Annotated in this window: 35 protein-coding genes, 1 tRNA gene and 4 pseudogenes; 18 read left to right on the top strand and 22 right to left on the bottom strand. The window is 65.0% G+C overall.

Annotated elements, in window-relative coordinates; genetic code table 11:
• Positions 1-58: 58 nt before the first annotated feature.
• Positions 59-145: a tetratricopeptide repeat protein gene (locus EAO75_RS48735; protein ID WP_410092834.1), complete on the top strand. Its 87-nt coding sequence runs from the start codon at positions 59-61 to the stop codon at positions 143-145.
• A gap of 49 nt (positions 146-194) precedes the next feature.
• On the opposite strand, the pseudogene fxsT reads toward EAO75_RS48735, so the two are convergent.
• From fxsT to EAO75_RS36060, 3 genes and pseudogenes are all read right to left on the bottom strand, one after another.
• Positions 195-2408 (bottom strand): annotated as a pseudogene (gene fxsT / locus EAO75_RS36070) (FxSxx-COOH system tetratricopeptide repeat protein); the annotation flags it as partial.
• Between the two features lie 38 nt (positions 2409-2446).
• Positions 2447-2941: a hypothetical protein gene (locus EAO75_RS36065; RefSeq protein WP_261989566.1), complete on the bottom strand. Its 495-nt coding sequence runs from the start codon at positions 2939-2941 to the stop codon at positions 2447-2449.
• Positions 2942-3123: 182 nt separating this feature from the next.
• Entirely contained in the window at positions 3124-3357 is a 234-nt protein-coding gene (locus EAO75_RS36060; protein ID WP_147999346.1) for a hypothetical protein, read from the bottom strand.
• Between the two features lie 306 nt (positions 3358-3663).
• On the opposite strand from EAO75_RS36060, the gene EAO75_RS36055 reads away from it, so the two are divergent.
• The 6 genes and pseudogenes from EAO75_RS36055 to EAO75_RS36025 all read left to right on the top strand — a co-directional run bounded on the left by EAO75_RS36055 (position 3664) and on the right by EAO75_RS36025 (position 11758).
• Complete coding sequence (locus EAO75_RS36055) at positions 3664-4551, top strand: hypothetical protein (protein ID WP_187284726.1); 888 nt, start codon at positions 3664-3666, stop codon at positions 4549-4551.
• Positions 4552-5080: 529 nt separating this feature from the next.
• Positions 5081-5868, top strand: a pseudogene (locus tag EAO75_RS48730) (serine/threonine-protein kinase); the annotation flags it as partial.
• Between the two features lie 15 nt (positions 5869-5883).
• A complete protein-coding gene (locus EAO75_RS48725; protein ID WP_410092832.1) occupies positions 5884-6291 on the top strand; it encodes a cold-shock protein in 408 nt (135 codons plus the stop codon).
• Positions 6292-7403: 1112 nt separating this feature from the next.
• A complete protein-coding gene (locus tag EAO75_RS36035; RefSeq protein WP_147999341.1) occupies positions 7404-7733 on the top strand; it encodes a hypothetical protein in 330 nt (109 codons plus the stop codon).
• 655 nt (positions 7734-8388) lie between these two features.
• Entirely contained in the window at positions 8389-10641 is a 2253-nt protein-coding gene (locus EAO75_RS36030) for a restriction endonuclease (RefSeq protein WP_147999340.1), read from the top strand.
• A gap of 265 nt (positions 10642-10906) precedes the next feature.
• Complete coding sequence (locus tag EAO75_RS36025) at positions 10907-11758, top strand: nuclease-related domain-containing protein (RefSeq protein ID WP_187284724.1); 852 nt, start codon at positions 10907-10909, stop codon at positions 11756-11758.
• An 8-nt stretch (positions 11759-11766) separates the two neighbouring features.
• Here EAO75_RS36025 and EAO75_RS47775 read toward each other — a convergent pair.
• The 11 genes and pseudogenes from EAO75_RS47775 to EAO75_RS35965 all read right to left on the bottom strand — a co-directional run.
• Positions 11767-11964 (bottom strand): annotated as a pseudogene (locus EAO75_RS47775) (NUDIX hydrolase); the annotation flags it as partial.
• Between the two features lie 1181 nt (positions 11965-13145).
• A complete protein-coding gene (locus EAO75_RS36010) occupies positions 13146-13883 on the bottom strand; it encodes a helix-turn-helix domain-containing protein (RefSeq protein WP_148000482.1) in 738 nt (245 codons plus the stop codon).
• Positions 13884-14551: 668 nt separating this feature from the next.
• The gene (locus tag EAO75_RS36005) at positions 14552-15262 is read right to left on the bottom strand and encodes a DUF2637 domain-containing protein (protein ID WP_147999338.1); all 711 of its coding nucleotides are present in this window, start codon (positions 15260-15262) and stop codon (positions 14552-14554) included.
• A gap of 167 nt (positions 15263-15429) precedes the next feature.
• Positions 15430-15912: a hypothetical protein gene (locus tag EAO75_RS36000; protein WP_147999337.1), complete on the bottom strand. Its 483-nt coding sequence runs from the start codon at positions 15910-15912 to the stop codon at positions 15430-15432.
• Positions 15913-16336: 424 nt separating this feature from the next.
• The gene (locus EAO75_RS35995) at positions 16337-17413 is read right to left on the bottom strand and encodes an AAA family ATPase (protein WP_147999336.1); all 1077 of its coding nucleotides are present in this window, start codon (positions 17411-17413) and stop codon (positions 16337-16339) included.
• A 334-nt stretch (positions 17414-17747) separates the two neighbouring features.
• On the bottom strand, positions 17748-18029 hold the full coding sequence (locus EAO75_RS35990; RefSeq protein WP_147999335.1) for a hypothetical protein: 282 nt from the start codon (positions 18027-18029) through the stop codon (positions 17748-17750).
• Positions 18026-18313 carry a hypothetical protein gene (locus EAO75_RS35985; protein ID WP_147999334.1) on the bottom strand — a complete coding sequence of 96 codons (288 nt, stop codon included), beginning with the start codon at positions 18311-18313 and terminating at the stop codon, positions 18026-18028. The genes EAO75_RS35990 and EAO75_RS35985 overlap by 4 nt, the downstream gene beginning before the upstream one ends.
• Before the next feature lie 104 nt (positions 18314-18417).
• Positions 18418-18585, bottom strand: a complete 168-nt coding sequence (locus tag EAO75_RS35980; protein ID WP_187284723.1) for a type II toxin-antitoxin system Phd/YefM family antitoxin — start codon at positions 18583-18585, stop codon at positions 18418-18420.
• Entirely contained in the window at positions 18582-19259 is a 678-nt protein-coding gene (locus EAO75_RS35975; protein WP_147999332.1) for a GIY-YIG nuclease family protein, read from the bottom strand. The genes EAO75_RS35980 and EAO75_RS35975 overlap by 4 nt, the downstream gene beginning before the upstream one ends.
• Positions 19260-20010: 751 nt before the next feature.
• The gene (locus EAO75_RS35970; protein ID WP_147999331.1) at positions 20011-21045 is read right to left on the bottom strand and encodes a tyrosine-type recombinase/integrase; all 1035 of its coding nucleotides are present in this window, start codon (positions 21043-21045) and stop codon (positions 20011-20013) included.
• 130 nt (positions 21046-21175) lie between these two features.
• Positions 21176-21251: transfer RNA gene (locus tag EAO75_RS35965), tRNA-Arg, on the bottom strand.
• Positions 21252-21571: 320 nt separating this feature from the next.
• Between EAO75_RS35965 and EAO75_RS35960 the strand changes: the two genes are divergently transcribed.
• The 4 genes from EAO75_RS35960 to EAO75_RS35945 all read left to right on the top strand — a co-directional run bounded on the left by EAO75_RS35960 (position 21572) and on the right by EAO75_RS35945 (position 28190).
• Positions 21572-23179, top strand: coding sequence for a dynamin family protein (locus EAO75_RS35960; protein WP_147999330.1), 1608 nt, complete (start codon positions 21572-21574; stop codon positions 23177-23179).
• A 3-nt stretch (positions 23180-23182) separates the two neighbouring features.
• Positions 23183-25822, top strand: a complete 2640-nt coding sequence (locus tag EAO75_RS35955; RefSeq protein ID WP_410092590.1) for a GTPase — start codon at positions 23183-23185, stop codon at positions 25820-25822.
• Positions 25823-26044: 222 nt separating this feature from the next.
• Complete coding sequence (locus EAO75_RS35950) at positions 26045-26506, top strand: single-stranded DNA-binding protein (RefSeq protein WP_147999329.1); 462 nt, start codon at positions 26045-26047, stop codon at positions 26504-26506.
• A 259-nt stretch (positions 26507-26765) separates the two neighbouring features.
• Positions 26766-28190: a Cys-Gln thioester bond-forming surface protein gene (locus EAO75_RS35945; RefSeq protein ID WP_147999328.1), complete on the top strand. Its 1425-nt coding sequence runs from the start codon at positions 26766-26768 to the stop codon at positions 28188-28190.
• A gap of 238 nt (positions 28191-28428) precedes the next feature.
• On the opposite strand, the gene EAO75_RS35940 is transcribed toward EAO75_RS35945, so the two are convergent.
• The 3 genes and pseudogenes from EAO75_RS35940 to EAO75_RS35925 form a co-directional block, all read right to left on the bottom strand.
• A complete protein-coding gene (locus EAO75_RS35940; protein ID WP_147999327.1) occupies positions 28429-28722 on the bottom strand; it encodes a hypothetical protein in 294 nt (97 codons plus the stop codon).
• 470 nt (positions 28723-29192) lie between these two features.
• A complete protein-coding gene (locus EAO75_RS35930; protein ID WP_147999326.1) occupies positions 29193-29765 on the bottom strand; it encodes a hypothetical protein in 573 nt (190 codons plus the stop codon).
• A gap of 101 nt (positions 29766-29866) precedes the next feature.
• Positions 29867-30385 (bottom strand): annotated as a pseudogene (locus EAO75_RS35925) (tyrosine-type recombinase/integrase); the annotation flags it as partial.
• A 34-nt stretch (positions 30386-30419) separates the two neighbouring features.
• On the opposite strand from EAO75_RS35925, the gene EAO75_RS48720 reads away from it, so the two are divergent.
• The gene (locus tag EAO75_RS48720) at positions 30420-30659 is read left to right on the top strand and encodes a hypothetical protein (RefSeq protein WP_410092589.1); all 240 of its coding nucleotides are present in this window, start codon (positions 30420-30422) and stop codon (positions 30657-30659) included.
• Positions 30660-30872: 213 nt separating this feature from the next.
• On the top strand, positions 30873-31307 hold the full coding sequence (locus EAO75_RS35920; protein WP_147999324.1) for a hypothetical protein: 435 nt from the start codon (positions 30873-30875) through the stop codon (positions 31305-31307).
• 91 nt (positions 31308-31398) lie between these two features.
• Here EAO75_RS35920 and EAO75_RS35915 read toward each other — a convergent pair whose 3' ends face one another.
• Positions 31399-32142, bottom strand: a complete 744-nt coding sequence (locus EAO75_RS35915) for a hypothetical protein (protein WP_147999323.1) — start codon at positions 32140-32142, stop codon at positions 31399-31401.
• 443 nt (positions 32143-32585) lie between these two features.
• On the opposite strand from EAO75_RS35915, the gene EAO75_RS35910 reads away from it, so the two are divergent.
• The 4 genes from EAO75_RS35910 to EAO75_RS35895 all read left to right on the top strand — a co-directional run bounded on the left by EAO75_RS35910 (position 32586) and on the right by EAO75_RS35895 (position 35861).
• Positions 32586-32900 (top strand): hypothetical protein, encoded by a 315-nt coding sequence (locus EAO75_RS35910; protein WP_222724016.1) that lies wholly within the window; start codon positions 32586-32588, stop codon positions 32898-32900.
• A gap of 205 nt (positions 32901-33105) precedes the next feature.
• Entirely contained in the window at positions 33106-34770 is a 1665-nt protein-coding gene (gene ettA, locus EAO75_RS35905) for an energy-dependent translational throttle protein EttA (RefSeq protein ID WP_147999322.1), read from the top strand.
• A 6-nt stretch (positions 34771-34776) separates the two neighbouring features.
• Positions 34777-35196 (top strand): acyl-CoA thioesterase, encoded by a 420-nt coding sequence (locus EAO75_RS35900; protein ID WP_147999321.1) that lies wholly within the window; start codon positions 34777-34779, stop codon positions 35194-35196.
• A complete protein-coding gene (locus tag EAO75_RS35895; protein WP_147999320.1) occupies positions 35193-35861 on the top strand; it encodes a hypothetical protein in 669 nt (222 codons plus the stop codon). The genes EAO75_RS35900 and EAO75_RS35895 overlap by 4 nt, the downstream gene beginning before the upstream one ends.
• An 8-nt stretch (positions 35862-35869) precedes the next feature.
• Here the strand turns inward: EAO75_RS35895 and EAO75_RS35890 are convergent, their stop codons facing one another.
• Positions 35870-36274, bottom strand: a complete 405-nt coding sequence (locus EAO75_RS35890) for a globin (RefSeq protein WP_147999319.1) — start codon at positions 36272-36274, stop codon at positions 35870-35872.
• 133 nt (positions 36275-36407) lie between these two features.
• Here EAO75_RS35890 and EAO75_RS35885 point away from each other — a divergent pair, with 133 nt between their 5' ends.
• Entirely contained in the window at positions 36408-37394 is a 987-nt protein-coding gene (locus tag EAO75_RS35885) for a methyltransferase domain-containing protein (protein ID WP_147999318.1), read from the top strand.
• A 69-nt stretch (positions 37395-37463) separates the two neighbouring features.
• Here the strand turns inward: EAO75_RS35885 and EAO75_RS35880 are convergent, their stop codons facing one another.
• From EAO75_RS35880 to EAO75_RS35870, 3 genes are all read right to left on the bottom strand, one after another.
• On the bottom strand, positions 37464-38975 hold the full coding sequence (locus EAO75_RS35880) for an FHA domain-containing protein (protein WP_147999317.1): 1512 nt from the start codon (positions 38973-38975) through the stop codon (positions 37464-37466).
• 103 nt (positions 38976-39078) lie between these two features.
• Positions 39079-40425 carry a vWA domain-containing protein gene (locus EAO75_RS35875; RefSeq protein ID WP_147999316.1) on the bottom strand — a complete coding sequence of 449 codons (1347 nt, stop codon included), beginning with the start codon at positions 40423-40425 and terminating at the stop codon, positions 39079-39081.
• Between the two features lie 96 nt (positions 40426-40521).
• Positions 40522-41565, bottom strand: a 1044-nt coding sequence (locus EAO75_RS35870) for a PP2C family protein-serine/threonine phosphatase (RefSeq protein WP_148000480.1), incomplete at its 5' end; no start/stop codon positions are given.

Raw genomic sequence — 41565 nt, 5'->3', positions numbered from 1 at the left:
GGACGTCCTCGCCAGGCTGAAGAGCACCCTGGGAGAAGAGCACTCTGAAACCATTGCCGTGCGACACAATCTTGCCATCGTGCTCCACGACCAGGGCCGCTATGCAGAGGCCCGCCGTGAGTACGAGGACACTGTCGTGTGGTGAGGGTYTSGGGGTGTTCGTTGCCGAGGATGCGCTGGCGTAGGGACAGGACTGCTTCGTACTCGCGTTGGGCTGTTTCGAGCTGGCCTTTGTCGGCGAGGACAAGGGCGAGGCTGCTTCGTGTGGTGAGGGTGTCGGGGTGTTCCCTGCCCAGTTGTTGCCGCCGGGCGTTGAAAATGTCCTGGTAAGCGGCGCAGGCCAGGTCATAGTGCCCTTGGTCATGGATGAGTGAGGCGAGGTTCGACCGGGCGGTCAGGGTCTCGGCGTGGTCGTCGCCCAGGATGGCCGTTAGGGCCACGACAGTGTCCTCGTACTCACGGCGGGCCTCTGCATAGCGGCCCTGGTCGTGGAGCACGATGGCAAGATTGTGTCGCACGGCAATGGTTTCAGAGTGCTCTTCTCCCAGGGTGCTCTTCAGCCTGGCGAGGACGTCCTGGTACTGGGTGCGGGCCAGGACTACATGCTGCTGATCCTGCAGTACGCGGGCGAGTGCGTGCTGTGTGTCGAGGGTGTCGCGGTGATCCTCGCCGAGGACGCGTCGGCGGGTGGCAAGGACATCCTCAAGTTCGCTACAGGCCTCCTCGTAGCGGGTTTGGTCCTTCGAGAGCAGTGCCATTTGATGCCGGGTGGTGAGCGTATCGGGGTGCTTCTCGCCCAGCGTGCTCCTACGGATGGCGAGGACATCCTCATAGGCTGTGCGGGCCTGCGTGTAGTGGCCTTGGTCGTGAAGCAGGCTCGCCAGGTGGTTTCGGGTGGTTAGAACCTGCTGGTGATACTCCCCTAAGGTTTCGCGCAGTCGGGGGAGTGCAGCCTCGGCGAGGGCGTGGCCGGCATGAAGCAGGCCTCGGGACTGGAGCGCCAAGACTGTGCCGTTGACCGGTTCTGCGAGAGCCTCTGCGAGGGGGCCGTCCACCGTGCTCAGGTAGTGCGCGGCGTGCTGGACGTGCGGGGTGAGGAGTGTCCKCCGAGGCCAGTTGGCCGGGTCCTCGGGGGGGCCGGCCGATTCTGCGGCTCGCCCAAGAAGGCGGACAGCCAGCACACGCAACGCAGCATTGTGGTGCGCGTCGCGGACCAGCGGGTGAAGCGAGACGGTGCCCGATGCTCCGTCCGTAGGGGCCGTYTTCATCTCTGCCAAGCCCAACTGGGTCATGGCCCGCACTGACTTCCAGATCTGCTGCCCACTGATCCCGTCGAACACCGGGTCCTGGCGGACGATCTCGCCGTCCAGCAGGTCTAGTGGGACCGGGGCGGGAGCGAACACGGCCAATAATTGCAGCAGCGSGGGCGCGTGCGGGTGCTGGTCGGTGATGAGCCCTAGAGACATCCGCCAGATCTCCCGGAGCAAGCCCTGTCCGTCGAGATGGTGGATCCTCCCGGCCTCCATAGCCTGCCGGTAGGCGCGGAACGTAGCAGGATTCTCCACGGCTCGAAAGGGCGCGGGGGTGGAGCGGATGTCAGCGAGATAGCGGCCGGCGGTGTCCAAAGCCAGCGGCAGCCAACCCAGACGGGCGGCCAGGAGGCGTGCCTCCTCTGCGTCTCCGGCCTCCTGCCCGGCATGATCGATGAGGATCTGCGCACTGTCATCAAGGGGCAGCGGCTCGACCTGAATCCGCACGGGTTGCTCGCCCCACCGTTCACGGTTCCCGTCGCGGGTAGTGACGATGACCAGACCGTGGGCCGCAGAGTGAGCCCGTATCCATCCGTTGCCCAGGGACAGCTGGGCAGGCCCGTTCAAGAGCGTCAGCTGGTCAGCGTTGTCGATGATGAGTAGCCATCGGCTAGACAGTGAAGAGAGTCGATCCCACAGCGCGTCTGCCACCCGGCCCGCGGTCATCGTCTCCTGGGAGACACCAACTTCGCTCGCCACCGCGCGCAGCCCACCGTTGACTCCTTCCTCATCGTGGGCGCTAACCCACCACACCCGTGCCCTCGCGTCGCTGTTGGCATGCCGCGACTCCGCCTCGGGCACATTCATGAGTTGGAAGCGATGGGCGATCTCCAGAGCAACGGAGGTCTTTCCGATCCCGCCCAGCCCGTACAAAACCTGGATTCTCCTGCCCGCGCTCCTGCCGACTGTGGCGAGGATCCTTTCGATCAACTCATCGCGGCCGCGCAAAATACGCCCGTCGCGTTGACCCCAGGGGGGAGTAAGGGTTACCTGTGCTGCCTCCGCGCCCCCGCTGCCTTGGAACGTAGCGTTCGCGATATTCGCTGTGCCGGCAGCAAACGCCCCTGGACTCAGCGCGCTGATTGTAGCTCCAGTCATGGGCCGCAAAGAGGAACGTCGAGCCGAGGGCTCCCCGGTCAGGCCGAAGGCGTCTGACCGGGCTGCGGAGGGTTTTCGGGCATGCTCCCAAAATTCATCTGGCCAGCCGCGTAACCACCATTCCTGGCGTCGACGTTCATGTCGCCGCCGATTGCTTGCCCGTGGTCGCGGGCCTCCGCAAGGTTTCCTCTGGTCTTGGCGCGCGGTGCGATCTCGGCGGTCAACTCCTGCAAGCGGCCCGCGAGTTCTTCGCCCTCGTAATCGGGAAGTGTGCGGAGGATACTGGCAATCTGCCCTGCCCATGCGGCCTCAAGCTGACTGCGGGTGGCTCCTGATCCATTGGGTGACGCGGGAGGAAGTTCGGCCGCGGTGCGCTCCAGATGCTGCAAGATCGTCTGCTCTGCTTCCGCGTCGCCTCGACCCAGGAGCTTCGCCAGTCGGTCCCGAAACGAGGTCCAGAGATCTGTTCCGGCAGCAGCGATAACGGCTGTTCCACCGGCGGCTGCTACTGCGGTGATGGTTTCTGCCAGCATGTCCGCCCCCCGGTCCGCCACGCGAACTGCGTGACCCGTTCTGTGGTCGTGCTCCGTTGTACCGCACTGCGTGGCACGACGGCAGCTGTTGACGGAAGGCGWTATCGGTGATGCGTCGGTCTGGTGTCAGTGACGGTATGTCAGGTGCCCAGTGAGGTGATCGATCACAGGTCTCCCCTGCCTCACGCGTGCGCACCTCGCGCCGCAGCCCCATCCGCGCAGCCGCCGTCGTATGCGCTCCAGCAGGTGACGCCGTCGTCGTCGTTCAGGCTGSCCATGTACCAGTCGTCGTGGTTGACGGCTTTCACCAGACAGAGTCCGTGGGATCCCAAGACGATCTGTGGGTGGAGCCGGTCACCTTGTGCCGGCCAGCCCATCACGACGCGATCGGTGACGAGAGGTGTGGTCCCGGTCACCGGAGACCTTGCGGATCTGCTCCAGGGCCCGACCAGCCTGCCTGCCATCCCATGATGATGACAGCCACCGCGCGCCGAGTGCGCCACGGCTTCTCAGAGCACTGCTTTACGCGTTTGGCCAAGTGGCGAGCTGGCGTCACCCCATCCTGTTCCTGCCACTGTTGTCAGGGTGAGACGTTGCAGAACAGCCCGCCGAATGGAGTATCCCGTGTGGCGCTGCAGTGGAAATGCGCACAGAATTCAAAAGAGTGAAAGAAGTTGACTGGGTATAGTCCGCTTCACTTCTTCGGATCATAAGGTTCCGATATGAACCATTTTCGGCGAGAGCGGCGGGCGGTCCGTTCACATTCCAGCAATTCACATAACACTCAGAGGCGCAAAACCATCAGGCTGGCACTGTGGGTGACTGGTGCAATTTCGGCCGCTGTCCTTGCAGCCTTCGGGCAGGATATTTACAACTCAATCTTCCATCGCCCGCCGGGCCCGCTGGGCGGCCTTCCAGTGCTCATAGATCATTCCAGTGAAATCGTCCGAGAGGGATACTTCGTCGCTCTGCCACAGAAGGTGCAACTCCAGAACGGCCAATTGAAATCCTTGAGCAAGGGGAAGCCGGAAGCGTATGACTGGGCGATGGCGCGAGGCGGGGCTGAAGGGCCGAGAACTTCCATAAAGCTGGTAGTCGAGGGGCATCGGGAACATGCCGTCAAGATAATCGGAGTGGAGGCCGTTAAGGAACGCTGCCATGAGTCCTTAAGCGGAAGCCTTTTTGCAGCTTACAGCGCAGGAGGGGAGGAAAACATTTCGATGCTGTTCGACTTGGATGCCCCTAGATCTCTGGCCAAGGAGCCTGGGGGCGAAGACCCGTCCATGCTCAGTGACTATTTTGAGGCTCATTCCATTTCTCTTACTCGGGGCGAGCAGCAGACCCTTGTCCTGAACGCCGCTTCCGAAAAGAGCTATTGCGAGTTCAAGCTAAAGTTCACCATAGTGGACGGAAAATCCACTGTGACGCAATGGGTGGATGATTCTGGCCGGCCCTTCCGGGTGACTTCCCTGCGCAAGTTTAACGAGTATGGCTCCCTGTACTTCGGGGGTGTATCTACCTATCAATGCGGAGGGGGGTGGGTTCGCCGGGACCCCCAATCATTTGGAGATCAGAATCCCTATTCATTCAGTGGCGAAGTTGGCTGCTGAAAGGCCGTGCATCCAGCCGAAGCCATTGGTCGCCCCTACCCACACACAAGTGCGGGCAAAGGCGCCTCTGAGTACCTCAGCCGACGACAGTCAGCCACGGCGGCGGGTGCGGCGACCGACCACGTACGCGTATGCCTCGCTGCYCCCCCACCGACCTCAGCCACGTTGCCAATGCCGTCGACCTGAGCGAGCCACGACGGCCGGCCCGCCACGACCATGTCTGAGCCATCAGCTTGGGAAGCTGCGGTCATTTGAGGGTGGTTCGGGTGCTGACCTGGAGAAACGGTCGGGCCGTGGCCTTGTCGGGTCAGGTGGCTTTCACCGTGGTTCCCCGCTATTTCCCGCTCGGTCTGGTGCGCTTGTGGTGCACCTTGAGAGCCCGCGGACCTCTACTGCCCACTGACCGCTGCGACGTGCTGCCGAAGGCATGGTCATGGTGATGCTTGCAGAGCTGGTTGAGACGGCGTCCACGGCGAATACGACCGTGAAACGTCTGCACTGAGCGTGTAACGATGAGCCTGCCCCGGCCGTGGCCGCTCCCGGTGAGACGTCAGGTCGCTACGCTTTCCAGAGACCGGAACAGGGGGCGGGAGACAGCGTGGCTACACGAACGTTGGGCGGCAGATACAAGCTCACCGAAGTCCTAGGAAAGGGTGCCATGGGCACGGTGTGGAGGGCCCATGACCAGAACCTCGACCGCCCGGTGGCCGTCAAGGTCATCGCCAATCTCGCCGAGTCCCCCGAGGCGTCCGCTCGTCTCCGGCGTGAGGCTCGGTCGGCTGCGCGCCTGTCCAGCCCGCACATTGCCACCGTGTACGACCATGGCCACGACTCGGACGAGGACACCGACTACGTGGTCATGGAACTCGTGCCGGGAAAGACTCTGCGTCAGGTCGTAGCGGAGAACGGCCCGCAGCAGCCGAGTGATGTCGCACGCTGGGGGCCCAGATCTGCCAAGCGTTGACGGAGGCCCATGACAAGGGCGTGTGCCACCGTGATCTAAAGCCGCACAACGTAATGCTCACCCCCCAGGGCACGGTCAAGCTCGTGGACTTTGGCATCGCTGCGTATGCCGAGGCCGCCGACTACACGCGTATCACTGCCTCGGGTGCGGTGATCGGGACTCCGGCCTACCTCGCCCCCGAGCAGGCGCAGGGTCAGCCCGTAAACCATCGGAGTGACTTGTACTCGCTCGGCTGCACGCTCTATGAGCTACTCACCGGCCAGACACCGTTCTCCGGAACTACCTTCAAGGTCCTCCTCGACCACCTGAATACCCCGCCCGTGCCTCCAAGCGAACGTCGGCCTGATCTTGAGCCATGGGACGGTCTTGTGCTCAATCTTCTCGCCAAGGACCCAGAAACGCGGCCCACCAACGCTGCAAGCGTGGGGCAAGGGCTGGAGGCATTGACCCTCGTCCCGTCGCGGGCGCCTCGTTCAACGGCGAGGGAAGTCCCAACCCTGGTCGCTCCATTTAATGAGGTTGAGGAAGTTCGTCCCGAGACCAAAGAGGCAACGAGCATCCCGGCCGGCCATCAGACTGGGGTTGTGAAGTGGTGGAACCCCGAGAAAGGATTCGGCTTCCTAGTTCCGGATAACGGTGGGCCCGACATCTTCGTCCACTACAGCATGATTCAAATGGACGGCTTCCGGACCTTGGAGGAGGGTCAGCGAGTCGCCTTCGCGATCACTCAGCTGCCCAAGGGGCCAGGTGCTGATCGCGTCATCCCTCTCGGCTGATATGCCCGCTCTCCTCAGGATCCTGGAACGACCTGCCACTGAGGCGAGGTGGCTGGCGTCGTAGTGGGCGGCCAAGTCGTCGTCTACCACGACAAGGATTCGGGTCATGAGGTGCCAGCGCCTTCGGCGTTTGGCGATCTGGACTACACGAGTGTCGTGTCAGTGCCACGGCCAGCAGAGGCACAGCCGCGACGCACCTGAACGGAGCGACTTCTTGGTCCCGAAGCAACTTGGGCGGGGGCGCTGCCTTGGACTGGGGTGCTTCTCACCTGGGCTGATGGTCCGCAGACGTTCGCGCTCGTCCGCCGGTGTTCGCCGCCGTTGTCACACAGTTAGACACTCAGCCTTGCTCCATCTGCCGTGTGGGAAACACCGATGCAAGGGCGCTGACGGCCGTCCTACCATGAGTCTGCCTGCGTCGGCCGGCGCGCTGTAGACCCGCAGCACCGGCCCGTTGTGGAGGGGACCAGCCCGTTCGAGCCGGGCCAGGTGGGCTGACATCTGCTGAGCGGTTCGATACGGGTTCGTCTATGCCTCAAGGGGGCCATGGGACGGGAGCAGCTCGAACGGCTGCTGGGTGGCGACGACGACACGTCGGCGGCCGCTCTCGCTGCACTCCGCGCCGACGCTTCATACGTCGTCTGGGACGGAACGACCTCACCCAAGTCACTTGCGACGGTCTACGGGCGCCGACTCCGTCACACCCTTCGGAGGGGCATCGAGACCTCCGGCTTGGCCCGGGCCGTGCAACGCCTCGACCTATACGGCCGACCGGTTCGATTGGGGCAGATCAGGACTGCCGACGGATCGTGGATCTTCATGCTGTTTCTCGACGCGGACGGCAGCACGCTGGTGGCGTGCACTGGCGTACGTCAATCTCAACCAGGCACGGCACGACCAGACACCTGCTGAACCCGCGCACGGCCAACACGCTTCCCAACTGTGGTGGTGGGGTGGTGGGCGTTGTTCGGGGACGTTCACCTGGGCTCATGCACAGTCAGCGGTCTGAGCGGTTGCCGCCTCCGGCCTCGTCTGAACGTCCGCGAACGGCACTGAATGAGACGGACGGTGGAGCTGGGCTCGCTAGCATCATCGCTGTTGGAGGGGGCGTCATGGCGCTGGCCCGCAAGGGATCACGACGGATCGTTGTCGACGGTACGGCCTACCGCTGGCGGCTGCGAGGCAGGCCGACGTACTTCCAGGGGCTGGCATGGTCGCCGTGCACGTTCGCGGTCGAGCATGCGGAGAACCCGAGCCGGACGCTTGTGGTCACCACCAACCAGCCGCATCCGAGCAACTGGATCGGTCGTGAGACTGATCCTGTACTGCCGTCCGGTGTTGCTGCGGCTGTTCGGCTTGCTCTGCGTGATGGTTGGACTCCGACGGCTCCGGGCTCCGCTTTCCACCTCGATCAGTCCGCTGGCTTCACGCCTTCGAACTGACCGGATATGGGACTGGGTGGTGCTCGTAGCTCAGCCGACGACAGTCAGCCACGATGTCGGGTGAGCCGACCGATCACGCACGCGTATGCAGCTGCACCCCCACCGGCCTCAGCCACGCTGCCATGCCGTCGCCGAGAGCAAGCCGCGCCGGCCTGGCCGTGGGACGCCTCGGGGCCCGCCAAGTCAAAGCCCTCAGCGTTGGGAAGCTTGGGCTCCCTGGCCGCAACTTCTGGCTGAGCTGCGGCGGAGCGCTGTTGGAGCCCAGACCGCGACCTAGGGCCAGTCACCGCTGCTCCCCGTGGTTCCCCGCACGATCTGGCACGCGAATGGTCTGAGCCTCAGCCGACGACAGTCAGCCACGATGGCGGGTCAGCCGACCGTCCAGGCACGCGTGTGCCTCGCTGCACCCCGACCGGCCTGAGCCACGCCATCCGGCCGTCGACCGGAGCAAGCCTCGACGGAGGAAGCGCACGGCCTCCGACACGCATACAGCTGCGGCGGGCGGGAGGACGCGCTTCACTGGTTGCGTGGAACGTGTTCAGGGACCTATCGCACGGACCCCAGCGGCGCATGCCCGTGGCGTGGCTGCCTGTATCTCTATGCGAGCTGGCCTAGAACAAGTCCGTGCTGTCAGAAACACCGTAAGGGGACTTGAGTGGAGAACTTTGATCTGACCAGGCTGACAGATTTCGATTTCGAGGCTGTCTGTAAGGACATCTTCGAAGCGGAGTATGGCGTAAGGCTAGAGATATTCTCACCTGGTGCAGACTCTGGAGTGGATCTCCGCTACCTTCATGAAGAAGGTTCCGAGCTTGTGATCCAATGCAAACATTGGGTTCGCTCACCACGCTCGAAATTGATCGATCGACTAAGGGTTTCCGAACTCCCGAAAGTGCAGAGGCTGCAACCGAGCAGATATGTCCTTGCCACCTCAGTGGAGTTGACGAAGGGAGCCAAGGATAAGATTCATGATATCTTTTCGCCATACGTGAAGACACCGAGCGACATCTATGGAATCACTGAAATAAACGCACTTCTTCGCAAGCATGAGAGTATCGTCAGACGCCATGTTCGGTTGTGGTTGACAAGTGCATCCGTGTTGTCTGCGCTACTTTCTAAAAGTGTCTTGACGCGCTCTCAGCAACTCGCAGAAGAGCTGGACTCCACGCTTCGCACATACGCGCCTAATGAGAGCTATGGCAGGGCTGTGGAACTTTTGGAAACGCGACACACCTGTGTGATAGCAGGGATCCCCGGTATCGGTAAGACAACTTTGGCTCAAGTGCTCTGTGCTGGATACGTGAGCGAAGGATACGAGTTGGTCGAGGTATCGGCCGATCTTGAGGAAGCTAATTCTCTGTGGGACGAGTCAGTTGCACAGATGTACTACTATGACGATTTCCTGGGGCAGACAACTCTAGAAGAGAAGCTCGGCAAGAACGAGGATAGCCGCCTTCTTGCCTTTATGAGCAGAGTCGAAAAATCTAGCAATAAGCGGTTCATCCTCACGACACGTGAGTACATCCTTGCTCAAGCACGGCAACGATACGAAAAGCTTCATAGGTACCGCTTCGACCTGCATACGTGTGTAATCAATATGGCGGATTACACGTACCGTGCCAGGGGTGCCATTCTCTACAATCACGTGTATGCGTCCGGTCTCGACGATGGTGTGAAGGCAAGCTTCGCGGATCCTGCCGTGTATGTGCCAATCATTCGGCATCCAAATTTCAACCCTCGTGTGGTTGCAGCCACTATTGCTGAAGCAGACAGCTTCTCTTCGAATGAAGGAGATCTTGGGCGGCGCATCCTAGATAACCTTAGGGACCCCCGAAGTGTTTGGTCTCATATTGTAAGTCATCAGCTCAAAGACCCTGACATTCAACTTCTTGCGCTCACCTACTCGTTTTTGAATGGCGTACACCTGGGCGACATGCAGGATCTCTGGATTTCGCTGAGTCGAAGTTCAAGGGATCTGCGAACTTCCATCGCCACTCTTGACGGCACGATGCTGAGGACCTATCGAAAATCCGATAAAGTCTTCCTATCCTTCCATAACCCCTCCGTTCGCGACTTCATGCGAGAGTACCTCCTTGAGGATCGATCGAATTTGCTACAGCTCATCAAGGATTGCGTTCATTTTGAGCAGATCGAAGCTCTCGCGGTGATGGCAAGCGAGCGAAACGAGGCTCTTCAGTTCTTTATGCAGAATTTCGATGCAATCGAAAAGGTGGCGCTGAAAGCGTATGAGTCTCAAGGCCTACGCAGTGACGGTGTAAACACCAGTATCGACCCCGCCGAGCGAGCCAGGGTGTATCTGAATTTCGGTAATATGATTGCCTCTGGGTCGATCCTGGAGTGCACCCGAAGGGCGATTGTTGAAGATGAAGCCATTCTAAACGCATCCGATCCGGAGGACATTCTTGCAATCATCCGATTTTTGCGCGAGTCGGATCGGGAGTCATTGCGCGACGCTGTGCCTGATGCTGTTGATATGGCAATCGAATGGATCAAGGGTGATTTGTCGGACTGGGATTTGCTAGAGTCGGCCAAAACCTTCCTTGAGAATCTATCCGATATTGTCCCGGGAGTTGCGATCCCTGATGTTGAAGACGATATGCGGTGGTACGCCGAGCGTAGGATCGAGGAATGGGCAGAAGCGGGGCCCGACTCGATGCTTGATCCATCAATGATGGAGAGGGTTCTGGCTTTCGCGAATGAGTACGAGGACCCAGACGGAACTTTCCCCGGCTATAGCGAAGCAGTAGACAAGATGCCGGGCATGGACGATGACGACTACGATTATGGTAGGCGCGAGCTCTCGGGTTCTGATTCAGGAATGAGCCTTAGGCAGGAGATGAGAGAGGTTGCGGACATGATGGGTTCGCTTCGGACTGATGATTTTTGACGCGACCTGCCGCTCCGCCGGCCAACTCAACCGCGACGTTTCCCTTCTCTGAGCCAGGTGGCTGGTTGCTGGGCGCGGCACGGGCGCCGGCCGGGCTGGAGCGGGGCGGAGACAGGAGCGCAGGCCCGGCCGGSGGCCGGGCCGCGCGCGGGGAGCGGAGCGAGCCGCCTTGATGAAGTAGGGAAAGTTCTATCCCGATCGCGCTCTTGTGGACCTGAAGCCCGGTTGCTGCCATGACTGCATCGATGTCGAGGAGGCAGGGACCATGGCTGAGCTCAAGGTTGTGCGGTGGAAGCGACATGGGCACGATCGCCTGTATGCGAATCTCCCCGACGGCACGGCTGCCGGCTGGGCCGACTGCAAGACGGGAAAGATCACGGTCCGTCTAGGTGAGCATCGTGACGCAGTCGTGGCCGTGTTGCGACAGCACTTAACCGGTGCGGCCGATGTGCCGGCACCACCCGAAGCCCCGGCGCCCACACCATTGCTACCGCCCCTCGCCCCTGATGATGACCTCGCCTCCAACTCGCCTGGCACTGCACTGCGTTCCAAGGTCACGGAGACTTCAGCGGGTCTCATGACGCGAGCCCTTGCTCGGGTTCTGGGCCGTCCGGCCGATGGAGATTCCTGGCGCACGGGCATGAGGGGCGAACGCCGCGTAGGCGCTGAACTCGATCGACTGCGGCGTCATGGGTGGCGCGTGCTGCACTCCATACCGCTGCCACGCGAGGTAGACCTCGACCACCTACTGATCGGGCCCGGTGGGGTGTTCAGCGTCAACACGAAGAATCATCCACAGAAGGCGGTATGGGTCGGCAACGATGCAGTGAAGGTCAACCACGGTCGACCCGAGCCGTACGCTCGCAAGAGCCGGGCCGAGGCGAAGCGCGTGCAGCGGGTTCTTGAGCGCTACTGCGGCTTCGCTGTCCCTGTGGAGCCTGTTCTGGTCTTCGTCGGCGTCACGGATCTGAAGGTCGTTGCCACCCAGCTCACGGTGAGGGTGTACCGCGAACGAGAGGTTTCAGCCTTAGCCCCTCTCAACGGCGTGCTGACCGCTGACGAGATCGAGCGGATCTATGCCATCGCCCGCCATCGCCATGCGTGGCTGACGGCCTGATGTCTAGGTCAGTGGGCGCTGAGGAGCTTCCGGCCGTCGTGGCTCCGGACATGCGGGCCGTTGCCGTCCAAGGCGTCCAAGAGCCTGATTGCGAAGACTTCGGCCATACGCTCCGCGACCTCGTCGGGTGTGAGCCATGAGACGGCCGTCGACTCACTCGACGTGCGCTCCGTGCCGCCGGACGGCTTGCAGCGGAAGACCAGGGCCGGGCCTGGCGCAGTGCACGCCAGGCCGTCTTGCCCCCCGCACGTCTTCGCGTCGCCCACGGGGAGGCGGGTGTACGACAACCGGCACACGCGTCTTACCAAATGGCTCAACGACGGGATCCCGCCCGCACAGGTGGCCGAGTGGGCCGGGAACAGTGTGCCGGTACTCCTCGCCACGTACGCCCGCTGTGTCGAAGGGCAGCTTCCTGATTTGAAGAAGCGCCTCGAAGCAGCCGGAGACCTCCCCGAGCTGCCCGGCGCTGGTTGATCTTCGGCCAAGAAACTTCGACACGTATTCGACACGGCCACCCGCGAAAACCCGGTGACAGCCGGACAGCCCCGGAGTCTGCCCTTGATCATCAAGAGGGCGTCCGGGGTGTCGTCGTATCAGTTGGAAAGCGTCCTGACCAGCAAAAACGCCCTCCCGAAGGAGGGCGGAGACTGGGCGCCCCCGGCAGGACTCGAACCTGCGGCCAAGCGCTTAGAAGGCAACGTGACTAGCCAAGACTCTAACCTGCGGAAACGTGGCCTGACCACCCCTCAACACCCCACCAGGCACCTTGCGTAGGACTCCCTAGTGAAGTTGCCTACCGGCTGGGCGCCAGTCCCAGACGGCATGCCTGACCAGGGGAAACCTCTGTACGCCTCTCTCCCGGCCTATCTCCCCTGCCCTGGTCTCCTCGGTCCAGCCGTGTCCCCACAGCCCTGGAGACGGACACGCACGGGGTAGGCCAGGGGTGCACTTGCCGTGTCGGCTGGCTGGCTGTGGTGGGGACTGTGCTGCCCCTTCTCCGACCCCTGCCTAATGCCCTGCCCATATGGATGCGAGAAGGCGTGCCTATATCAATGAGAGAGAGACCCAGCCCCCGCCCCGACTTTCCCTCTCCGGTAATTCTCCAGGGGTACAGCGCAAGGGCGAGAAGGAGAGGTGCTAAAACTTTCAACGTGTCCCAGTTTGCCCAGAAACGTACCCGGGGGTTATTAAATGGCGCCGTGGAGGTGGAGGTGAGTCCCCTAAAAATTCCACCATACATATATGTGCTCTACGTCACGTACCCGGGTAGCTGTGCAGGGTAGAGATCGGAGAAGGTAAGCAGGTGCTTAGTCTCCAGTCGGTTCCAGCATGCCCATAACGGTGCGCAGGTAGTAGTTACACCGCGCTAGGTCTTGTTTCTGCGGGGCTAGGCCCTTGTTTTCTCCGACTGGATAGGAACACCCCTGCCCCACAGTTCCTCGGCGTGGTCTGAGAACCGAGAGAACATCCCTCCAGCACCCATAGACCGGAGATGAAGTAGGGGTGAGTCATGCCCTACCAGCCTGGCCAGATGGGGTGTGACCAGTGCTTCATCATCGAACCGGAACACAGAGAGGGATACGTGATTGGTGGCATCCTCGGGAGATGAGTACCGGGCCTCTACTTCCTCCAGCCTGGCTAGGTTCTCCAGACTCACGCGAATGCGGGTGGAGACGGTAAGGGCTACGTCCTCGATTACTTCCCTCTGCCTGGTTACCTCTCCATTGGGGTCTCCCAGAAGGAATCTGACTCGGCACCCTTCCCGTACCTTCCTGCGCAGGAGATTGGAGAAGTCCGGTACCTGAGTCCAGAGGAAGTAGTTCGTGTAGCCGGAGAAGAACAGTTCCTCGGTGGCCTGCTCGGTGAGTTCTCCCCAGACCGTGGAAGGACAGGCGGAGCGATAAGGGTAGCTGTGAACAATCTCCCTATCCCCTCCGGTCTTGATCCGTTCCTTTACCGCCTTGGGCCAGATCATTTCTTCGTCCACTCCCAGTGCTTTGCAGGCATCCTCACGGTTCCTCGGGTGGGGGATTAGCTCAGGGTCATTCACCCACCGCTCCACCGTCTTCCCCGACACCCCCACCTTTAGGGCCAGCTTCCTCGGCGAGAGACCGGCTGACTCCATAGCTGATCGTAGGGCACTGTTCAAGGTCTCCCCCATGGACATCTAGGACGTTCTCAGAGCGTAGTCCTGGACGTCCCGACTGTCTGCGGTTCCGACCTGATCCGACCTGAAGGGGTAGTCACGATCCAGACATGGCGGATGAGGCAAGAGTGAGAGCCAGGGTTCCTGCTCGGGTTGCCCGGCTGACGGACAAGGTGATGAACGCGTACGGGGCATTCGTGGATCACGCCGTGCAGTGCGGTGAATGCAGAGAGACGGGCGGGAGATGTGGGGAGGCTGAGGTTCTGTGGGGTCACTATCGGGAAGCGCGGAAAGAAACCACAACCTCCTAGGGTTCCTGATCGGAATGAGTGTGGTGGGTTCCTCGTTCCTGCTCCCTTGGTGGGGAACCCTCCTCCTCATAGCCGGGGCGTGGATCATCGGGGTCGTGGGCGGTGATTCTCTTGGGCATGGGATCGGGTCGGGAGGAACATTCCCCTTCGGTGTCCTGCTCGTTCTCTCCGGTGTGACTGGCGACTACAGCCAATACGACCTAGTGGCACTGATCGGAGTAACAGCCATGGGTGGACTCCTCATTTCCAGTAGGGGTCAGCCGGCTCGGGGTTAGTGGGTAATGAGAGTGGGCCAGCCGATGACTATCGGCATGGCCCTTCTCTGTGTCTACCTGATTACGCCGCCTTCTCCAGCTCTGCCCTGATCTCCGAGTAACGCTGAGAGACGTAGCCTCGACTGACGCCAATCTTCTCTGCTGCCTGCGTCGGCGTTAGTCCATTCAGGAACGCCTGACGGATGGCTGCCTTGTTCTTCTCTGCGTTGGTGCTGGTCCTGCTGTTGCTCCTCCGTCCGTTACCGTTACCGGTACCTGCGTTAGTGCTGGCGTTACTGTCACCGTCGGCGTTAGTGGTCCTCGGCGTTAGTGACTGCGTTACCACCGTTACCGTTACTTCCTCCGTTAGCGTTAGCTCCAGGTCTCGGAACTTCCTGCGGTAGATCGGTGCTACCTCACTGGTGCAGATGAGAATGACTGGCGCAATGGAGTGGATAGCTACGCCCACCCAGTCGCCCGCCGAGTAGCTTCCCCAGACATTCAGGAACAGGGAGGCTAGGCCAGTAATCCAGCGGAACCAGGTTGGCCACCTACCTCCCTTCACTCCGTGCCTGGATAGGACAGCATCGGCGGATAGGGATAGGACTAGGGCGGCATCCACCAGGACCGGTAGAAGCCAGCCAGTCCACTCCCACTCTGAATGAGCCGAGACCAGGGGAGCACCGGTCATGAGGCTGAAGATGATGGCTGCTCCGGCAATGATCCAGACAGCAACGCTAACGGTCTTACGGGTACGCCTAACGCTTCGCAGTTCGTTAGTAACGTCGTACATAGAATCTCCTTCGCGAGTAACGCCAGACGAGTAACGCCTAACGCTGGTTGGTTGGGTAACGCCTACGCGAGTAACGCAGACGAGTAACGGCTACGGGGTAACGCTGATTGGTTGAGTAACGGTAAGGATGAGGGGCCGCGTCTGCCGACACGACCCACTCCCTTGCGTTACCAGGTGAATAGGTCGCCTAGTCCCTGCATGTTCCGAGGTAGGTCGGAGTAACGGTTGGACTGCGGTAGGTCTGGTAGTTCTGCATCCGGTGAGTAGGTGGAGTTCCTGCCCTCAATCCAGAACGGAGAGAGAGAACCCACAACGGATAGGTACTGGCTCTTTCCTCCGTCGAGTAGAGCTACCACCTTCGTTAGATCACCCTTCTTGAAAGCCTTCTTCAGCTTGGACAGGAGTAGGTCCCAGGTTCCAGCCCAGCCGGTGTGGTAATTCCCATCGGAGGTGAGAGCAACGTAGGTGAATCCAGGGGTGTGCTCCATTACTCGGACCTCGTTGAGTAGTCGACCCTCAGCGTGTAGCTGGGTCATGTACTGGACGGAGGAATGAAGCTCACACAGCCCCATTCGGTGTCGGTAATCCTTGGGTGGTGCAGAACAGATAGAGCCGTTGTCCAGCTTCCACGGGCAGGTGCGGTTGTACATAGGTGATGCCTCCTTTAGGCATGACGAGTAGAGGGCCCTGCTAATCGCGGGCACCCTCTTGGATTGGATGAAGAGACCCCAGGTTGTTTAACCCAGGATCGGAGGATGAGAGTGTGACCTCTCACGAATGCAACATGGATCCGATAGGTAGAGGGGTTCCTGAGAGACACAGCCAGACCTGACAGACCTGACATGCCGACTACTCTCCGGCCGTGGAGACAAGCTCCAGACCGGAGTCATCCCAAGAACCCCCCTCATTCCTTCTCCGATGGATCCGGCTGGGCGCCAGACCCAGACGGCAGGAACTACCTCAGTGGGTGGGGGGTATATAGGTGGGTGGTGGTGTGGAGTTGTTGTTGTTGTGGCTTAACAACACCTATATAGGGGGGAGGGACAACAACAACAATCCCAACAACTTCCCGGCTCAGACCTCCTCACGGGTCCAGCGGTACGACCCATCCACAGACAGCAGGGCCCCGTAAGCACGGCCACCAGAGAGGTTCGAGGTGTACGTAGTCTTGGACCCCCCGAACTTCTGAGAGAGCTTGTCTGCCACGGTTGCAGGCTTCATTCCCTGGCACTCGGTGATGACGTACTCGGCGATGCTGGAGTTACGGTCAAGGGTTGCAGTAGCTCGGTTCTGCTTGGCCTGCTCCCTGGACTCTGCCTGCTCCTTCTTCTTGGCCTCGCGATCAGCCTTCTTCTTGGCGTTCTCCTCGGCCAGAGCGGTAAGGCTCTTCTCTTCCAGAACGGTGAATCGAGCACCGGCACCAGGAGCAAGGGTCATGCGGTACTCCTCCGCAATGTGGTTGCCCTTGAACTTGAGGAACACCCTGCCGTTCTGCCGGTAGGCATAGACCCTGTGCCTGACAGACTGCGTGATCGTGCTGGAGCCTAGGGGCAGGTCAGACTTACCGTTGGGCCCTGTCTTCTCGGAGGAGTGAGCTACCACCAGGACCGGAATCCCGGAGTTCACGAACAGGCGCACTCCATCGAAGAAGTCTCGGATGGTCTCGTCACTGTTGATGGTTCCGTTAATGGCCTGAGTAAGGGAGTCAATCACCACGAAGTTGTAGCCCTGGTCAAGGATCTTCTTGTGGAGCGACTTCCACTTGGCAGGGGTGCGCATGATGGGTAGCTGGAAGATATCGACCGGAGGAGCCATGCCCTCTGGGAGTGCGGTGCTGATTCGCTTGACGTACTCAGTCTGTGCGTTGTCATCCGTTCCGAGGATTGCCACCTTCCATGGCCGGTCATCCACTTCCCTGTCAAGGAATGTTCCGCCAGTCACCATCGCTGCCACGAGAGCACAGACGAGATAGGACTTCCCTGTCTTGCTCTCTCCGTAGAGAAGGGTGGTAGCGGAGGAGATCACCCCATCAACGATGAAGTCCTCTACTTCCTCCGCTGCTGCTAGTGCCTCCTCCCACGTGAATACCTTGCCGTCCCACTCGGGGATGTACTCGGCCTCTAGGGTTGCTACTGCACTGTTGTCCGTCATGTCTTTCCTTCTCCATTCGGTTGGTTGGTCAATGGGTGCCCGCCATGGCAGGGCCCCGGGTTTGTCTGTTGTCTGTCGTGCCTTACTGCTCCTCGCTCAGCAGCTCCTTAAGAATCCGTTCAACGTTCCAGTGGCGTCGGCATAGCTGCCTTGCGTAGATCTCCTCTCGGCCACACTTGAGGCAGCCGTAGTGGATGTCTTCGTCGCGTTCGTGGTGCATTGCTGTTCTCCTTTGGTCATGCAGAAGGGGCCTCTATCGCATTGGACAGAGACCCCTCTGATGTGTGCTCGCCGTATGAAATTGATAGGTCCGAGCCGGCTGACCCCTGGGAAATTACTTCATCAGGTCAGCCAGATACTCGCGAACCTTGCCGCTCTCATCCTTCTCCAGGATCGTTCCGACTAGATTGGCTAGCTGATACGGATTGGAGGAGAGCAGGACTAGCAGCGCTCCAATCTCCTCGGATGCAAAGCCCTTACCGACTCCCTCGAATGGGATGGAGTACTCACCGTCTCGGCCTACCTGAATCTCAACCTTCCTGACCACTCGGGCCGGATAGTCAGTGGCCTTACGCAGATGGTTCAGCACTGCCACATGCTTTGGTCCTGCGCTCATCCCTGCTCCTCCTTCTTCTTCTTCTGCCTCTCCCTGTACTGCTTGATTGGCCTCAGCTCCTGCCCCCTCTTGTGAGCCCTGCTGTGCTGCTCGCAATAGCCGTAGCTGTGGTGGCCTCGATTGCACTCCTCGAACTTGCAGTAGATCGGGCTGCTAGTGGTGTAAGCCCTCAGCGGGCGAAGCTCCATTCCTCGACGAAGCTGGTTCCCGTGTCCATGGCAGTAGCCGCCCCGCCTCTCCGGCCTGCTGCATCCCTCGAAAGTGCAGTCCTTGTACTCGTTCATTGCTGGCCCTCCTCTGGGCATAAAGAAAGACCCTGCCGGAGTGGCTAGGGCCTTCGTGTGTTTGATGTGTGTTCGGCATCCAGCGTCAGCGATGCCGATAATGCTCAGTCCTTGCTGAACAGGGTTCGCCTGTATCGCTCGTACTGTTCTGCTCCAATGAGCACGGCCTGAGTCTTGCCGTACTTAGTCAGGTGGATTTCCTCTCCAGCCTCGGCCTTCCTCAGTAGCTCGGCCAGTACTGGCTTTGCCTCACTGCCTGCAATCCGAATCATGTTCCGCTCCTCTCTACCGTCTCCCACCATGGGATACTGGTGTAAGGCTCGCTAGTGAAGGACTCCCATACTTCACCTAGTGCCTCATCAAGAGACTGTGCAGCCCTCTTCTCCCCGAGATATTGCACCCTCTTCAGCCGGTGTCGCTCTACTGAATCAGTTAGTCCTGAAGGAATCCCCAGCCCTGCTGCGTACTCCACTACGTCCAGGGTTGGGGCAAACTCTTCCATCCGATCCACCACCCTTACGCCCTTGAACCTTCCGTGCGTCAGGTGCTCTAGCGCTAGGCCACCCCTGGTGATTCCCAGGATCTCCACTGGCACGCCGCCGTTATTGGTTCGGGTTAGTTCGGCCAGCCTCTTCAGCGTCGGGTCTGATGTAGTCCCGAACTTCACGTTTCCGCTCTCCATCTGGATTGCGTACATCCATCCATCCGTATCCCCGGCAATGGCCCCTYCCTCCCCCAGTTCCTCAACCACTCGGATTACCTTGTCGTTCCTCCAGTTGCAGACCCTCATCAGGCAGGGCTCACAAAGGGGGATCCGAATACTCCCGAATCCCCTCAGCTTGGCTGGACTCCCGCAAGCCTCTCCGGTGTCGGTGCTTACTACTCCTACGCAGCTAACCTCAGCTACTCCGTCATGCTTCTCCTCCGCGAATAGGTCGCGCTCCATGGGTGGTACCTACTTACTTGCAAGGGGATGCGCCGAGCCCTCGGCCATCCCCAATGGTGGTGCCCCCCCACCTACACGAAAGGCCCCGAGACTGGTTCTCTCAGGGCCTTTCACGAGTGGGTGTGTGTAGTTGTTCAGCCATTCCCTCTCAGCCTCTCTCCTGGCCGTACAGGGATTCTCTTACGCCGCCTTGCGCTCTGGCAGTAGAACCATCAGGCACGTCCCGTCAGATGCGTAGTGCTTGGCTAGATCCTTGATGCTCGGGAAGTGGCCACGGCAACGGATGCAGCGAACTCCCTTGATGCTCTTGGTGTAGTACTTCTTCATTGGTTGACCTCCTGGTCTGTCGGTGTTGGTCTACCTGTGGATACACGTATGGCATTGCAGGTTCCACAGGTGGGGGGTGTTGGTCCAGGTGTCCTCAAATAGAGAAGCCCGGCAGTCATATGGACCACCGGGCTTCTCTGCTGAGCACCCAACCAACCAAAGGAAAAGGTTCTCCTACCACCTCAAGGGCTGACCCCCAAAGGAGCCAACCCTGTCAGTGACGGAGATGCAGCCTGCCACTCCCTCAAGGGCATGTCTTGGCTACGTATCCATGATCCCATGCACGGGGCTTCTCGTGTCGGCTGATTAAATGTGCACTTCACGAGCACTCATCCTGACCATGTAGAAGGGGCCGCACTCCGAGGAGCACGACCCCTTCTCTAGCTTCCGTGGGGCGAACGTCAGGAGCCCCCAACGGATAGGGCTAGTACCTGTCTCCCAGCTTCTTGGCCACCTTCACGGCCCTGCTCACTGCCATGTCTGCCGCATAGCGACGGAGCATGGTCGAGTCTTTCCAACCTGCCAGGGTCATGACGTCCTCTCCAGCCACACCGGCAGAGAGCATGTCGTCAGTCCAGGTGTGCCGGAACTGGTGGGGGTGGCATCCCTCGTAACCAGCATCCACGGCCCTCCTGTTCAGCATCCGATAGAGACCGGAGTAGGTGAGCCGAGACCTGTTCCTCGTGCCAAGCCACAGCCATTCCGACCCTGAGAGCTTGTGGCTTTCCCTGGCCCTGATGTACCGAGTCAGAGCTACGACTGTCTTGGGCTGAAGGGGGACGATCCTGCCTTCTCCACTGGACCGTGCGTCCTTCAGCGGAACCACCTGAGCTAGGCCCTGCTCCAGGTCGAGTGAATCCAGACGGAGCATGAGGAGTTCTTCGGCCCTGAGCCCTTCAGTGAGAACCCTGATGATTGCGTGGTCCCGAACCTTCTCGAACTCCCTCACTCGGGGATGCCCGTTGCCCGTCACCTTCAGCATGTCCACCACGAACTCAGAGCTGAGGGTCTTGGGCTTCACTCCCGTGGGTGCGGCGTACCTCTGGAGCTTCTTGTCTCGGTACGGGTTGGCGTGGTCGTACTCCTCCTCCAGCCAGGTGAAGAACGTACGCAGGTTCCTTTGAACGGTGTTGGTCCCGCCCTGTTCGTGAGCCTGGTGGTATGCCCTGAAGAACAGGTTCAGCGTGGCTGTTTCGACGGAGAGGTAATCCCCCTCCATGCCCTGCTCCGTCATCCACTTGTCCAGGGCCCTGACAGCCTTGGTGTACGCCGTGACTGTCTTCTCCTGGTAGGGCCGTCCGTGCTTGTTGTTGCTGGCCCTGAGATGCGTGGCGTAGTCGGAGAGGAACGCTGCCCTGATGTCCGACTGCCCTGGGTCCAGGGGGATGGCTCGGAGCGCTGGCGTGTTCTTTGCCCTGCTGGCTGCTCTGAGAGGTGACTTCCTGGCCTGTGCCGACACGGGGTGACTCCCTGGTGTCTGGGCTAGGCAAGGTGCAGTCCGCTAGGCGCCTTACCTAACCGAGTCTGGTAGGTAAGTCACGCGGTCTTCAGTGATCCATCTGCCTCGTAGTCCCAGGTCAGAGAGGATGTGGCGCCCCCGGCAGGACTCGAACCTGCGGCCAAGCGCTTAGAAGGCGCCTGCTCTATCCACTGAGCTACGGGGGCCGGTGTGGTGGCCTCGTTCGTGGTGCCCGGGTGTGGGCCGAACCGTGACGTTGCCGGGGACAAGGATAGGGCTCCCGCATCCGTGTCCCTGCTGCTTCGCCTCCGTGGCTCGATGTGGAGGTTCGGTGAAGCGGTCCTGATAATCGCAGGCAGGTGCGAATCGTGCACCGCTTTTGGCCTCTCGCGCCCCGGGTGTTGTGCACTCGTTATGCCTGGACTGTGCCCGTGCCCCAGTCGTCCCTTCCGTCCCTTGTGTCCTATCGGCGCGCAGACATGCTCATATGCTTCAGAATTCCCCTAAAATTGGGCATTCTTCGCATGTGGTGACCTTGGACGTACGGCCTCAGCTGCTCGACGCACTTTCCGCCCTGCGCGACCGTGTCGCGGCCGCACGCTTCCCGCTGCCCCTCGCGGGGGCGCCACGCGCGCGTGCCAACCGCGACGAACTGCTCGCGCAGCTCGACGACTATTTGGTGCCCCGCCTGAAGGAGCCCGAAGCACCCTTGCTGGCCGTGGTGGGCGGATCCACCGGCGCCGGCAAGTCGACGCTCGTCAACTCCCTGGTGGGCAGGCGCGTGACCGAGGCGGGCGTGCTGCGCCCGACGACGCGAACGCCGGTTCTGGTCTGTCATCCGGAGGACCATCACTGGTTCAGCGGGATGCGCGTACTGCCCGACCTCACACGCGTGTGGGTGCCCGAACACGACCCGGCCGAGGAGCTGATGCTGCCCGGCGAGGACAGCGAGCGCGTGCTGCGGGTCGAGACCGCCGACTCGCTGCCGGCCGGGCTCGCCCTCCTCGACGCGCCCGACATCGACTCCCTCATCGCCGACAACCGCGCCCTCGCCGCCGAACTGATCTGCGCCGCCGACATCTGGGTGATGGTGACCACGGCGGCCCGGTACGCCGACGCCGTGCCCTGGCATCTGCTGCGCACCGCAAAGGAATACGACGCCACCCTCGTGACCGTCCTGGACCGGGTTCCCCACCAGGTCGTCTCCGAGGTCTCGCGGCAGTACGGCGCGCTCCTCACCAAGGCGGGCCTCGGGGAGGTACCCCGCTTCACGGTGCCCGAACTGCCCGAGTCGGCCTGGGGCGGCGGGCTGCTGCCGGCCACGGCCGTGGCGGGGCTGCGCACCTGGCTCGTCCACCAGGCCCAGGACCAGGCCGCTCGCGAACACGTCATGGCCCGCACGGTCTACGGCCTCCTCGACTCCCTGAAGTCCCGCATGCCCGAGCTCGCCAGCGCGGCCGCCGCACAGTACTCGGCGGCGCTGCGGCTCACCGCCGCCGTGGACAGCGCCTACGACAGCGAGTACGCACGCGTGCGTGCCCGCCTCCAGGCCGGCGCCGTGCTCGCCGGCGACGCCCTCAAGCGCTGGCGGGCCTTCCCGCTGGACTGCTCCGCGGGGGAGCTCCTCGAATCGCTCGTGGAGTCCCTGAGCACCCTCCTGCTGTGCGCGGTCACCGCCGCCGACGAGCGCGTCGACGACGCCTGGCAGCGCGAACCGGCCGCCACCGCGTCCGAACTGACGGCCCGTGACCCGAGGCCGACGAGTGTCGAGCACCGCATCGGCATGGCGGTACGGCGCTGGCGGCGCGAGCTGGAGGAGTACGCCGAGGACGAGGTGAGCTACCTCGACCGCAGCGTCGCCCCGGACTCCGAGGTCGTCACCGCCCTCGTCGCCACGGCCCTGCTGGGCAGCCGACGGGCGCGGTCCGCGGGGGAGGGGCTCGCCGAGCGGATCGGGGCGCACGGGGCGCTGCGGCTGCGCGACCGCGCCGGGCGGCTGCTCACCGAGCATCTGGACCGGGTCATGCACAACGAACGCGAGCGACGGCTCGCCCCGCTCGACTCCCTGGAGGTCCACCCGGATCCCCAGGCCGAACTCATTGCCGCGCTGTCCGTACTGCAGAAGGAGAGGTGACCGGTGACCGCCGTCACTGACCAGGACCACACGGAACACGCCGATCAGCAGGAGGACGGCTTCACCAAGGACGACGAGCGCGTGAACGACATCCCATTGGAGGGCGCCTCCGAGAACCTCCTCCCCGTGACGGGGCCCCGCACGGAGGCGGAGCAGCCCGTCGAGAGCGAGGGCCTTGTGGCCGCCGACGAGCCGGACAAGCGCAAGCTCTGGAGGAAGCTGGCGAAGCGGGAGGACCGGCCGAGCGACGTCCACGCACGCGTGGAGGCCGACGACCCGCCCGCGCGTGAGGACACCCCCGACCTGGGCGACGCCCGCAGGGACGAGGGCGACGCTCCGGCCCGCCCGAGCGTGCCCGACCCCGGCGCCCGTAAGGCCGACGCCGGGACGCCCGCGCGCGGGAACCCCGCCGGATCGGGCGGTCGCCAGGGCGACTCGGACACGCCCGCGCGCGGGAACCCCGCCGGATCCGGTGGCCGCAAGGGCGACTCGGACGCAGCCGCGCGCGGAAGCGTCCCCGAACCCAGCGGCCGTAAGGCCGACACCGGCACACCCGCGCGCGGGAACGTCTCCGACGCGGGAGTCCGTAAGGAGGGCGGCATGTCCCGCCGTACGGAACCTGTCTCGCGTACGGAACCCGTCTCGCGTACGGAACCTGTCTCGCGTACGGAGCCCGTCTCGCGTACGGAATCCTCCGGGCGCACGGAGTCCCCGTCCCGTGGGGCATCCGCCTCGCGTGCGGAGTCCTCGTCGCGTGCGGAGTCCACTCCCCGTCCGGAGTCCTCCACCCGCGCAGAGTCCACCCCTCGTCCGGAGTCCGCCCCCCGCGCAGAGTCCACTCCCCGTCCGGAGTCCTCCCCCCGCGCGGAGGCCTCGTCCCGCTCGACCCCGGCCTCCGGGGCCGAGCCCGCGACCCCCTGGGACGACGGCCTGATCGCTCGGCGGGTGAATGAGAACGCCCCCGCCGAGCAGCCCGCCCCCGCCGAGCCGCGGGCCACCTCCGGGCCGCAGCAGTCCGTGACGCCGCTCGCCTACGACGGGGCGCTGCGGTCGCGGCTCGACGCGCTGCGCGAACTGGTGGGCCTCTCGCGCACCCGGCTCGACGGCAAGACGCTCGCCGACGCGGGCCGGGTGCTCGACGAGGCGGCGGCGCGGCGCAGGCTCTCCGGGCAGCACACGGTCGTCGCCATCGCGGGCGCCACGGGCAGCGGCAAGTCGCAACTGTTCAACGCGCTCGCCGGAGTGACCATCTCGGAGACGGGCGTACGCCGGCCGACGACCGCCTCGCCCCTCGCGTGCAGCTGGAGCGACGGCGCAGCCGGACTCATCGACCGGCTCGGCATCCCGCCCCGGCTGCGCCGGCGCCCCGCGCAGAACGCGGCCGCGGACGGGCAGCTGCGCGGGCTCGTCCTGGTCGACCTGCCCGACCACGACTCGGCGGCCGTAGCGCACCGCGAGCAGGTCGACCGGGTGCTCGCGCTCGTCGACGCGGTCATCTGGGTCGTCGATCCCGAGAAGTACGCCGACGCCGTCCTGCACGAGCGCTATCTGCGGCCCATGGCCGGGCACGCCGAGATCATGTTCGTCGTCCTCAACCAGACCGACCGGCTCCCCGGGGAGGCCACCGACCAGGTCCTCGACGACCTGCGGCGGCTGCTCGACGAGGACGGCATCGCGCTGGGCGAGCACGGCGAACCGGGCGCCGTCGTGCTCGCACTGTCCGCGCTGACCGGGGACGGCGTGGGCGACCTGCGGGAGGCGCTCGGCGAGTTCGTCGCCGAACGCGGGGCCGCGGCGCGCCGCATCTCGGCCGATGTGGACGCCGCCGGGCTGGGCCTGCGGCCCGTCTACGCGGCGCGGCGGCGGACCGGGCTCAGCGAGGAGGCGCGGGACGACTTCTCGGCCCGGCTCGCGGACGCGATCGGCGCCACCGCCGCGGGCGAGGCCGCCGAGCGGGCCTGGCTGCGCAACGCCAACCGCGCGTGCGGGACGCCCTGGCTGCGGCTGTGGCGCTGGTACCAGGACCGCAGCGAACCGCCGACGGGCCGGCTGTCCTTGCGGACCCAGACGGACGAGGAGGCCACCGCGCGCCAGCGCGTCGAACAGGCGGTGCGGACGGTCGCCGAGCGGGCCTCGGCCGGACTGCCCACGCCGTGGGCGCAGGCGGTGCGCGAGGCGGCCGTACGCGGGGCCCAGGGGCTGCCCGAGGCGCTGGACGAGCTCGCGGCGCGGGCCGGACTGCCGCCGGGGCGGCCGCCGCGGCCGGGCTGGTGGCCGGTGGCCGTCCTGGTGCAGGCCGCCATGACGATCCTTCAGATCGTCGGCGGGCTCTGGCTGGTGGGACAGATCATCGGGGTCATGGAGCCCAACCTGGGCCTGCCGGTGCTGCTGATGGCGGCCGGCATCGTCGGCGGCCCGCTGGTCGAGTGGAGCTGCCGGATGGCGGCACGAGGACCGGCGCGACGGTACGGCACGGAGGCCGAACGACGGCTCAGGGAGGCGGCGGCCGGGTGCGGGCGGGCCCGGGTGCTGGATCCGGTGGCGGCCGAGCTGCTGCGGTACCGGGAGGTCCGGGAGCAATACGGCAGGGTGATGGGGGCCAGACTGCCTCCGCCGGGCCGCCCGGGTCACCTGTTCGGGTGACGGGGATATCCACAGGCCGGCGGTGATCCACAGGGCTCTGCGGGCTCGGCCCGGCGGAGGCAGTCTGGCTTCGCGGCGATCGCGACGGACGCGGTCGATCGCGGTGACGGCGGCGCACCAGGACGTACGGGGTGCGCGGCCGTCATGTCGGACGCAGCCGTACGGGACGGGCCCGTAGGCGTATCCGCCCGGCGGAGCGGCCGGGTCAGGGAGGGGTTCGAGATGAACGAGACGACCATCTGCGCGGTGGGGAACGTCGCGACGCAGCCGGTGTACCGGGAGCTGGCGACGGGACCGTCCGCGCGCTTCCGGCTGGCGGTGACCTCGCGTTACCTGGACCGCGGGAAGAACGAGTGGACCGACGGCCACACCAACTTCTTCACGGTGTGGGCCAACCGCCAGCTCGCCACGAACGCCGCCGCGTCGCTGAACGTGGGCGATCCGGTCGTGGTGCAGGGCAGGCTGAAGGTGCGTTCGGAGGTACGGGAGGGGCAGAGCTGGACCTCGGCGGACATCGACGCGCTCGCGATCGGCCACGACCTCGCCCGCGGCACATCCGCCTTCCGGCGCGCATCGAGGCCGGAGACGACGGCCACCGCGGCAGCCGCGCAGCCCGAGCCCGAGTGGGAGACGCCGGCACCGGCCGACTCCCAACAGGCTCAGGAGCCGGTCATGGTGACGTGACGTCAGTCACCCGCCCGGACTGACCGAACTGCGGCTTATCGGCGAATGCGCGCCGAACTACCCCGGTGGATTTGTCGATAAGCCCTGCTCACAGAGGATCTTGGCGATAACGATTCCGAGTCGGATCGGCCCTGCGACGGGATCACCGGGAAGCGTGGTGCGCGGCGTCCCTAGGATGCCGGGCATAGCTCTCGGGGCTTAAGAGTCTGCTGGTGGGACCGTCCCCCACGTCAACGGGTCCTGCTCGAAGGGGAATTCTGTGTTTGCTGCGTTCTCAGCGCTGTCGGCGCGCGGGCGAGGGGCGGCACGTCTCGCCGCCGCGACCCTGGCGTCCGGGCTCGTCGCCGCCACGGTGCTGGCTGGCACCGCCGCGGCCGCGCCCGCTGCCGACGCGACAGCGCCGAGCCCGGGCGGGGCGACCGCCACCATAGGCGGCCTGAAGACGTACGGGGCCGCGGTCGTCCACGCCGACTCCGGCGACCAGGAGATCTCGGCCGGCCTGTTCGAGATGTCCGTCGACGGCGGCGGCATGCTCCAGACCTACTGCGTCGACATCCACAACCCCACCCAGCGCGACGCCAAGTACCACGAGACGCCGTGGAGCGGCACCTCGCTGGGCGCCAACGAGAACGCGGGCAAGATCCGCTGGATCCTCCAGAACTCCTACCCGCAGGTGAACGACCTCGCGGCCCTCGCCTCCAGGGCGGGCTTCCAGGGCGGCCTCACCGAGCAGGACGCGGCGGCCGGCACCCAGGTGGCCATCTGGCGCTACTCGGACGGGGTGAAGGTCGACGCCGTCGATCCGCAGGCCGAGAAGCTCGCGGACTACCTGGAGAAGAACGCGCGGGGCGCGGCCGAGCCCGAGGCCTCGCTGAGGCTGGACCCGCCCGCGGTCTCCGGCCACGCCGGTGAGCGGCTCGGCCCGGTGACCGTGCACACCAACGCGGACGGCGTGACGCTGACCCCGCCCGCCGACGCCGCCACCAGCGGAGTGCGGATCGTTGACCAGGCCGGCAAGGCCGTCACCACCGCCGCGGACGGCGCTCAGGTCTTCTTCGACGTGCCCGAGGACGCCACGGACGGTCAGGCGGAGCTGACCGTGCAGGCCTCGACGACCGTGCCGGTGGGGCGTGCCTTCGCCGCCGAGAGCCGCAGCCAGACCCAGATCCTGGCCGGCTCCAGCGAGTCGACCGTCTCGGCGACGGCGAGCGCGAGCTGGGCGGAGACCGGTGCGATACCCGCACTGTCGGCGGTGGAGAACTGCGACAAGGGCGGCGTCGACATCACCGCGGCCAACGAGGGCGACGCGCCGTTCACCTTCCAACTGCTGGGGATCGAGTACAGCATCCCGGCGGGCGAGTCGCGCACGGTGACGGTCCCGCTCCAGGAGGACCAGGCCTACGACTTCACGATCGAGGGGCCGGGCGGCTTCAAGAAGCGGTTCACCGGCGTACTGGACTGCATGACGCAGGCGGGCGAGGCCGACGCGGCGGGCACCATCACCCAGACCCTCGGCGAGCCGAGCCCGGCCACGGTCGGCGCGGGGTCCGACGACACCAACCTCGCCGCGACCGGCGGCTCCACCATGACCCCCCTGATCGCGGGCATCGCCATCGGCCTGGTCGTGATCGGCGGCGCGGCGCTGCTGGTCGTACGCAAGAGGGAAGCGGCGGCGCAGGACTGACTCCCACACACACGACAAGGGGCCTGATCCACCTTCATGGATCAGGCCCCTTGCCGCTTTTCCGGGATATCCGGGTGCCGGAGCGCTTACTTCGGCGGAACAACCCTTGGACCGTCGGTCGCGGCCCGTACTCCACCGGTTAGGTCTCGCCTGGTGCACCGGTCGGCACCCGTCCACGCCGCACGCCGAGTTCGTCACCGCGTGGGACGTGGCCGGAAGCCCCGTACCAAGGACTGACTCAGAACGCGCTGTTGTCGCAGCCCATCGTCGAGCCGATGTGGGTGTCCTGCGCGCCCGTGTTGCCCTCGCCGTTGAGCGCGTTGCCCAGCGCGCCGTTGAGGATGCCGACCTGGCCGAGGACGTCGAGGTTCAGGTCGTGCGACTTGCAGTTGGAGCTCTGCAGAACGCTGACCTTGTCCCCGCCCTTGCCGCCGTGCCCGTCGAGGCCCTGGGCAGTGGCCGTGCCGGTGCTCAGCAGGCCGACGCTGCCAAGGGCGACGACCACGACGGCAGCCTTGTGAAGCTTGTGCATGTCATCTCCGATGGAGTGAGGTGGGTGCGATCCGTAAGAGATCGACTCCGTACAGTTACGAAAGGCTAATGTGAAAAACTTAGACATATTCGGACGACACGCCGTAAAATCACACCGTTCCTGCAAGTGGTGGGAACTGGGTGCCGGGCACGGTCGCGACGCCCTGGCCGACGGCTGGACCTTGGATGAGGTCCACACATCCGAGGAGGGCGACCTGCCCCGCCGCCTGTGGCGCATCACTCGGACAGCACCCTGACGGCCGACGACGCGCCCACGGTCCGGGAGTCCTCCAGCAGGCAAGCCCCAGGTCACAGCCCCCCGGTCAAACGCGTTTCCGCCTAGGGGTGGCGGTACGGCAAGATGGGGTGTTACTTGCCGCGAGAGGGCATGAAACAGCCCCTCACCAGCAGGTTTCCCGCCGATGAGGGGCCGTCTCAGGCAGACTGGGCCGTCTCTGGGCCGTCATGCGTTCATGGCTCCACCTGTGGAGTCGGTGCGGCTTCTTCGACGCCGAGGCAGGTGCGCATTCGTGTACGCATGTCCTTCCAGCGGTCCCAGAGACGTTGAAGATCTTTCTCGATGTCCTCGAACGAGCCGTTCGCCATCGGGTTGCCCTCCTCCAAGCACTTGATCCGTCGATAGGCGCCGGCGAGCTCCTTCGCCACGGCGTCCAACTCCGCAAGTACGGGTGTCGAGGCGGTCAGCTGGGCTTCTGCGAACGCAGCATGATGGGCGTGCCGTGCTGCTTCCAGCTCATCCCGGGCGACGTCCGTGACGTTGCCCAGATGGACGTCCCATAGGTAGTTCATGAGTTGGATGCGGTAGCGCCGATAGGCCGCGTTGGTTGCGACGTAGCAGGCTCGTCGCTCCGAGAGCCGAGCTTCCGCCTGATCTCTCGCCCATTGGGCCTGCATGGCCTCCTGTTGGCGTTCGAACTGGCCCTCCTGCACACGAGTCACGATGCGCTGGGAGAAGATGGGAGCTAGCAACGTGCCCGTGACACCAACGAGTGCAGCGATCAACGCGGTCAGACCATCCCCCATACCTGCCCCCACAGGTCGCCCGGACGCATTTCGGAACTCGCTCTCATGATGCCCAGTGGACAGACGGCCCATGGGGGTTTTGGTGCTTGTCGAACGGGGATTCAAGCGGCTCGTGATCGGGCCCTACTGGCGGCTTCGTACATACTTCTGATTGCCTTGCGGGTTCGAGTCTCGCTGGATGGCATGAGGTGCGTATAGACGCGGAGCGTGAATCCAGGGTCGCTGTGGCTGAGGTAGAGGCTCAGGGCCTTGATGTTCTCTCCGGCGTCCAGGAGGACCGAGGCGTAGAAGTGGCGTAGGGCGTGCATGCCGTGTTCGCGGGCCGCCGCGTACCGCTCGCCCTTCTCAGGGGCAGGGATGATGCCGGCCGATGCCAAAGCGGGCTTCCATGCCTGGTCGTTGAACCCTTGGCTCCAGATGGCTGCACCAATGCTGCTCGTGAAGACCAGCCGGTGTGTCACCTTGGGGCCGGTCGGCGTCAGCCAGGGCAAGGTCACTTCGACGGGCGGGAAGCGGTCCATGTGCTCTTGGAGCGCGGCCGACACCTCGGGGTCGAGGGGGACGTCACGGAGTTTGCCTCGCTTGGGCGGGGCGTAGACGAGAGTGCCGCGCACCTTCTTGCACGAGGTGTCATGGCGACAGCAGTCCGCCACAATGAACTTTGGTAGCGGCTGGAATATCGACCCTGAGCGAAATAGCGTGACAGTGAACGAAACCGTGTCACTTACCAGCTCATTCGATGAACCTCAGTCGATCGATACGCATCTAGCAGAGCACCGAAAGGTCGCCGCGCTGCTATCTTTTATCTTCGGCTGTGCCATCTACTTCCGTCACCACGACATCAGGGATCCCCTATTCACCGGGAAGACGCTTAACGGTCGAGTCGCCGAATAACCATTCTATCAGCTGATCAGTCGAAGCACGGTGAAAGAGAACTCAAAGCCCGCACCCTCCCGAAACAAGCTAATCCGCCCACTCACCGACTTCAAGACTACGTCATCTCGTGGGCTAGAGTGTTGGGCGCAGAAGTACGACGAGTGGTCTCGCTTCATTCACCCTGCGGTCAGCGCATTGAATCGGCCCGGAGCAATTCTCGAGAACTTGGTCGTGAATGCGGCCATGAGTATGGAGGCCGCTGGCGGCTTGATTGGTGACGTGGATGGGGAATCTGCGACGTATAGCCATGGGGGAAGGCCCACGACAGCTACATACATGTATCGCTGCCTCAAGAAGTCCGGGTGGGATTGGTCGGGTATCTGCACTTCGGATACTGGTCTCGCGCGGGCAATTGCGAACAATTACAACACGATCAAGCATTTCGACCGTGGTCAATTCCCGGATCCAACGGAGACTTACCTCGTCAGTTCCGTGGCCGCTCTCGTTGTTCGCATGATCGCTATGCGCATTGCGCGATCAGATCAGGGCACGACGGAACTTTTCAGTGAACGAATCCACGATTTCGACCGCCTCAAGGATGAGTTTGAGGCGTATGGAGTCATCGTGGATGACACCGGCACGTTTGTGGCTCCGTCCGGCCCCTGAGGAGTACGAGTTTCCTGAGGCCGTGGCCGGCACGTTCGGGCGTCTATGTAGTGATGGGTTCACGGGTCGACCGATCCCAGACATAGGCGGACTAAGGCAGGGAAGCGTAGGAATTTGCGGACTCCCACTTCTTTTCGAACTGGACCTTAAAGAACTCGTACCATGTGGCGTCGTTCTGCCGAGTAACGGAAAAGGTTGGGCGCTGCCAGTGCTCGGCGTGGAACGTAGCAATGCGCATGATGATTTTGCCTTTGTCCCCTGCCGGATCAGACGCAATAACCGTGTAGTGAGGAACGTGCGTAAGGGTCCTGATCTCCAGCTTCCCGGCAACCGGTCCGGCGAACGGTGTCACGAGTCTTCTCAGGTTGGATTCCAGGTTGGCGCTGAGCTCGCTGGCGCTTCGGTTATCTGCCTCGCTGGCCGCTATGGCCATGGCTGCGCTTCCAGGCTCGATCACGAGGATCCTTATGTGAAGCCCCTTCGTCACTGCTTTCCGTATTTCGCTCGCATACGAAACTAGGTGCAGCTCCAGCGTCCAGCCGTGAAGCCATACCTCTCGCGACGATGAGATCATTTCCTTGATTTCTTCACCGTCATCCACTGAAGTAAAGAAGTGGTCGGCGCTCGATCGAGCGCTGATCGATGCGAGGGACTCGRTGATCTTTTCGCCCTGTAAGCGAATCCTGAGAAGCGAGAATCCTACCAGTGTCAGTATCGCTAGGACGCCGGAGGCGATTACCTCTTGTGAGGCTTTCCCGGCCAGTCCTAGGAATCCGAATATGATCGCCGCGACCAAGGTCACATAGAGATCGAGGCTGTGAACGATGCTGCGCATTGTCCTCGAGAAGCGAGAGCTGGAATTAGGCATGTCAACCCCCCACGGCGGATCCTGTACCAGAGGTTGTCTCCAGCAGCGCGTGTCGCGAATCATGCTGACATGCATGGGTGTTGAGAGGCTGTATGGATGGACGCATGATGGCAGTGGGTGACGGCAACAGCGGCGCACAGCCGTACATGGGGAGTCCGTCATGCATCCACCTCGGCCGGGTCGAGCAGTCGAGCCCGTGGCCCCTCAACCGCTGGTGGGAACTCCTTAGAGCGACGGCCGCACGACTCTGCAGCCGACGGCAGTGACGGCAGCACTGACGGCAACGACACGGCGGACGGCAGCGACGTTCCACAGTCGGGCACGGTGCCGGCAGGGCGTCATCGACCCACCCCACCAGGGCGTGCCCGCATCTTCTATGCCTCTGTCGCTCACTGCACCATGATCTGTTGATGGATGAGTACGCATGGCCCACGGGCCCGGATCTGCCGGACGCAGACGCAGTTATCGGGAGCTGGGCGGCGACCGTCGCAGCTCTACCGGTGGGGACCCGCATAACTGGAGAGGTCATTGGCCGACAGCCCTTCGGCGTCTTCATACGTATAGCAGGTGTGCCCGACGCCGTGGCGCTGGCCGAGATCTCGGCCATGCCGCTAGGGATGGAGCTGCCCGCTCTCGGGGCCTCCCTGGAGGGCAAAGTCTTCTGGCACAGCCACAACCATCAGGTGAGGGTCAGGCTGGATGAGTGGCGGACGTCTGCCCAGTGATCATTTCCTGGGCCGTCCCTGGGCCGTGCGAGGGCGTCCGAGGCCGACCGGCGGCGACCGACGTTGACAGCCGAGCCAGAGCTGTCAGAAGTGAAACCCCAGGTCAGAGCGCCCCAGCTATACGCGTTTCCCCCCAGGGGTGGCGGTCGGGCAAGATGGGGTGTATCTGCCCACTGCCTGATTTCAAGCTGCCGGACGGTTTCTCTTGGCTGAGTTCATTTACACCATGCGCAAGGCGCGCAAAGCGCACGGCGACAAGGTGATCCTCGACGACGTCACCCTGAACTTCCTCCCCGGAGCGAAGATCGGCGTCGTCGGCCCGAACGGTGCCGGTAAGTCGACCGTTCTGAAGATCATGGCGGGCCTCGAGCAGCCGTCGAACGGTGACGCGTACCTGTCGCCGGGATACAGCGTCGGCATCCTGATGCAGGAGCCGAAGCTGAACGACGACAAGACGGTCCTGGAGAACGTCCAGGAGGGTGTCGCCGAGGTCAAGGGCAAGCTCGACCGGTTCAACGAGATCGCCGAGCTGATGGCCACCGACTACTCCGACGCGCTGCTCGACGAGATGGGCAAGCTTCAGGAGGACCTCGACCACTCCAACGCCTGGGACCTCGACGCCCAGCTGGAGCAGGCCATGGACGCCCTCGGGTGCCCGCCCGGCGACTGGCCCGTGGTCAACCTCTCCGGTGGTGAGAAGCGCCGCGTCGCGCTGTGCAAGCTGCTGCTGGAGGCGCCCGACCTGCTGCTCCTCGACGAGCCCACCAACCACCTCGACGCCGAGTCCGTGAACTGGCTGGAGCAGCACCTCGCCAAGTACGCGGGCACCGTCGTGGCCATCACCCACGACCGGTACTTCCTCGACAACGTCGCCGAGTGGATCCTTGAGCTCGACCGCGGCCGTGCCTACCCGTACGAGGGCAACTACTCCACGTACCTGGAGACCAAGCAGACCCGTCTCAAGGTCGAGGGCCAGAAGGACGCCAAGCGCGCGAAGCGGCTCAAGGAAGAGCTGGAGTGGGTGCGGTCCAACGCCAAGGGGCGTCAGGCCAAGTCCAAGGCCCGTCTCGCGCGGTACGAGGAGATGGCCGCCGAGGCCGACAAGATGCGGAAGCTGGACTTCGAGGAGATCCAGATCCCGCCGGGCCCGCGGCTGGGCTCGATCGTGGTCGAGGTCAACAACCTCTCCAAGGCCTTCGGCGACAAGGTTCTGATCGACGACCTCTCCTTCACGCTGCCGCGCAACGGCATCGTCGGTGTCATCGGCCCGAACGGCGCCGGCAAGACCACCCTCTTCAAGATGATCCAGGGTCTGGAGACGCCCGACTCCGGTTCCATCAAGGTCGGCGAGACCGTCAAGATCTCCTACGTCGACCAGAGCCGCGAGAACATCGACCCGAAGAAGTCCCTGTGGGCCGTGGTCTCCGACGAGCTCGACTACATCAACGTCGGCCAGGTCGAGATGCCCTCGCGGGCGTACGTCTCCGCCTTCGGCTTCAAGGGTCCCGACCAGCAGAAGCCGGCCGGCATCCTCTCCGGCGGTGAGCGCAACCGCCTCAACCTCGCGCTCACCCTCAAGCAGGGCGGCAACCTGCTGCTCCTCGACGAGCCGACGAACGACCTGGACGTCGAGACGCTGTCCAGTCTCGAGAACGCGCTGCTCGAGTTCCCGGGCGCGGCCGTGGTCGTCTCCCACGACCGGTGGTTCCTGGACCGAGTGGCCACGCACATCCTCGCCTACGAGGGCGAGTCCAAGTGGTTCTGGTTCGAGGGCAACTTCGAGTCGTACGAGAAGAACAAGATCGAGCGGCTCGGCCCGGACGCCGCCCGTCCGCACCGCGCCACCTACAAGAAGCTGACCCGGGGCTGATCGATCTTGCGCCACATCTACCGCTGCCCCCTGCGCTGGTCCGACATGGACGCGTACGGACACGTCAACAACGCGGTCTTTGTCCGATACCTGGAGGAAGCCCGTATCGACTTCCTGTTCCGTCCCGAGAAGGACTTCAAGCAGGGGTCGGTGGTGGCGCGCCACGAGATCGACTACAAACGGCAGCTCGTGCACCGGCACCACCCGGTGGACATCGAGCTGTGGATCAGCGAGATCAGGGCCGCGTCCTTCACCATCACCTGCGAGGTGAAGGACGACGACGTGGTCTATGTCCGGGCCTCGACGGTGGTCGTGCCGTTCGACTTCGAGGCGGAACGGCCGCGCCGGCTCACCGCGGAGGAGAAGGAATTCCTGCGCGAATACACGGACGATGAAGCGGGCGAGGAGGAGGCCGTCGCCGCATGACGGTCCTCCACCTCGCCGACGAGGGGGAGGCAGCGGACCTCGCGGCCTTCCTCTCCCGGCTGCTCCACTACGACCGCGGCGCSGCCGTTCGCCTCCAGGCGGCCGGCACCGCGCTCGCCGTCTTCGGGCGCCCGCCGTCCTTCGAGGTGCTGGCGATCCGCGCGGTGCGCCTCGCGAAGCCGTACGAGAACGGGCTCGACGTCACTCTGGATGTGACCGTCTCCGCAGGTGAGCTGCTGGAGTCCGTCGACGAGTCGGCGGCCACCGCCCTCGTGCCGGGGGCCGTGACCGGGCCGCCGTGGGCCGGGGTGCTTCCGCCGCGCGGCGGATGGCGTCCGGTGCCGGGGCTGCCCGCGCCCGATGCCCTGCGGGCGATGATCGGTGCGGGCGTCGCGGAGTTCCGCTCGCGGACCCAGGAACTCGCGGCCGAGCTGCGTACCCGGGCCGAACTCGACCGGATCGGGCGGGAGATCTGGTCCCGGACCGTCGGGGACACCGATCTGCCGGTGCGGGCCGTGCACGCGGCCCAGTCGCTGGGATTCCTGCGCGCCACCGGGGAGTTGGCGCTGTTCTCGTCCGGTGCGTGGCTACGGCTGCGCACGCCGTACGGGTCGATCGCGGTACGGCGTACGGGACTCGGCGCCCTGGACGTCAGCGTCCGCTGACCGTCGGCTCAGCCGGCCGTGTTCACCATCGACGCCGCCGCGTACGTGAGGTAGTTCCACAGAGTCCGCTCGTGCTCCTCGGAGAGGCCGAGCTCGTCGACGGCGACCCGCATGTGCTTCAGCCAGGCGTCGTGCGCCGCGCGGTCGACGGTGAAGGGGGCGTGGCGCATGCGCAGGCGGGGGTGGCCGCGGTTCTCGCTGTACGTCGTCGGGCCGCCCCAGTACTGGATCAGGAACAGGGTCAGGCGCTCCTCGGCCGGGCCCAGGTCCTCCTCGGGGTACATGGGCTTCAGCAGCGGGTCCTCGGCGACACCCTCGTAGAAACGGTGGACGAGGCGGCGGAAGGTCTCCTCCCCGCCGACCTGCTCGTAGAAGGTCTGCTCCTGAAGCGTGCCGCGCCGAATCTCATTCACCCGTCCATGGTCTCAGACGCGGCGACCGAGGACTCAAGGCTTAGGACCAGCCGCCCCCGACCCCCGAGTGACGCGTTCCGGATCGTCCGGCGGGACGCTCGCCTCGCACGGTCTCCCGCAGGACAGTGGACGTATGAGCGCGCACGCTCTCGACAAGGACCTGGAGGACCTCGCCGCCTCGGCGCGGGCCGCCCTGGTGCGTGAGATCGACGCCGGCGGGGCATGGGCAGCCGACCCCGTGTGGCGGGAGGTCTTCGGCGCCGTTCCGCGCCACCTGTTCGTGCCCTACTACTACGTCGGCGTCGCCGCGGGCTACGAGCGGCACTGGGGCGAGAACCCCGATCCGGCCGCCCGCGAGCGCTGGGTGCGCGGCGCCTACGCCGACACCCCGCTGGCCACCCGGCTGCGCGACGGCGAGCTGCTGTCCTCCAGCAGCCAGCCGTCCCTGATGGCGATGATGCTGGTCGCGCTGGAGGTGGCGGACGGCGACCGGGTCCTGGAGATCGGCGCGGGCACCGGCTACAACGCCGCCCTGCTCGCCCACCGGCTCGGCGACGACGACCTCGTCACCACCATCGACCTGGAGCCGGAGATCACCGAGTCGGCGCGACGGCATCTGGCGGCCGCCGGGTACCACCCCGTCGTCGTCACCGGCGACGGCGCACGCGGCGTGCCCGAGCGCGCCCCCTTCGACCGCATCATCGCGACCTGCACCCTGCCGTCGATCCCGCGTGCCTGGCTCGCCCAGTGCCGCCCGGACGCCCGGATCCTGACCCCGCTCGCCACGGGCCTGGTCACGCTCGCCGTACAGGACGCCGAGCACGCCGAAGGGCGCTTCCTGCACACTCCCGCCTACTTCGTGCCGCTGCGCGGCGGCAGCCGGTGCGAGCCGGAGCCCCCGCACGTGGCAGGGCTGCCGCGCAGGGCCAGGGAGCACGAGCTGTTCCGCTTCCTGCTCGCCCTGACCCGCGGCAGCCTCGATCCGCAGGAGGCCTACACGCTGTGGGAGCGCGAGGGCCGGCCGCAGCGGGAGCGGTTCGGGATCACGGTGCACGGCGAGCACGAGTGGGCGTGGCTGGACGACCCCGAGGGGCCGTACGCCTGGACGCTGCCCGGCTGAAACGCCGGGAGGGGCCGGTCGCACGGGCCTTCAACACCGTACGACCGACCCCTCCCGGGGCTCGGGCGGCTAGCCGCGTCGGATGGTGATCGTCGTCCAGGCGCCCACGTGCACCCGGTCGCCGTCCTGGAGCGGCACCGGCACGAACGGCTGGATCGGTTCCTCGGAGCCGTTCACCGTGGTGCCGTTCGTCGAGTTCTGGTCGACGACCGCCCAGGTGCCGTCCGGCTGCTGGACCAGGACCGCGTGCTGGTGCGAGACGCCCGGGTCCTCCGGCGGCACCGACAGGTCGATGTCGGGGCTTTCGCCGGTGGAGTGACGGCGGCGGCCGATGGTGACCTGGTTGCCGGTGAGCGTGCGCTGCTGCTCGGGCGAGTACGCGGGCAGGTTCAGGCCCGCGGCCTCGGGGCCGGAGCGCTGCATCATCGCCATGAAGTACTCACGGTCCGGGCCGATGGTCGCCAGCCAGGTCGCTGGTCCGGCGTGCTGCTGCGGGTAGCCGTGGCCGGGCGGCGGGGCCTGCGTCGCGCCGGGCGGCGGATAGCCGTAGCCGCCCTGCGGGGGAGCGCCGGGGGCACCAACCCCGGCGGTCCGGGTGCTCCCGGCGGCCCCGGAGGCATGGGCGGCCCTGGTCAGGGCCCCGGAGGGGGCGGAGGGACCGGGGCCGGCCGGATGGAACGCCTGCGGAGCACCGCCGGTCGCGCCGGGACCGCCGGGCTGGGTCGGGCCGGGCGGGGGCGGAGCCTGCCGCGAGGGGTCGCCGAAGCCGGAGGGAGCGTTCATTCCCGGACCACCCGGACCACCCGGGCCGGGCATGCCTCCGGGGCCAGGCTGGCCGGGCATGCCACCGGGACCGCCGGGAGGCATGCCTCCGGGGCCCTGACCAGGGCCGCCCATGCCTCCGGGGCCGCCGGGAGCACCCGGACCGCCGGGGTTGGTGCCGCCGGGACCACCCGGACCGGGACCGAAGGCGCCGGGGCCACCGGGACCGCCAGGTCCCTGCCCCTGACCGGGGGCACCCATGCCGCCGGGACCGCCGTGTCCGCCGTGTCCACCGGGACCGCCGTGTCCACCCTGAGCGGGCGGCTCCGCGCCGAACGGCGGGATCGGTTCCGCCGGGCGGTTCATCTGGGACGGGCGCGAGCCCTGGTAGTCGTAGGAGTCACCGCCGCCGAACGACGGAGGGGGCCCCGACTGCTGCTGGAAGTGGGACGGCAGACCCGGGCCGCCCGGCGCCGGCGGGCGCGGGGCCGCGGGCGTGTACGACGTCGCCGTGTTGGTCAGGAAGTTCCACCGGCACTCCTCGCAGAACGGCGCGCCGCCCTCACGGGGCGTACGGCACTGCGGGCAGAGCTCCGGCTCGGCGTTCGGTACGGCGGACAGGTGCGGACGGCCGCCGGGCTGACCGGCGTTCGGGCCACCGGACGGGCCGGGACCGGGGCCGCCGGGCGGCGGGAATCCGTAGCCGCCGCCGGGCGGGGGTGGCGGAGGGGGCGGAGGTACGGCACCGGCCATGCGGTGACCGCAGACCTCGCACCAGTCGTCGGAACCCGACTGGTGTCCGTTCGGGCAGGTCGGCATGTCGGCGCTTCCCCCTCTCTTTTCCGGTCGCTCTCGACCGGATTTCTCCAACCCCAAGGGGTCAGGCTCGATCCTTTTCAGGGTCCTGCTGGGTCCTGCTACGTCACTTCTTTACACGAACAGTCTTTGTAGACCGTGTCTCGAGAGTCATCTCGTCGGCCTCCGCGACCTTCGCCTTCAGTCGCACAGTACCCGCCGCGGCGTCGACCACGTCCACCACCTTCGCAAGGAGTTTCGCCGTATCCGCGTTTCCGGAGGCGCTGGCGAGCTGAACGGCGCGGCCCAGTTTGGCCGTTGCTCCATCGATATCCCCCGCTTTGCGAAGATCAAGCCCTTGTTGAATGGCTTGCGCCAGTTCGGCCTGGCCGGTGTAGTGGGCGACCTGGGGGTTGATCGACGTCGAGGCGACCATGTCCTCGGTCCATACGGCCCGTACGAGCCCCTGGGCGCCCAGGTTCTGCGCGGTGCCGTCGGGCTGCGGGACGACCAGCGAGACCCGGGCGGCGAGCATCTCCTGGCCCAGGCCGGCGGCCGGGACCTCGACGCAGACGTGGTAGTCACGGGACTCGTCGCCCCAGGAGCCGGTGGGGTAGTCCCCGGCGCGCGGGCCGGCCTCGGTGCGGCGGTCGGTCAACTCCTCGACCGTGGGCGCGACTTGCTTGACGAACTTGATGGTCGTACCGACCGGCGTCCACAGCCGCAGGGCGACGTCCGCGACCTCCTTGCCCATCGCCGTCTCCATCATCCGCGTGAAGTCGGCGGCCAGAGCGGCCGGGTCGGCGACGATGTCGGCGCTGCCGAGCAGGGCCGAGGCGATCGCTGTGACTTCTTTCACTTCCCAGTCGGTACCCACGCCGCGGGCGTCACAGGTGAAGCGTCCGGCACACGCGTCGAGCGCCGCCTTGAGGTCCTCCGGCGACTCGTGTTCGTTGCGCCCGTCGGTGAGCAGGATGCCGTGCCGGATGGCGACGTCCTCCGAGGACAGCAGCCGGTCGGCGAGGCGCAGCCAGGTGCCGATGGCGGTGCCGCCGCCCGCGCTGAGCCGGCGCAGTGCCTGCTTGGCCTGGTCGCGGGTGGTGGCGTCGGCCACGGCGAGGCGGCCGCCGCCCGGATACACCTCCTTGGCCACGTGCGTGCCGGCGATCACCGCGAAGTGCACGCCGTCGCGCAGGGTGTCGATCGCGGCGGCCGTGGCGTCGCGGGCGTTGCGCATCTTGGTCGGCGGGTAGTCCATCGAACCCGAGCAGTCGACCATGATCGCCACGGCCGCGGACGGGCCCTGCCCCGGTGCGTAGAGGTGGGGCGCGGCGACCGCGCTGCCGACCGTGCCGCCGCCGGTCGCGGTCACCGTGACGATCGCGTTGACATCGCGACCGCCCTCCGGCAGGTACTCGTTCTGGTACACGTCCACCGAGAACTGCGGCACGTTTGATTTCGAGAAATTGGCCATACGTTCTCAAATCCCCCTAATGAACCCCGCAGTGGGGCCATGGCTGTCGACGGACCGGTCCCCTCCGGTCCGATGAGGCCGTCCCCGCAGCAGGCCTCAGGCCGATCCTGCCCCCATCGGCGGCGCCGGGAACGGCAGGACGGCCACTGTTACGTTGTCGTGGCCCCCGCCGTCGAGCGCGTGACCGACGAGCACCTGGGCGCTGTGCAGGGGGCGCGCGGCGGCGTCGAGGGGTACGACGTCGGCCATGTCCTCGGCCGCCTCCGCGTAGTTCCACAGCCCGTCCGTGCACACCACCACTACACCCGGGCGGTCCGGCTTGAAGGAAGCGGTGTGCGGCTCCAGTTCGTAGGCGTCCGCGCCGAGCCAGCCCGTGATGGCGTGGGCGCGCTCGTCGGCGTACGCCTCGGCCTCGTTCATCAGGCCCGCGGCGACCATCTGCGCCGCCCAGGAGTCGTCCTCGGTGAGCCGGGCCGGGGGAGTGCTGCGGTCCACCGGGACCCAGTAGGCGCGGCTGTCGCCGACCCAGCCGACGATCAGCAGCTCGGGCGTGATCACGGAGCCGACGATCGTGCAGGCGGGCGCGTTCTGGTGGGGGGCGTGCTCGCGGGCCGTGGCCGGCTCGTTGGCCAGGGCGTTCACCGCGTTCGAGGCGGCGACGATCGCGTCGTGCATGGCCTGCTGCGGGTGGGTGCCGCGCGGCAGGGCGGTCAGCAGCGACTCGCTCGCGGCGCGGGACGCGGCCAGCGAGGCGGCGTCCGGGCGGGTCGCCGAGGACACGCCGTCGCAGACGATCGCCACGACCGCGGGCCGGCCGTCGGACAGCGCGGTGCAGCCGACGGAGAACGCGTCCTCGTTGCGGTGATGGCGCAGGCCGCGGTCGCTGACGGCGGCGACGGGGCCCGCGTCCTGCTCCATGTGGTCGCGCTCGCGCGGCTGGGCGTGCCCGCAGTTCTCGCAGTACCCGTCGTGGTCGACCCGGCCCGCACGGCACGCCACGCACACCTTGGTGCCCTCCGGAGGGGTCGGCACGTCGGCCGCGACGCGCGGGTCGGGCGCCTGCAACGGGTAGTCGTCGGGCTCCGGCGGACGGTCGAACCGCACGCCGGAGGCCGGGGAGACGGGGGGGCCGGTCGGGGC

It is taken from the genome of Streptomyces sp. UW30, assembly GCF_008042075.1.
GTDB lineage: Bacteria > Actinomycetota > Actinomycetes > Streptomycetales > Streptomycetaceae > Streptomyces.
This window is presented reverse-complemented; position numbering and strand designations above follow the sequence as displayed.

Excerpts from the sequence above, each read along its gene's own strand:
- EAO75_RS36005 (WP_147999338.1), bottom strand. The coding sequence starts at position 15,262 with ATGTACGACGTTACTAACGAACTGCGAAGCGTTAGGCGTACCCGTAAG.
- EAO75_RS35880 (WP_147999317.1), bottom strand. The coding sequence starts at position 38,975 with ATGCCGACCTGCCCGAACGGACACCAGTCGGGTTCCGACGACTGGTGC.
- EAO75_RS48720 (WP_410092589.1), top strand. The coding sequence starts at position 30,420 with ATGAACTTTGGTAGCGGCTGGAATATCGACCCTGAGCGAAATAGCGTG.
- EAO75_RS35990 (WP_147999335.1), bottom strand. The coding sequence starts at position 18,029 with ATGAGCGCAGGACCAAAGCATGTGGCAGTGCTGAACCATCTGCGTAAG.
- EAO75_RS36035 (WP_147999341.1), top strand. The coding sequence starts at position 7,404 with ATGGCGCTGGCCCGCAAGGGATCACGACGGATCGTTGTCGACGGTACG.
- EAO75_RS35885 (WP_147999318.1), top strand. The coding sequence starts at position 36,408 with ATGAGCGCGCACGCTCTCGACAAGGACCTGGAGGACCTCGCCGCCTCG.
- EAO75_RS35875 (WP_147999316.1), bottom strand. The coding sequence starts at position 40,425 with ATGGCCAATTTCTCGAAATCAAACGTGCCGCAGTTCTCGGTGGACGTG.
- EAO75_RS35910 (WP_222724016.1), top strand. The coding sequence starts at position 32,586 with ATGGATGAGTACGCATGGCCCACGGGCCCGGATCTGCCGGACGCAGAC.
- EAO75_RS36055 (WP_187284726.1), top strand. The coding sequence starts at position 3,664 with ATGAACCATTTTCGGCGAGAGCGGCGGGCGGTCCGTTCACATTCCAGC.
- EAO75_RS35985 (WP_147999334.1), bottom strand. The coding sequence starts at position 18,313 with ATGAACGAGTACAAGGACTGCACTTTCGAGGGATGCAGCAGGCCGGAG.
- EAO75_RS35950 (WP_147999329.1), top strand. The coding sequence starts at position 26,045 with ATGAACGAGACGACCATCTGCGCGGTGGGGAACGTCGCGACGCAGCCG.
- EAO75_RS36000 (WP_147999337.1), bottom strand. The coding sequence starts at position 15,912 with ATGTACAACCGCACCTGCCCGTGGAAGCTGGACAACGGCTCTATCTGT.
- EAO75_RS35940 (WP_147999327.1), bottom strand. The coding sequence starts at position 28,722 with ATGCACAAGCTTCACAAGGCTGCCGTCGTGGTCGTCGCCCTTGGCAGC.
- EAO75_RS36010 (WP_148000482.1), bottom strand. The coding sequence starts at position 13,883 with ATGGAGTCAGCCGGTCTCTCGCCGAGGAAGCTGGCCCTAAAGGTGGGG.
- EAO75_RS35980 (WP_187284723.1), bottom strand. The coding sequence starts at position 18,585 with ATGATTCGGATTGCAGGCAGTGAGGCAAAGCCAGTACTGGCCGAGCTA.
- EAO75_RS35995 (WP_147999336.1), bottom strand. The coding sequence starts at position 17,413 with ATGACGGACAACAGTGCAGTAGCAACCCTAGAGGCCGAGTACATCCCC.
- EAO75_RS36065 (WP_261989566.1), bottom strand. The coding sequence starts at position 2,941 with ATGCTGGCAGAAACCATCACCGCAGTAGCAGCCGCCGGTGGAACAGCC.
- EAO75_RS35930 (WP_147999326.1), bottom strand. The coding sequence starts at position 29,765 with ATGGGGGATGGTCTGACCGCGTTGATCGCTGCACTCGTTGGTGTCACG.
- EAO75_RS36025 (WP_187284724.1), top strand. The coding sequence starts at position 10,907 with ATGGCTGAGCTCAAGGTTGTGCGGTGGAAGCGACATGGGCACGATCGC.